Annotated in this window: 35 protein-coding genes and 1 pseudogene; 23 read left to right on the forward strand and 13 right to left on the reverse strand. The window is 59.0% G+C overall.

Annotated features, from left to right (window positions below):
• From hslU (B2589_RS10595) to B2589_RS10625, 7 genes and pseudogenes are all read right to left on the reverse strand, one after another.
• Positions 1-238, reverse strand: a pseudogene (gene hslU / locus B2589_RS10595) (HslU--HslV peptidase ATPase subunit); the annotation flags it as partial.
• A complete protein-coding gene (gene hslU, locus B2589_RS10600; RefSeq protein WP_286816559.1) occupies positions 225-1,562 on the reverse strand; it encodes an ATP-dependent protease ATPase subunit HslU in 1,338 nt (445 codons plus the stop codon). The pseudogene hslU (B2589_RS10595) and the gene hslU (B2589_RS10600), both read right to left, overlap by 14 nt.
• An 11-nt stretch (positions 1,563-1,573) precedes the next feature.
• Positions 1,574-2,104 (reverse strand): ATP-dependent protease subunit HslV, encoded by a 531-nt coding sequence (gene hslV / locus B2589_RS10605; protein ID WP_022990117.1) that lies wholly within the window; start codon positions 2,102-2,104, stop codon positions 1,574-1,576.
• Between the two features lie 247 nt (positions 2,105-2,351).
• Complete coding sequence (locus tag B2589_RS10610; protein ID WP_286816560.1) at positions 2,352-2,987, reverse strand: SPOR domain-containing protein; 636 nt, start codon at positions 2,985-2,987, stop codon at positions 2,352-2,354.
• A 7-nt stretch (positions 2,988-2,994) separates the two neighbouring features.
• Entirely contained in the window at positions 2,995-4,680 is a 1,686-nt protein-coding gene (argS, locus tag B2589_RS10615) for an arginine--tRNA ligase (protein WP_286816561.1), read from the reverse strand.
• 139 nt (positions 4,681-4,819) lie between these two features.
• Entirely contained in the window at positions 4,820-7,624 is a 2,805-nt protein-coding gene (locus B2589_RS10620) for a hypothetical protein (RefSeq protein ID WP_286816562.1), read from the reverse strand.
• A gap of 168 nt (positions 7,625-7,792) precedes the next feature.
• Positions 7,793-9,964: a primosomal protein N' gene (locus B2589_RS10625; RefSeq protein ID WP_286816563.1), complete on the reverse strand. Its 2,172-nt coding sequence runs from the start codon at positions 9,962-9,964 to the stop codon at positions 7,793-7,795.
• A gap of 232 nt (positions 9,965-10,196) precedes the next feature.
• Between B2589_RS10625 and rpmE the strand changes: the two genes are divergently transcribed.
• Positions 10,197-10,418: a 50S ribosomal protein L31 gene (rpmE, locus tag B2589_RS10630; protein WP_022990121.1), complete on the forward strand. Its 222-nt coding sequence runs from the start codon at positions 10,197-10,199 to the stop codon at positions 10,416-10,418.
• A 215-nt stretch (positions 10,419-10,633) separates the two neighbouring features.
• Positions 10,634-11,899, forward strand: a complete 1,266-nt coding sequence (locus tag B2589_RS10635; protein WP_022990122.1) for a malic enzyme-like NAD(P)-binding protein — start codon at positions 10,634-10,636, stop codon at positions 11,897-11,899.
• A gap of 78 nt (positions 11,900-11,977) precedes the next feature.
• Here B2589_RS10635 and B2589_RS10640 read toward each other — a convergent pair whose 3' ends face one another.
• Positions 11,978-14,497, reverse strand: a complete 2,520-nt coding sequence (locus B2589_RS10640; protein WP_286816564.1) for a penicillin-binding protein 1A — start codon at positions 14,495-14,497, stop codon at positions 11,978-11,980.
• A gap of 238 nt (positions 14,498-14,735) precedes the next feature.
• Here B2589_RS10640 and B2589_RS10645 point away from each other — a divergent pair, with 238 nt between their 5' ends.
• From B2589_RS10645 to B2589_RS10695, 11 genes are all read left to right on the forward strand, one after another.
• Positions 14,736-15,800 carry a pilus assembly protein PilM gene (locus tag B2589_RS10645; RefSeq protein WP_286816565.1) on the forward strand — a complete coding sequence of 355 codons (1,065 nt, stop codon included), beginning with the start codon at positions 14,736-14,738 and terminating at the stop codon, positions 15,798-15,800.
• Complete coding sequence (locus tag B2589_RS10650; RefSeq protein WP_286816566.1) at positions 15,800-16,363, forward strand: PilN domain-containing protein; 564 nt, start codon at positions 15,800-15,802, stop codon at positions 16,361-16,363. Before B2589_RS10645 ends, B2589_RS10650 begins: the two co-directional genes overlap by 1 nt.
• A complete protein-coding gene (locus tag B2589_RS10655) occupies positions 16,363-16,974 on the forward strand; it encodes a type 4a pilus biogenesis protein PilO (protein ID WP_199456779.1) in 612 nt (203 codons plus the stop codon). The genes B2589_RS10650 and B2589_RS10655 overlap by 1 nt, the downstream gene beginning before the upstream one ends.
• Before the next feature lie 2 nt (positions 16,975-16,976).
• The gene (locus B2589_RS10660) at positions 16,977-17,519 is read left to right on the forward strand and encodes a pilus assembly protein PilP (protein ID WP_286816567.1); all 543 of its coding nucleotides are present in this window, start codon (positions 16,977-16,979) and stop codon (positions 17,517-17,519) included.
• Between the two features lie 20 nt (positions 17,520-17,539).
• Positions 17,540-19,657 (forward strand): type IV pilus secretin PilQ, encoded by a 2,118-nt coding sequence (gene pilQ / locus B2589_RS10665; protein WP_199456781.1) that lies wholly within the window; start codon positions 17,540-17,542, stop codon positions 19,655-19,657.
• A gap of 138 nt (positions 19,658-19,795) precedes the next feature.
• Positions 19,796-20,380 carry a shikimate kinase AroK gene (gene aroK / locus B2589_RS10670; RefSeq protein ID WP_199456782.1) on the forward strand — a complete coding sequence of 195 codons (585 nt, stop codon included), beginning with the start codon at positions 19,796-19,798 and terminating at the stop codon, positions 20,378-20,380.
• Positions 20,355-21,443, forward strand: a complete 1,089-nt coding sequence (gene aroB, locus B2589_RS10675) for a 3-dehydroquinate synthase (protein WP_199456783.1) — start codon at positions 20,355-20,357, stop codon at positions 21,441-21,443. The genes aroK and aroB overlap by 26 nt, the downstream gene beginning before the upstream one ends.
• A gap of 255 nt (positions 21,444-21,698) precedes the next feature.
• Positions 21,699-26,147 carry a glutamate synthase large subunit gene (gene gltB, locus B2589_RS10680; protein WP_286816568.1) on the forward strand — a complete coding sequence of 1,483 codons (4,449 nt, stop codon included), beginning with the start codon at positions 21,699-21,701 and terminating at the stop codon, positions 26,145-26,147.
• 78 nt (positions 26,148-26,225) lie between these two features.
• Entirely contained in the window at positions 26,226-27,644 is a 1,419-nt protein-coding gene (locus B2589_RS10685; protein ID WP_058341530.1) for an FAD-dependent oxidoreductase, read from the forward strand.
• A 125-nt stretch (positions 27,645-27,769) separates the two neighbouring features.
• Entirely contained in the window at positions 27,770-28,834 is a 1,065-nt protein-coding gene (gene hemE / locus B2589_RS10690; protein ID WP_022987735.1) for a uroporphyrinogen decarboxylase, read from the forward strand.
• Positions 28,835-29,211: 377 nt separating this feature from the next.
• Positions 29,212-29,580, forward strand: coding sequence for a PilZ domain-containing protein (locus B2589_RS10695; RefSeq protein ID WP_286816569.1), 369 nt, complete (start codon positions 29,212-29,214; stop codon positions 29,578-29,580).
• Positions 29,581-29,785: 205 nt separating this feature from the next.
• Here the strand turns inward: B2589_RS10695 and radA are convergent, their stop codons facing one another.
• Together radA and ettA are read right to left on the reverse strand one after the other, a co-directional pair.
• Complete coding sequence (gene radA / locus B2589_RS10700) at positions 29,786-31,162, reverse strand: DNA repair protein RadA (RefSeq protein ID WP_022987737.1); 1,377 nt, start codon at positions 31,160-31,162, stop codon at positions 29,786-29,788.
• Positions 31,162-32,823 carry an energy-dependent translational throttle protein EttA gene (gene ettA / locus B2589_RS10705; protein ID WP_286816570.1) on the reverse strand — a complete coding sequence of 554 codons (1,662 nt, stop codon included), beginning with the start codon at positions 32,821-32,823 and terminating at the stop codon, positions 31,162-31,164. The genes radA and ettA overlap by 1 nt, the downstream gene beginning before the upstream one ends.
• A 269-nt stretch (positions 32,824-33,092) precedes the next feature.
• Between ettA and glyA the strand changes: the two genes are divergently transcribed.
• From glyA to B2589_RS10745, 8 genes are all read left to right on the forward strand, one after another.
• A complete protein-coding gene (glyA, locus tag B2589_RS10710; RefSeq protein WP_286816571.1) occupies positions 33,093-34,346 on the forward strand; it encodes a serine hydroxymethyltransferase in 1,254 nt (417 codons plus the stop codon).
• Positions 34,347-34,420: 74 nt separating this feature from the next.
• Positions 34,421-34,939 (forward strand): transcriptional regulator NrdR, encoded by a 519-nt coding sequence (gene nrdR, locus B2589_RS10715; RefSeq protein WP_058341534.1) that lies wholly within the window; start codon positions 34,421-34,423, stop codon positions 34,937-34,939.
• Positions 34,936-36,051 (forward strand): bifunctional diaminohydroxyphosphoribosylaminopyrimidine deaminase/5-amino-6-(5-phosphoribosylamino)uracil reductase RibD, encoded by a 1,116-nt coding sequence (gene ribD / locus B2589_RS10720; protein WP_058341535.1) that lies wholly within the window; start codon positions 34,936-34,938, stop codon positions 36,049-36,051. Before nrdR ends, ribD begins: the two co-directional genes overlap by 4 nt.
• Before the next feature lie 63 nt (positions 36,052-36,114).
• Entirely contained in the window at positions 36,115-37,230 is a 1,116-nt protein-coding gene (ribBA, locus tag B2589_RS10725; RefSeq protein ID WP_058341536.1) for a bifunctional 3,4-dihydroxy-2-butanone-4-phosphate synthase/GTP cyclohydrolase II, read from the forward strand.
• A 48-nt stretch (positions 37,231-37,278) separates the two neighbouring features.
• Complete coding sequence (gene ribE / locus B2589_RS10730) at positions 37,279-37,755, forward strand: 6,7-dimethyl-8-ribityllumazine synthase (protein ID WP_022987743.1); 477 nt, start codon at positions 37,279-37,281, stop codon at positions 37,753-37,755.
• Positions 37,755-38,231: a transcription antitermination factor NusB gene (gene nusB / locus B2589_RS10735; RefSeq protein ID WP_022987744.1), complete on the forward strand. Its 477-nt coding sequence runs from the start codon at positions 37,755-37,757 to the stop codon at positions 38,229-38,231. Before ribE ends, nusB begins: the two co-directional genes overlap by 1 nt.
• A 3-nt stretch (positions 38,232-38,234) precedes the next feature.
• The gene (thiL, locus tag B2589_RS10740; RefSeq protein ID WP_286816572.1) at positions 38,235-39,185 is read left to right on the forward strand and encodes a thiamine-phosphate kinase; all 951 of its coding nucleotides are present in this window, start codon (positions 38,235-38,237) and stop codon (positions 39,183-39,185) included.
• Between the two features lie 14 nt (positions 39,186-39,199).
• Entirely contained in the window at positions 39,200-39,709 is a 510-nt protein-coding gene (locus B2589_RS10745; RefSeq protein WP_414673951.1) for a phosphatidylglycerophosphatase A family protein, read from the forward strand.
• Positions 39,710-39,718: 9 nt separating this feature from the next.
• Here the strand turns inward: B2589_RS10745 and B2589_RS10750 are convergent, their stop codons facing one another.
• Positions 39,719-39,922, reverse strand: a complete 204-nt coding sequence (locus B2589_RS10750) for a DUF6316 family protein (RefSeq protein ID WP_022987747.1) — start codon at positions 39,920-39,922, stop codon at positions 39,719-39,721.
• Positions 39,923-40,060: 138 nt separating this feature from the next.
• Here B2589_RS10750 and B2589_RS10755 point away from each other — a divergent pair, with 138 nt between their 5' ends.
• Both B2589_RS10755 and B2589_RS10760 read left to right on the forward strand, forming a co-directional pair.
• Positions 40,061-40,198 (forward strand): hypothetical protein, encoded by a 138-nt coding sequence (locus tag B2589_RS10755; protein ID WP_286816574.1) that lies wholly within the window; start codon positions 40,061-40,063, stop codon positions 40,196-40,198.
• Positions 40,188-40,295 carry a DUF2057 domain-containing protein gene (locus tag B2589_RS10760; RefSeq protein WP_228285886.1) on the forward strand — a complete coding sequence of 36 codons (108 nt, stop codon included), beginning with the start codon at positions 40,188-40,190 and terminating at the stop codon, positions 40,293-40,295. The genes B2589_RS10755 and B2589_RS10760 overlap by 11 nt, the downstream gene beginning before the upstream one ends.
• A 37-nt stretch (positions 40,296-40,332) precedes the next feature.
• On the opposite strand, the gene B2589_RS10765 is transcribed toward B2589_RS10760, so the two are convergent.
• Together B2589_RS10765 and B2589_RS10770 are read right to left on the reverse strand one after the other, a co-directional pair.
• A complete protein-coding gene (locus B2589_RS10765; RefSeq protein WP_286816575.1) occupies positions 40,333-41,859 on the reverse strand; it encodes a WS/DGAT/MGAT family O-acyltransferase in 1,527 nt (508 codons plus the stop codon).
• 93 nt (positions 41,860-41,952) lie between these two features.
• Positions 41,953-42,867, reverse strand: coding sequence for a LysR substrate-binding domain-containing protein (locus B2589_RS10770; RefSeq protein WP_286816576.1), 915 nt, complete (start codon positions 42,865-42,867; stop codon positions 41,953-41,955).
• Positions 42,868-43,137 lie beyond the last annotated feature (270 nt).

Genomic DNA, 43,137 nt, shown 5'->3' on the forward strand with positions numbered 1-43,137 from the left:
CGCCCAGTTTCTCGTCGACATAGGCGGCGGTGACTTCGAACACCTCTGTAACCTTGTCGCCGGCATCGAACGACAGGCCTTCCAGCAGGCGCTCCAGTACCGTATGCAAGCGGCGGGCGCCGATGTTTTCGGTGGTTTCGTTCACCTTGTAGGCCACTTCCGCAATGCGGGCAATAGCATCGTCTGCGAACGTCAGCTTCACGCCTTCGGTGCCCATCAGGGCTTCATACTGTTGCACCAGAGAGGCGTCCGGCTCGGTCAGGATGCGCTTNNTCGCCTAGCTGAGCGTTGACGTAGTCAGCGTCGATGACCAAGGGGCTATCCATATCACCACCCTTGAACGATGCCTCTTCCAATAGGCGCTCTAGCACAGTGTGCAGGCGGCGAGCACCGATATTCTCGGTGCCTTCGTTCACTTGCCAGGAGATTTCGGCAATGCGCTCAATACCGTCCGGGGTGAACTCAAGGTCCAGCCCTTCAGTTGCCAGCAGCGCTTGGTACTGCTTGGTCAGTGAGGCAGAAGGCTCGGTGAGAATCCGCTTGAAGTCGCCCGGCGTTAGCGCATCCAGCTCAACGCGAATCGGCAGACGGCCCTGCAGTTCCGGAATCAGGTCAGACGGCTTGGACAGGTGGAACGCACCGGAGGCGATGAACAGGATGTGATCGGTACGCACGGCGCCATACTTGGTGCTCACGGTGCTGCCCTCGATCAGAGGCAGCAAGTCACGCTGTACGCCTTCGCGGGAGACGTCAGACGAGGTGTTCTCGGAACGCTTGGCCACCTTGTCGATCTCGTCGAGAAACACAATGCCGTTCTGCTCAACGGCCAACAGCGCTTTCTGCTTGATCTCTTCCTCGTTCACCAGCTTGGCGGCTTCTTCATCCTTAGCCAGTTTCAGGGCGTCTGCCACCTTCATCTTCCGGGTCTTACGCTTGTCGGAAGACAGGTTGGAGAACATGCTCTGCAGCTGGTTGGTCATCTCCTCCATGCCGGGAGGCGCCATAATCTCAACGCCGGCACTACTGCTGCGCAGGTCAATCTCGATTTCCTTGTCGTCCAGCTCACCTTCCCGCAGTTTCTTGCGGAACATCTGGCGAGTGGCGGAATCGTTGCTGGTACGCTGGCTGTCTTCGTTGAAATCCCGCGCCGGCGGCAGCAGGGCATCCAGAATGCGGTCTTCGGCCGCGTCCAGGGCACGGTTTTCGTGCCGTTTCATCTCCTTCTCACGGAGCATCTTCACAGCCATATCCGCCAGGTCCCGGATAATGGACTCCACGTCCCGGCCCACGTAGCCCACTTCGGTAAACTTGGTGGCTTCTACCTTCAAGAAGGGAGCATCGGCCAGCTTCGCCAGGCGGCGGGCAATCTCGGTTTTACCCACACCGGTGGGGCCGATCATCAGGATATTCTTGGGGGTAATCTCGTCACGCAGGCTGCTGTCCAGCTGCATCCGGCGCCAGCGGTTACGCAGGGCAATGGCCACGGCACGCTTGGCTTCCTGCTGGCCCACGATGTGTTTGTTAAGTTCGTGAACGATTTCACGGGGAGTCATTGCAGACATGGTCGCTCCGGTCAGTCTTTGATGGGCAGCACTTCCAGAGTGCGGTTCTGGTTGGTGTAGATGCAGATGTCGCCGGCAATCTCCAGCGCCTTCTCTGCAATCTCGTGGGCGCTCATATCGGTATTCTCGAGCAGTGCCCGCGCCGCTGCCTGGGCAAAGGCCCCGCCGGAACCAATGGCAATCAGGCCCTGTTCCGGCTCGATGACATCACCGTTACCGGTAATAATCAGCGACGCAGTCTTGTCGGCGACGGCCAGCAAGGCTTCCAGCTTGCGCAGGGCACGGTCACTACGCCAGTCTTTGGCCAGCTCCACCGCCGCGCGGGTGAGGTTGCCCTGGTGTTTCTCCAGCTGGGCCTCAAAACGTTCAAAAAGGGTGAAGGCGTCTGCAGTGCCACCGGCAAACCCGGCAATAACCTGGCCGTTGTACAAACGGCGCACTTTGCGGGCGTTCCCTTTCATGACGGTGTTGCCCAGAGAAACCTGGCCATCGCCGCCCATGGCGACTTCGTCGTCCCGGCGGACGGAAACTATGGTAGTCATTTTGGCTCCAGTTGCCTGTGTGAAAAATCGTATTTCAGGTTTATGGAGGCAGCTGGCGGGAATTCAAGTGGCCCAGGTTTGGCGGCGGCTTTCCAAAAACCGCTCCTTGCGGCACATCCCTGTGGCGCTTCTGCTCCGCCATCCATGGCTCCGCAAATTTTTGGAAAGCCGCCCCCAAACCTGTCCCCGAGCAATGTGCTGGCCCGCAGGCAAGCCCCCCGCGCCTTAAGAGGTTGTGTCGGAAGCTTCAGCCTTCTTTGGGAACCTTCCGCACCAAGGGCTGAATATTGATGGACACCAGCTTATCCACAGCCGAATTCATCTGGCTGCGAGAGGTGAACGGCCCGACATTCACCCGGTACCAAATGCCGCCATTATCCTGTGTGATCTGCTGAACGTGGGCGCGAAGGCCCTGGAAGGCAATCTGGGCACGCTGGCGCTCAGCGTCTTCCTTGCTGCGGAAGGAACCGGACTGGAGGATGTAGTCGAATGCCGTTTTGGCCGGCCCCGGGGTGTACTCCTGTACTTTCGGAGGCACCACCTCAGATTCCGGCAGCATTTCATAGAAGCGGAAATTCTGCTCTTTTTGCCGGGCAGCATCCTGCCTGGCCTTGGTGGCCGCAGGGTTTGCTTGTTGCTGGGCCGGTGCTGCCTGTTTCGGCGCTTCCGGGCCTGCAGGCAGGGTGTTCAGGTAAACAATAAAACCGATAAAGCCACCAACAGCGGCCAGAGACAGAACCCACTTCAAGGACAAACTCCCGTGTTGCCTGTGCGCAGGGTCGCTGCGCTTGGGTTTTGATGCCTTGCGGGCGGCGGCCTTCTGCCTGGGGGCAGCGGCGCCTTTGCCCGCGGGGCGGTCCTTTTTGGCGTAGTCTCTGGCCATGGCCGGCTTACATCTCTTCCGGTGCGCTCACGCCCAGCAAGTCCAGGCCGTTGGCAATCACCTGGCGTACTGCCAGGTAAAGGCTCACACGGGCGTCCCGCAGGGCAGTGTCTTCAATCAACACCTTATGGGCGTTGTAGTAAGTGTGGAACTGGCCGGCCAGCTCACGCAGGTAGTGGGTGAGGTGGTGCGGCTCACGCTGGGCGGCGGAGTTGGCAATCAGCTCCGGGTACTTGGCCAGCTGGTTGGCCAGTTCTTTCTCTTCGTCCAGGGTCAGCAGGCTCAAATCGCCCACACATTCGTTCAGGCCCCGTTGTACGCCTTCGGCGGCCAGTTTGCGCAGTACGCTGCAAATCCGGGCATGGGCATACTGGATGTAATACACCGGGTTTTCATTGGTCTGGGAGCGGGCCAGGTCGATATCGAAGGTCAACTGGGAATCCACGCGGCGTGCCGCCAGGAAGAAGCGGGTGGCGTCGCGGCCCACTTCGTCGATCAGGTCCCGAACGGTCACGTAGCTGCCGGCACGCTTGGAGATCTTTACCTCCTGGCCAGAGCGGGTCACCATTACCATCTGGTGCAGAACGTAGTCCGGCCAGCCCTGGGGAATGTCGGCTTTCAGGGCCTGAAGGCCGGCGCGCACGCGGGTGACCGTGGAGTGGTGGTCTGCACCCTGTTCGTTGATCACGGTGGTAAAGCCACGCTGCCATTTATCCAGGTGGTAGGCCACATCCGGCAGGAAGTAGGTGTAGCCACCATCTTTCTTGCGCATTACACGGTCTTTGTCGTCGCCGAATTCGGTGGTTTTCAGCCACATGGCGCCGTCCTGTTCGTAGGTGTAGCCGTTGGCTTTCAGGCGCTCAACGGTGGCTTCCACCTTGCCGTCTTCATACAGGGAGGACTCGAGGAAATACACATCGAACTGAACCCCGAAGGCTTTCAGGTCCAGGTCCTGTTCCCGGCGCAGATAGGCCACGGCAAACTCGCGGATGGCGTCCCGGTCGTCCGGGTCGGCCTTGGCGGTCACTTCCCGGTCGTCGGCAATCACGGTTTCGCCGGCCATATAGGCGTTGGCTACGTCGACAATGTAGTCGCCCCGGTAGCCGTCTTCCGGCCAGCTTTCGTCTTCTGGGGTCAGGCCTTTAACGCGGGACTGAACCGACAGGGCCAGGTTGTTGATCTGGGCGCCGGCGTCGTTGTAGTAGAACTCACGGGTAACATCGTAACCGTTGGCTTCCAGCAGGCGGCACAGACAGTCGCCAATCGCGGCGCCACGGCCGTGGCCCACGTGCAGTGGGCCGGTGGGGTTGGCAGACACAAACTCCACCTGAACCTTCTCGCCCTTGCCCGAGTTGTTGCGGCCGAACTGCTCCGCTTCATCCAGAATGTTGTTCACAATGCCGAACGCGCTGGCGGTGCTCATGAAAAAGTTAATAAAGCCCGGCCCGGCAATTTCCACCTTCTCAACCGCTGAACTCTCCGGCAACGCCGCCACCAGTGCCTCGGCCAGCTTTCGCGGCGGGCAGCCAGCCGCCTTGGCGGCCATCAGGGCAATGTTGCAGGCGTAATCGCCGTGGGATTTGTCCTTGGTGTTACCTACCTGCGGGGTAAAGGCCTGGTCAGCCGGCAGGGTGCCTTCGGATTGCAGGGCAGCCAGTGCAGACTGGAGAAGCTCGGATACGGTCTCTTTCATGCGTCAGACGACTCGGTTTTCAGAAGAGTGGGTGTCAGGGCAGGGCGCCCGTTGAAATCAGAAGGGGCGTATTATCGCGGAAAGTTGGGGTGTAAGCAAAAAGCCCGGCGCTGTGGCCGGGCTTTTTGGATAGTGCGCGTTAATCTGCGCGATCAGTCTTAGCTTGTCCGTTTGGTGGTGTCGCTGTAACTGTAAGGCGGAGCGGGTCGGTCGACGTCAGGTCCGGCTCCACATAAGTACAGACGATGAAGGAATACCCTTCCACATTAGGGTCAGCGGGTACAGGTTCCTCGTTCAACAGCTTGCCGGATGAGCCAAGTGTGAAGGTACTGCTACTTGCCGGGAACAGAGTGCCCCCCTGAACTTCAAAGGCGATCTGCGTCCCGACAGGCGGTGAGTTTTTAGCGCCATTGCCAAGAAGATCAACCCAGGTCTCTGCACAGAATGCTCCGCCTGTTGCTGGCATTGTTGCGGGAGATAGCTGAACATCTTCCAAATCTGAAGTCGACATCAGCATTTGTACGCTGGATTCAATCCTTCCAGTGGGCTCGGGGCTAGTTGGATCGCCAACAAGGCTGCCGTGCGTGTAGGCGGTTACAGTGGCAAACTTTTCCGCAGCATTGGAGCTGTTTATCTCGAGGCTCTCCCATGTGACAGTGCAGCGACCATCGTTGTCCAGGATGCACTCTGGATCAATGGAACCTTGGTCAGTATGGAAATTCACTATCGTATTGCCACGTATGCGGTTGCCTTGCTCATCCGCAGCCAGCACAGTCAGCTGTACTTTTACGCCGTCTATGCCCTGTGTGTCCGGGGCAAAGTTGCTTGTGCTGATTGAGAATTTTCCAGCAACCGGCAGTTTCGAGTTCACGGCAATCGGGGCGGAATAGGCTTCCAGCAGGTTACCCTTAGTATCTGTGTAGCTGGCAATAACCCTGAAGACCACATTGTCGAAACCGTCGAGGGCTTTGATCTTAACCTCGGCGAAGCCGTTGCTGTCAGTTTCACCACCGTCTACAGGTTCTAGCACGGCTACATCAACTGCTCCGGGATTATCAAGGGTGAAGTTTATGACTTCACCATCGACACCGTTGTTCTGGTTGTCTTTCAACTGAACACGAAGTGTGGATGTAGTCTCACGGTCTTCCGTGGAATACCAGGACGGTGCAATCGAGTTCGGCTCAGGCAGCCCGGCTGTCAAAGAGTTTGCCGGCAGATCGGCCAGTTCGATAGTGGCTTCAGCTGTTGCGGTAAAGCCATCGACTCCGGTCAGCTCTGCTCGCACCAGATCTGTGGTCTGTGAGCCGCAGTTTTGCGCTGTGTACAGAATCTCGATATAGCCAAGGCTAACAGATGCATTATCGGCGGAGAGCGGAGATGCGGTCGCTCCGGGTTGTTCACCACACTGGGAAGTGAACTCCACTGTCAGCGGCTGCCCCTTGACCTGAGCCTCAGTCACGGCGTCGGCGATTGACAGATAGAGCTTGGTCTGAACGCCCAGTGGCAAGGCGGTGTCCCGGGTGTTGCCGATTACGCCAGCATTAAAGGTACCTGCGTCGTCAAAGTAACCAAGTGCCAGCTCCTGGCCTTCTTTGGCAGCAATATTGACCGTTGTGGATGCAAAAGTATCTGTCCCGCCAATTCGGGCGTAGATGGTGTCCTCGCCAACGCAGCCTTGTGCCCGGTACGTGCTGATCAGCTCCCCTGACTCTGTGTTGCCGGTACTGTCAATCGTGGCCAGGCCAGAATCCAGACAGGTAGAGAAGAACTCGATAGAGCTCTCGAAGCCGGTTAGCTGCTCAATGAAGTTACCGGTGTCATCAACCTTGGCGATGACTGAGCGGATGTCGGTGCTTGGCTCGGCTTCCGTGTTGTAATCCAGCTCAGATTTGCTGGCAGCAATACTATCTGTAAACAACCCGGCATTATCGTAGGAGCCGATGGCCAGATTGGTGTCAGAGACAATGATGTCTGCGCTGGCCTTGAGGGTGTTATCGCCATTCAAAAATACGAGTACGTTGTCGGTTCCCAGGCAGTCGGGGGCTGCATTGTAAGTAGCAAGAATTGCTCCGCTGTTAGTTACGTTTGTGCCAGAGATGCTTGCGCGGCCAGCGTCAATGCACATTGATGTGAATTCGGCAGTGTATGCAACGCCGCTGGCAGGCTGGCCATCGGTTTGAATGTTTACGATAATATCGGTTGATGCTTGATTGGAGGCATCCAGCACCAAGGCAGGTTGCTCGACCCTGATGACGCCTGGGTGGAATGTTCCTGCAGCGTCAAGCGATCCGACTTCTGTAGTTCCTGGGGTTGTTGTGCCTCCTGCCGGACTGACTGAAAACGTGACTTTTGCAAGGTTTTCGGAGTCCTCGTTCAATTTCGCATAAAGTACATCATCATTTCCTGCGCACGCCGCCAGGGGGGTGTATGTTGCTAGTACAGTTCCCGCCTCGGTTGTGATTTGGCTGTTATCCATTTCAGCCCAGCCCGCTGCCAGACAGCCCGAGAAAAAGCGCACCGTGTTTTCAATGCCCGTAGCTAATGCGTTGTCATTTTCCGGGTCAACTATTTGCAGGGCAATCCGTGTGCTTCCGGTAGTTTCGCTGTCGACAGTAAGGTTAGTCAGGTCTGTGCTGATGTCGCCTTTAACGAATGTGCCGGAAACATTGCTGCCGAGTATGAGGCCGGCTTGTGGATTGTTGTCTGTATCTGTGCCTCCGGTGTCGGTATCGTCCGTATTTGTATCGTCTGGAGAAGCAGCCCCCCCACCAGTGGTCGTGTCATCCTGGCCAGTATTCACATTAACAATCGGAGTAGAATTCTCATCCCCCCCACAAGCCGCCAAAAAAACAGCCAGCGACAACGCCGACGCACGCGCAAGGAATTTCCCTGACATTTTTATATCTCCAGTGTTCGTTACAGCAAAAGCCTTTTCGCTGCGCATTCCCTGCACGAGAACCGCAGCCTCAGGTGTTGTTACAGAATTCTTCTATAGTTTGCTGAAAATCATAGCACAGTCGGTGAAAAGGCAATGATTACGGCGCGAGTTTTCTGCAAAAGATTGTAACGTTTTGCAGGGCGTGCGCTGTGTCGCACTTCAAAGCTTTCCGTGTCAGCCGGTTTCCTGCGGGTCTACATCCACCATCCAGCGGGTGCTGGCGGGCAGTTTGGCCTGGTCCAGGTATTGGCATATATGGCTCAGCAGTCGGTTCAGCTGGCCCCGGCTGTCGCTCACCAGTACCAGCTGGGCCCGGTGGCGGTCTGCCTTGCGGGCGATGACGGCCGGTAGCGGTCCCCATACTTCTATGCCCGGTGTTTGTGCCATGGGTTTCAGGGTGTCCAGCAGCTGCAGGCTGTGCTGCATGGTGTCCGCTTCGGCCCGGAGGATGGCCATGGCCCGGAAGGGCGGGAGCTGGCCGCCTTCGCGTTCGGCCAGTAGCTGGTCGGCGATGTTGGCGTAGCGGCCTTGGTGCAAGGCATTGAGTAGTGGATGGTCGCTGTGGCAGGTCTGGATCAATACCTTGCCGGGCTTGTCGCCCCGGCCGGCGCGGCCGCTTACCTGTAACAGGGTCTGGATCATCTGTTCCGGTGCACGGAAGTCGACGCTGAACAGGCCGCCGTCTGCATTCACCACGCACACCAGAGTCACGTTGGGAAAGTCGTGGCCCTTGGCCAGCATCTGGGTTCCCACCAGTATGCACGGCTCGCCGCTGTTCACTTTTTTCAATATGGCCTGGATGCTGCCCTTGCGCTGAGTGCTGTCCCGGTCGACCCGCACCACTGGAGTATCCGGGAACTGTTCGGCCAGGGTGTCTTCGGTGCGCTCGGTGCCCTGGCCCACGGGTTTGAAATTCTCGCTCTGGCATTTCGGGCAGTTGTGGCTGGCGGCCATCTGGAAGTCGCAGTGGTGGCAGCGCATGGCCCTGTCCCGCCTGTGATAGGTCAGGCGGGTGTCGCAGCGGGGGCATTCCTCCAGGTGGCCGCAGTCAAAACACATCATTACCGGGGCGAAGCCGCGGCGGTTTACAAACACCAGGGCCTGTTCGCCTTTGTCCAGTGTGTCTTTGATGGCAGTCAGGGCCGGGCGAGACAGCCCGGCTTCCAGTGGCCGGCTGCGGATGTCCAGTAGTTCCAGCGCCGGAGGCCTGGCGTTGCCGGCCCGTTCTTCCAGCCGGATGAGCTGGTATTTGCCCTGACTGGCGTTGTGCCAGGATTCCAGAGAGGGCGTGGCGGAGCCCAGGATCACCGGGCACTGGTTCAGGTGGGCCCGGTATACGGCCACATCCCGGCCGGAATAGCGGAAGCCCTCACCCTGCTTGTAGGAACTGTCGTGCTCTTCGTCCACGATGATGGCGCGGAGCCCGGTAAACGGAAGCAATACGGCAGAGCGGGTGCCAATCAGGATAACCGGCTCGCCGTTGCGGATTTTCAGCCAGGTGCTCAGGCGTTCGCCGTCGTTTAGGGCGGAATGCCATACCGCAATCCGGTTGCCGAAATAGCGGCGGAAGCGGGCCAGGGTTTGCGGCGTCAGGTTGATTTCTGGCACCAGCACCAATGCTTGCTCGTTGCTCTGCAGGCGGGTTTTCAGGTAGTGCAGGTACAGTTCGGTTTTGCCGCTTCCGGTAATGCCGTATAAAAGGGTGGCAGAGAATTCGTCGGTGCGCTCCGGAAAGCCGGTGGCGGCTGTCTGCTGGGCCGGTGACAGCTGCGGAGCGGGCAGGTCGGCTTCCGCAGCCGTGGTTATGCCGGTAATCGCTTCCTTCTGCTGTATCAGTTCTTTCTGCTCCAGTGCGCGAATCTGTGCGCGGCTGAAGCCCGCCTGAACCAGGGCGCTGGTGGTTATGCCCGGCGCTTCTTTTACCGTATTGAACAGCGCCCGTTGGCGGTGCGCGGTGGCCGGCAGGGCGGGTTCGCTGGCGGTGCAGTGCCAGCTTTCATCCGGCTTTTCTCGCGCGGGCCGGCCTTTGCGCAAGGCGGGGGGCAGGGCGGTGAACAGGCATTCGCCCAGTGGGTGCTGGTAGTAGTCGCTGGCCCAGGTTAATAGCCGGAAGGTGCTTTCGGGTAGAGCGGGCCAGGGCTCCAGGGCTTCGGCCACCGGCTTCAGGGTAATGCCTTCAGGCGGTTGAACCCCGGTCTCCACCACCAGGCCGGTCAGGGTTTGCCGGCCGAAAGGCACTTTTACCCGCTGCCCCGGGGCAAGCTCAAGGCCATCCGGAACCCGGTAGTCAAACAGCCTTCGGAGCGGGCGGTTGAGGGCGATGCGGGCGGTTGCTGGCCGTGTCACGGTATCTGCGTATCCTGAAAACGGGCGGTATGGCGCCGGCGGTAGTTTACGGGCTGGTTCCGGGGAGCAAGATACTTGCCTGTGGCCGGGTTTGTCAGTAAGATTCGCGGTCTGTTTCTGGCCGGGCTTGATTGTGCACGGTCTTTCCAATTGATTCAAACATGCGGTGCCTGGCTGAAACCGCCCTTTACGGCGGGTGATCAGGTAGCGGCATGACCGAAAGAGGTTCGCCATGAAAGAAGGTATTCACCCGAAGTACGAAGACATCACCGCTACCTGTTCCTGCGGTAACGTGATCAAGACCCGTTCTACTGTTGGTCACGACCTGCAGCTGGACGTTTGCTCCCAGTGCCACCCGTTCTACACTGGCAAGCAGAAGGTTATGGACACCGGTGGTCGTATCGATCGCTTCCAGAAGCGTTTCGGCAGCCGGATCGGCGGCAAGAAAGACTGATCATTGCCGCAATGCTGAAAAAAGCGCCTTCGGGCGCTTTTTTTGTGCCTGCAGATCGGGCCCTTTTGCTGCTGCATACGCAAAATGCCCTATTGACTGATTGTAAAATGTTCGATTTCGGCTTGTCGTTTCGGGTCGGGCGCGCCATAATGGCGCGCTCCGCTGACTAGCTCCGGCGGTATTTACCTTTAAACGTGACAAACGGAACAGTGGCAATGTCTCAAGATCTGAAAGAAGCAGCCCTTGAATATCACGCCAAACCGCGGCCGGGTAAGCTGAGTGTTGAAATCACCAAGCCGACCGAAACTGCCCGCGACCTTTCACTGGCGTACAGCCCCGGGGTTGCCGAACCGGTCCGCGAGATCGCGAAGGACCCCGAGAATGCATACAAATACACAGCCAAGGGTAACCTGGTAGCCGTTATTTCTGACGGTACTGCCATCCTGGGTCTGGGTAATCTCGGCCCCCTGGCGAGCAAGCCGGTAATGGAAGGCAAGGGCGTACTGTTCAAGCGCTTTGCCGGAATCGACGTATTCGATATCGAAGTCAATTCCGAAAGCCCGCAAGCGTTTATTGAAACTGTTGAGCGTATCGCAGATACCTTCGGCGGCATCAACCTGGAAGACATCAAGGCACCCGAGTGCTTCGAGATCGAGCGCGCTCTGATCGAAAAGTGCAATGTGCCCATCTTCCACGATGACCAGCACGGTACTGCCATCGTAACTGCAGCCGGCATGATCAATGCCCTTGAGCTGCAGGGCAAGAAAATCGAAGAAGCCAAGGTGGTTTGTCTGGGCGCTGGTGCGGCCGCAATCGCCTGCATGAAGCTGTTGGTCAGCTGCGGTATCCGCTCTGAAAACATCTACATGCTCGACCGTAAGGGTGTGATCCACTCTGGTCGTGACGATCTGAACCAGTATAAGGCGATGTTCGCGAACGAGACGGACAAGCGCACCCTGGATGACGCTATCGACGGTGCTGATGTATTCCTGGGTCTCTCCGGCCCGGACCTGTTGGGTGCCGAGCAGCTGGCCAAGATGGCTCCGAACCCGATCGTGTTTGCCTGCTCCAACCCGGATCCGGAAATCAGCCCGGCAGTGGCCATGGCTACCCGTGATGACCTGATCATGGCGACCGGTCGCTCTGACTATCCGAACCAGGTAAACAACGTGCTGGGCTTCCCGTTCATTTTCCGTGGCGCGCTGGACGTTCGTGCAACCGCCATCAACGAGGAAATGAAAGTGGCCGCTGTTCACGCCATCCGTGAGCTGGCCAAGGAGCCGGTACCCCAGGAAATCTGTGCCGCTTACGGTGTAGATAGCCTGGAGTTTGGCAAGGAATACATCATTCCCAAGCCGATGGATGTTCGTCTGCTGGAAGTGGTTCCTGCTGCTGTGGCCCGTGCCGCGGTAGACTCCGGTGTAGCTGGCCTGCCTTACCCGGCCCACTACCCGCTGAAGTCCATGGACGACATCATCTGATTGCGATGTAGTCTGGCTTCATAAAAAAACCGGCGGAGATCCCGCCGGTTTTTTTGTGTCTGTATCTTCGCTTTTCGGTTAGAAAATCTGCCGTGACAAGCCTTCAGATTCTCCGTTCAGTCCGGAGCCGTTGTCGTCTGCAGAAAGCGGGGCCGGCACGTCTTCTTCCTTGAACAGCTCGAACACTCCGTCTTCTCCCGGCCGTGCCCGCTCACCGGTCTGCGGATTAATGCGGATGCTGGCAAGGCCGTTTGGCCGGTCCATAGTGGCGGCAGGCGCATCCTTCAGCGCGACTGTCATGTAATCCAGCCACACCGGCAGGGCGGTGCTGGCACCATATTCGGCGCGACCAAGCGGGGCTGGCTGATCAAAGCCGACCCATACGGTTGTTGCCATGTCGTGGTTGAAGCCGGCAAACCAGGTGTCTTTCTGCTCGTTGGTTGTACCGGTTTTGCCCGCCAGGTCACTGCGCTCAAGGGCCAGTGCGCGGCGACCGGTACCCCGGCGGATGACGTCCTGCATGATCGAATGCAGGATGTACACGGACCGCTCATCGGCCAGCCGGCGCATTACCCGTGGCCCTTCGGGTTCGTCTGCAGAGGCGGGCAGTGCCATGCCTTCGGTATCGGGAAGCTCGTCGGTCTGGATGTCTGTGGCGTTCTCGTTTTCTGCCAGCTGATCGCAGTTACTGTCGCACAGTATGGTTTCCGGTGCTTCGTATACCACGGTGCCGTCAGATTCCTCGATGCGTTCGATCAGGTACGGTTGTACATCGTAGCCCCCGTTGGCGATAACCGCGAAGGCCCGGGCCAGTTCCATCGGAGTCAGCAAGCCGCTGCCCAGAGACAGTGACAGGTTGGATGGCATGTTGTTGGTCGGTACTTTCAGCTGGCCCAGGTAATCCAGGGTGGTCTGAATGCCCAGGTCCCGAAGCAGGCGAATAGATACCAGGTTCCGTGAGCGATAGAGGCCCTCACGCAAGGTGGTGGGGCCGTAGAATTGCCCTGATGAATTCTGGGGGCGCCAGGTGTCTTCCAGTTCCGAGTCATCGAAAACAATCGGCGCGTCATTATAAAGGGTGGCCGGTGTGCGACCGTTTTCCAGGGCCGCCAGGTACAGGAACGGCTTGAAGGTAGAGCCCGGCTGGCGCTGGGCCTGGGTGGCACGGTTGTATTTGCTCTGGCTGAAACTGTATCCGCCGGCCAGGGCTTCGATGGCGCCGGTTTTTGCGGCCAGTGAGATCAGGGCACCTTCCACTTTGGGTGCCTGGGCAAGGGCCGCCTTCAGGGTGCCGGCACCGGCTTCTGCGGGTTTCGGCTGATCTGGCAGTTCGGTGACCTGCGGCAGTTCCAGGATCTTCGTGTAAATCACGTCACCGACGCTCACCACGTCTGACGGCTTTTTCGGTTCCGGGCCGGTCAGGTTTTCGGTGCGGTACCGCTTGGCCCAGGTCATGGTGTCGAAGCCTATGATCCCGGTACCCAGTCTTCGCAGCTGGGCATGCACTTCACCGGCCTCATCGTCGATACGGGTAACCACGGCGGGCACCAGTGACTCCACTTGCGGATAGTTGAGCAGTTGTCGGGAGATTTCGTCGCCTGACAGGTCGCTCACATCAATCTGGCCGATAGCGCCACGGAAACCGTGGCGGCGGTCGTAGTCTTCCAGGCCCGCCTGCAGGGCTTCGGTGGCAGCCTGCTGCTTTTCACTATCCACGGTGAGGGTTACGCTGTACCCATCGGTGTAGGCTTCCTCGCCAAACCTGCGAACCATTTCGGCGCGGGCCATCTCGGCCAGGTAGTCGGCGTTAACTTCGGTTTCCCTGGTGTTGTAGCTGGCTGTAATAGGTGCGTCTTTGGCAAGGGCCCAGGCTTCTTCACTGATGTAGCCCAGGTCTTTCATCCGGCCAAGAATCCAGTCCCGGCGAATCAGCGCCCGCTCGGGGTTTGCCAGCGGGTTATAGGCGGAAGGTGCCTTGGGCAGGCCTGCCAGCATGGCCATCTGGGCGAGCGAGAGTTCGTTAACCGGTTTGTCGTAATACACCTGAGCTGCCGCTGCGATACCATAGGCCCGGTTACCCAGATAGATCTTGTTCAGGTATAGCTCGAAGATCTGTTCTTTGTTCAGTTCACGTTCAATCTGAAGTGCCAGCAGTATCTCGTTGAACTTGCGGATGAAGGTGCGGTCCCGTGACAAAAAGTAATTTTTTGCAACCTGCATGGTGATGGTGCTGCCGCCAGACTGGATCTCGCCGGTGGAGACCAGTTCGATGGCAGCCCGCACCAGGCCTTTGATGTCTACCCCGAAGTGGTCGTAAAAACGGGCATCTTCAGCGGCCATAAAGGCTTGTAACTGAATTGTAGGGATCTGTTCTATTGTGACCGGTGCCCTTCTCTTTTCGCCGAATTCTGCTATTAATCTGTTGTCTTTGCTATACACGCGAAGAGGCGTCTGCAGCTTTACGTCCAGCAGCTGGTCAACATTCGGCAGGTTGGGGCGAAGGTAAAGGTAGAGGCTCGAGGCTACAATAACAGCGACACTCAGGCCGGTGAGAATGAACCAGGCTAAAACACGAGATGTACGCAGCAGATTAGACATTTTTTTCTGACAACAGTTGGATATAGGTCTATTATTTGAGAAATTACTTTAGGAAGGCTTGGGTGGCCTTTCCAACCTGCAATCGCTCCTGAATAAATAAGAGAGTGCATTGTAGACGTAAAAAACAAGAAATTCTCTTACATAAAAAACAGATAGCGCAATTTTGGGTTAGCTGCCGGAACTCCGGAGCTCCAGGGTTGCACAGCCGGGTGTATTCAACCAGGTATAGGGTGAGCGCGTGTTCGGATTACCAGGAAAAAAATCCAGTGCTGTGCTGGGCGTGGATATCAGCTCCAGCTCAGTGAAGCTGCTCGAGCTGTCGAAACATGGCAGTCGTTATCGGGTCGAGAGCTATGCCGTAGAGCCGTTGCCGGCGGATGCGGTAGTCGAGAAAAATATCACCAACGTCGAAGCTGTGGGCGAAGTGCTCAAGCGGGTGGCGTCCAAGTCCCACACCAGCGTCAAACAAGCTGCTGTCGCGGTGTCCGGTTCGGCGGTCATCACCAAGATCATCGAAATGGACAGTGGCCTTAACGAGTTCGAGATGGAAGACCAGATCGGCCTCGAAGCAGATCAGTACATTCCTTATCCGCTGGATGAAGTGGCCCTGGATTTTGAGGTTCAGGGGCCTTCCGAATCTAACCCGGACAAAGTTGAAGTGCTCCTGGCGGCTTGCCGGAAAGAGAACGTGGATGTCCGGGAAGACGTGCTTGAAATTGCCGGCCTGAAATCCAGGATTGTCGACGTTGAAGCCAATGCCCTTGAGCGCGCTTACACCCTGATCGAACAACAGCTCGATGGGCAGGGCGAGGAAATGGTCGTTGCCATTGTCGACCTGGGTGCCACCATGACCACACTCAGCGTTCTCGCCGGCGGCACAACGGTTTATACCCGTGAACAAATCTTCGGTGGCCGCCAGCTGACGGAAGAAATCCAGCGCCGCTATGGCGTGTCGTTCGAGGAAGCCGGCCTGGCCAAGAAAAAGGGCGGGCTGCCGGACGACTACGAAGAAGAAGTACTTGGCCCCTTCCGGGAAGCAGTGGTTCAGCAGGTTGCCCGCGCACTGCAATTCTTCTTCGGTGCCAGCCAGTACAACTCGGTGGATTATGTGGTGCTGGCAGGCGGCACCGCCTCCATACAAGGGCTGGTGGAAATGGTTGAAGAAAAAACCGGTACCCGGACCCTGGTGGCCAACCCCTTCGCCGACATGTCGATCGGATCCCGGGTAAACGCCTCAGCCCTGAGCAATGATGCCCCGTCGTTGATGATTGCCTGTGGTCTGGCAATGAGGAGTTTCGACTGATGGCAAAGATTAACCTCAGGCCCTGGCGGGAAGAACTGCGGGCTGAAAAACAGAAACAGTTCGTGGTGATGATTCTGGGCGCAGCGATTATCGCCGCAGGCCTGGCATTCCTCTGGAAGAGCGACATGGATAACCGGATTGCCTACCAGCAGTCCCGTAATGCCTACATCGAAACTGCCGGTAAGGAACTGGACAAGCAGATCAAAGAGATTGAAAACCTCAAGCGGCAGCGCGACGAGCTGCTGGCTCGTATGCAGGTCATCCAGGATCTGCAGGGCAAGCGCCCTGTTATTGTCCGGGTATTTGACGAGCTGGTGCGCACGTTGCCCGATGGCCTGTTCTTTACTGACCTGAAGCGGTCGGGGGATCAGATCGATATTGTGGGCATGGCCGAGTCCAACAGCCGCATTTCAAACCTGATGCGCCGCTTTGACGAGTCAGACTGGTTTGCTAACCCGAACCTGTCCAATGTGGCGGCTGCAGACAACCGTCGGGCCGGATACAGTCAGTTCAACCTCTCTGTGCAGCAAAAAACTCCAGAGCCCGAAGGGGAGGGTAAGTAATGAGCCTCGCGGACTCACTTAAAAGCCTGAATGAATTCGATATCAATGACCTTGATATCAATAACGCGGGTATCTGGCCTGCACCAGTCAAGGCAATTGTTGCGCTGATAGTCTTCGGCCTGATTCTTGGTGGTGGCTACTGGTTCTTTATCAAGGATCAGTACGCTCAGCTCGATCGTGTCGAAAAGCAGGAGCAGGAACTCAAGCAGCAGTACGAGCAGAAAGCCTACCAGGTGGCCAACCTGGACGTGTTCAAGGCCCAGATGGCGGAGATGGAGGAAACCTTCGGAGCGCTGGTGCGTCAGCTACCCAGCGAGACGGAAGTTCCGGGCCTGCTTGAGGACATTACCAACACGGCGTTGGGCAATGGCCTGTCGTTGCAGGAAGTGAAACTGCAGCCGGAGCAGCGCCGGGACTTTTACTCGGAGTTGCCGATTAACATCCGGGTTTCGGGCGGCTACCACGAGCTTGCCTCTTTCGTGAGCAGTGTGGCCAGCCTGCCGCGGATCGTTACATTGCACGATTTAACCATCAAACCAATCAGCGGAGAGGGTGACCAGCTTGATATGCAGGTTGTTGCCCGTACCTACCGCTACCGGGCTGGAGAGTGAGCATGACAGGAAAGCATGCGGGAAAAGCCTGGCTGGGTGTGTGTCTGGCCTCTTTGCTGACGGCTTGTTCCCAGGGAAACGGTTTCTCTGACCTGGACAAGTTTATGGCGGATACCCGGGCCAAGCCACGGGGCCACGTTGAGCCCCTGCCGGAATTCAAGGCCTACGAGGCGTTCAGTTATTCGGCAGCCGATCGGAGAGCGCCGTTCGAGCCGCCCATCGATGTTCAGCTGACCATGGCTGAGGAGCAGCCGGTGAGTGACGTAGAGCCGGACCTCGATCGACCGAAAGAAGTGCTTGAGAACTTTGACCTTAAATCACTTGGAATGGTCGGTACTCTGCAGGGCGTGGATGGCAACCTGTTCGCGTTAATACGGGACAACGAAGGCGGAATTCATCGGGTACGTACCGGTAACTACATGGGCCAGAATTATGGCCGGGTGGTTGGCGTGAGCGACACCCGGATCGAGCTGGTGGAAATCGTTCCGAACGGCCGGGGTGGTTGGGTCGAGCGCCCGCGCTCCCTGTCCCTGGATGAAGAATGAGGCAGGGGAGCGGCAAAAACATGATTGAAAGAAACATGCATGAACAAAAAGTTGTGGGATCGAGGCTAGCGATGTTCAAAAAACTCAATGTCTGTGTCGGCGTGATTGCCATCGGGTTATGGAGTAGCCTGGCCGGAGCGGTCACGCTGGAAGACGTATCGTTTACGTCGCTGCCGGGGGAAGGTCTCGAGGTGACCATGAAGTTCGATGGTGCCCCGCCCGAACCTAAGGGTTATACCATCGAGCGTCCTGCACGGATCGCCGTAGACCTGTCGGATACCACCAGCGGCCTCAATCAGCGCAGCATTCCGCTGGGTAGCGGAAATGCCCAGAGCCTGACGGTCGTGGAAACCAAGGACCGCACCCGGTTGATCTTCAATCTGGTGGAGCTGGTGCCTCATGAAACGGTTCGCAACAATAACTCGCTGGTAATGACCATTGGTGGAGGCGGTTCAGCGCCTGTGGCGAGCTCCCGCCCGGCACAGCCCCAGTCAGCGCCAGTTGCCTCAACCTCATCTTCCAATGCGCTGGCGGATGTGGATTTCCGCCGGGGCAAAGACGGTGAAGGTCGGGTGATTGTGGATCTCGGCAGCACCAAGGCCGCTGTAAACCTCACTGAGCTTGGTGGCCGTATCCGGCTGACCATGCCGGACCTGGAGGTGCCGGCCAACCTGCGCCGTCGCCTGGATGTTTCCGACTTCGCCACTCCGGTAACCCGTATCGATACATTTGTTGAAGATGGCAATGCGGTGATCGAAATCCGTCCGGAAGGCGAGTACGACTACATTGCCTACCAGTCTGGCCGGGAGTTTACGGTTAGTGTTGAAGAGCTGTCCCAGGAAGAAGCGGAAATCCGCCGTGAAGAGAAGTTCCCGTACACCGGTGAGAAACTGTCCCTGAACTTCCAGGATATTGAAGTGCGCTCTGTACTCCAGCTGATTGCCGATTTCACCGGCCTGAACCTGGTGGCCAGTGACACTGTGGGTGGCAGCATTACCCTGCGCTTGCAGAATGTACCCTGGGATCAGGCGCTGGATCTGATTCTTAAAACCAAGGGTCTGGACAAGCGCCAGATTGGCAACGTGCTGCTGGTAGCCCCAGCGGATGAAATTGCCGCCCGTGAAAAGCTTGAGCTGGAAACCTCCAAGCAGATCGCTGAGCTGGCGCCGGTTCGTCTGGATATTATCCAGGTGAACTACGCCAAGGCCGCCGATGTGGTAGCCCTGATCCAGGCGGATGAAGAGCTGATTTCCTCACGAGGTTTCGTGTCCTCTGACGCCCGGACCAACACCATCAGTGTTCGTGAAACAGCGGACAAGCTGGAAGAAATTCGTCGCCTGGTAACTACCTGGGACGTACCTGTGCGCCAGGTTTCTATCGAGGCACGCATCGTTCGTGCGCAAACCAACGTAGCGGAAGACATCGGCGTTCGTTGGGGTGGTGCGGCCTACAATGTTGATGGTGACGATGTTGTGACCATAGGCGGTTCCTTGGGCACCCTGCAGGAAGCTCGCGACGCAGCTGGCGGTGGCAGCAATACCATTTCCTTCCCGGGTGCCTTGGGTGTTGATCTAGGGGTGTCTGGCGAGGGCGCATCCTCCTTCGCAATCGGCTGGGGCAGTGATGACTTCCTGGTAGACCTGGAGCTTTCTGCCCTCGAAAGCGACGGCCGTGCAGAAGTGGTCTCCCAGCCGCGGGTTGTGACTGCGGACCGCCAGACTGCGTCGATCAAGTCCGGTGAAGAGATTCCGTACCAGAAAGCTGCGTCCAGTGGTGCCACTTCCGTTTCTTTTAAGGAGGCTGTGCTATCGTTGGAAGTGACCCCGCAAATTACCCCGGATGATAAGATCATTATGGATCTGGTAGTCAACCAGGATTCCCGGGGCGAGGTCACGGCCGGTATTCCGTCGATCAACACCAATGAAGTTATGACTCAAGTGCTGGTGGCGAACGGCGAGACAGTGGTTCTGGGTGGTATCTTCCAGTCCGAGGTGGCCACGCAAACCACCAAGACTCCGTTCCTGGGTGATATTCCCTACCTTGGCCGCCTGTTCAAGCGTACTGAGCACATCAATGAGCGCAGTGAGCTGCTGATCTTCATCACCCCGAAGATCATCAAGAACGACCTGATCGACTGATCCGGCCAGTAAACCGAAAAGCCGCCGCTAACCCCGGCGGCTTTTTCGTATCTGGAGTAGTGCTTCTGGTGCCGGTGACTTATGGAAAGGTGCGCCCTGTGCTATTCTCACCCGCTTGAAATCTGTTGAGCGGAAATTATGTCTTTGCCCAAACGCGTAGTACTGGTCGGGCCCATGGGGGCCGGAAAAAGTACCATCGGCCGGATGCTAGCCAAGGAACTCGGGTACCGTTTTCTCGATTCTGACCGCATTATTGAAGAACGCTGCGGCGCCAATATTCCCTGGATCTTCGATGTGGAAGGGGAGGACGGCTTTCGTCAGCGGGAGACTGCCATGCTGGATGAGCTTACCGGCGAACAGGGTACCGTTCTGGCCACCGGTGGTGGCGCTGTAATGCGCCCGGAAAACCATCCGTTACTGAAGAAAAACTCTGTGGTGGTGTACCTGAAAACCTCCATCGAGCAACAGGTGGAGCGCACCCGCAAAGACCGTAACCGCCCGTTGCTGCAGAATGATGATCCGGAGGCCGTCCTGCGCAGGCTGTTCGACATCCGTGATCCGCTGTATACCAGGCTGGCGGATATCGTGATGTACACAGACCGGAAAAGCCCCCGGCTGGTGGTTCGGCAGCTGGTTAACCGTATCAACCCCAGAACCCCCCGGCACAAACGGCAAAGACGCAAAGAAGGTCGTGACTATGCACAAGGTACTTCGAGAACTTGACGTTGACCTCGGGGAGCGCAGCTACCCGATTATTATCGGTCAGGGTTTGCTTGGCTCCTTTGACCTGACCCCCTGGGTGGCCGGCAATCAGGTGATGATCGTTACCAACGAAACGGTCGCGCCCCTGTACCTCGAAAAAGCCCGTGCCTGCTTCCCCGGTAAAACCGTGGATGTGGTTACCCTGCCGGATGGTGAAAAATACAAAGACTGGCAAACCCTGAACTTGATCTTCGACGGCTTGCTGGAGAACCGGCACACCCGAAAAACCACCATCGCGGCCCTTGGTGGCGGTGTAGTGGGGGACATGGCCGGGTTTGCGGCGGCCTGCTATCAGCGGGGCGTGCCCTTTATCCAGATTCCCACAACCTTGTTGTCCCAGGTGGATTCCTCCGTAGGCGGAAAAACCGGCATCAACCATCCCTTGGGGAAAAATATGGTGGGTGCATTCCATCAGCCGCAGGCTGTGTTGATTGATACCGATTCCCTGGCCACCCTGCCACCCCGGGAAGTCTCTGCGGGGCTGGCGGAAGTCATCAAGTATGGTTTGATCCGAGAAGAATCTTTCCTGGGTTGGCTGGAGCAGCACATTGATGAGCTGGTCCGGCTGGAGCCGGCTGCCCTGGGTGAAGCTATCTACCGTTCTTGTCTGTGCAAGGCCGAGGTAGTGGCGCTGGATGAAAAAGAAGGCGGCCTGCGGGCGATTCTCAACCTGGGGCATACCTTTGGCCATGCCATCGAGACCTTTGCGGGTTACGGCAACTGGCTGCATGGCGAAGCAGTGGGTACCGGCATGCTGATGGCGGCTGATCTTTCGGTTCGTGAAGGTAATATCACGCCTGCGGACCGTGACCGTGCAGCGGAACTGATCCGCCGTGCCCGGTTGCCGGAGCTGGCTCCGGAAGGCATGACCGAAGACGATTTCATGAGCCTGATGGCGGTGGACAAAAAGAATGTCGACGGCAAGCTCCGCCTGGTGCTGATGAAAGCACTTGGTGATGCCTATGTAACCGACGAAGCGGCCGCCGGCAATATCCAGGCGACACTGAACGCCTTTATCCGCTGACCTGTTTTCTGCATACCCGGCTGCAGGGGCCGATTATGGTGCCCTGCGGCCTTTCTGCCCTCTTTTAGACCCCCGGTTTTGCACCATCCCGGTGCAAAATTGCAAAAAGTAGCCTCTCCCGTATAAAAAGGTGTTGCGTAGGTACAAATACGTGCGTAGACTCCCTTCCCCCTTTTTTTTGGTGTCAGTTCATTTTGTGCACTAAGGCAGTGCATAAGGGGCTGGCGGGAAGCCTTTTTACACGAGAGAACGCTTATGACAACAGGCTTGTATCATCCCGATGAATTCAGGGACAACTGCGGTTTTGGCCTGATTGCCCACATGAAGGGCGAGGCCAGCCATAAGCTGTTGCAAACTGCTATCGAATCCCTCACCTGTATGACCCACCGCGGAGGCATCGCAGCAGATGGTAAAACCGGCGATGGTTGTGGGCTCCTTTTGCAGAGCCCCAAGGCCTTCCTCAATAAAGCTGCGGAAGCGGCGTTCGGAAAAAAACCTGGCGACTTGTTTGCAGTTGGCCAGGTTTTTTTAGCTCCGGAGGAAGCCAGGGCTGCGGCCGGAAGGGCTGCGGTTGAACAAAGATTGACCGAGCAGGGCCTGGAAATCATGGGCTGGCGGGAAGTGCCGGTAGACGACAGTTGCCTGGGCCCGATGGCCAGGGATTGTATGCCCCGCATTGAGCAGGTGTTCGTGCTGCCGGCCGGAAAGTCTGAGCAAGACTTTGCCATCAGCATGTTTGTTGGCCGCCGCCATGCCGAGCGGGATATGGCGGATGACTCCGAGTTCTACATCTGCAGCCTGTCTCACCGCACCCTGGCCTACAAAGGCCTGATGATGCCGGCCGACCTGGCTAACTTCTACAAGGATCTGGACGACCCGGACCTGCAAACCGCGATCTGCGTGTTCCACCAGCGGTTCTCTACCAACACCATGCCGCGCTGGCCCTTGGCGCAGCCGTTCCGGTTCCTGGCCCACAATGGTGAAATCAACACCATTGACGGCAACCGTAACTGGGCTATTGCCCGGGCAGCCAAGTTCAGCTCTCCGGCCCTGCCGGACCTGCAAACCCTGCAGCCGCTGGTGAACCTGACCGGTTCTGACTCCTCCAGCATGGACAACATGCTGGAAATCCTGCTGGCCGGTGGCGTGGACCTGTTCCGTGCTGTGCGGATGATGATTCCGCCGGCATGGCAGAACGTTGAGACCATGGACCCGGACCTGCGCGCCTTCTACGAATACAACTCCATGCACATGGAGCCCTGGGATGGTCCGGCCGGTCTGGTTATGTCCGACGGCCGCTACGCCCTGTGTATGCTCGACCGTAACGGCCTGCGCCCGGCGCGCTGGGTGGTTACCAAGGATGACTTTATTACACTGGCATCTGAAGTCGGCACCTACAGCTACACCCCGGACGACGTGGTTGCCAAGGGCCGGGTAGGGCCGGGCCAGATGCTCGCCATCGACACCGAGACCGGCGAAGTACTGCACACCCCGGATATCGATGAGCGGCTGAAAAACGCCAAGCCGTACAAGCGCTGGCTGCGGGGCAACTCCCTGCGTATCGAAACCACCCTGGACCAGGCCACCCCCGAGTTCCGGTTGATGGAATCGGACGACCTGCTGGTGCACCAGAAGATGTTCAATGTCTCGTTTGAAGAGCGGGATCAGGTGCTGCGGCCGCTGGGTGAAGGCGCCCAGGAAGCGGTTGGCTCGATGGGTGACGATACCCCCATGGCGGTGCTGTCCAGCAAGGTTCGCCACGTGGCGGATTACTTCCGGCAGAAGTTCGCCCAGGTAACCAACCCGCCCATCGATCCGCTCCGCGAGACCATTGTGATGTCTCTGGAGACGTGTCTGGGTGCCGAAAAGAACGTGTTCCAGGAAACCCCGGACCACGCCAACCGGATCATCCTGACCACGCCGGTGCTGTCACCGGCCAAGTTCCTGAAGATCAGCAACAACGATCGCCCGGGCTTCGAGGTTGAGCACATTGCCCTGAGCTACCGCCCGGAAGAAGGGCTGGAGCAGGCGGTTCGCCGTATCTGCGAGCAGGCGGCCAATGCCGTGCGCAGTGCCAAGGTACTGCTGATTCTGAGCGACAAGGGGCTGGCGGAAGGTGAACTGCCCATCAACTCCCTGATGGCTACCGGCGCTGTGCACCATCACCTGGTGCGTAACGGCCTGCGTTGCGATTCCAACATCATCGTAGAAACCGGCTGGGCCCGGGACCCGCACCACTTTGCGGTGCTGTTCGGCTTTGGTGCCACCGCGGTGTATCCGTACCTGGCCTACCAGGTGCTGAACGACCTGATCCGCACCGGCGAAATGCTGATGGACCCGGTCCAGGCCAAGAACAATTACCGCAAGGGCATCAACAAGGGCTTGCTGAAGATCCTGTCCAAGATGGGGATCTCCACCATTACCTCCTATCGGGGAGCCCAGCTGTTCGAAGCCATCGGCCTGGCCGACAGCGTGGTGGACCTGTGCTTCAAAGGCGTGCCCAGCCGTATTCAGGGTGCGGACTTCTATGACTTCCAGCAGGACCAGGAACAACTGGCCGCTGTAGCTTGGAAACCCCGCAAACCCCTGTCTCCCGGTGGTTTGCTGAAGTATGTGCACGGCCAGGAATACCATGCCTTCAACCCGGATGTGGTGGCGAAGCTGCAGGATGCCGTCATTAGCGGCGACTATGGTCACTACAAGGAATACGCCGGCCTGGTGAATGAGCGCCCGGTGGCAACCTTGCGGGATCTGCTGACCTTCAGGAAAGACATCAAAGGCATCGACCTCAGTGAAGTAGAGCCGGTGGAAAGCATCTTCCCCCGATTCGATTCCGCTGCCATGTCCCTCGGTGCCTTGTCTCCGGAAGCCCACGAAGCCCTGGCTGTAGCCATGAACACCCTGGGTGGCCGCTCCAACTCCGGTGAGGGCGGGGAAGACCCGGCCCGCTATGGCACCAACAAGCGCTCCAAGATCAAGCAGGTGGCCTCCGGTCGTTTCGGCGTAACGGCTGAATACCTGCGCAGTGCCGATGTTATGCAGATCAAGGTGGCTCAGGGTGCCAAGCCCGGTGAGGGCGGCCAGCTGCCCGGTGGCAAGGTGAATGACCTGATCGCCCGGCTGCGTTACTCGGTGCCCGGCGTGACCCTGATTTCGCCGCCGCCGCACCATGATATCTACTCCATCGAAGACCTGGCTCAGCTGATCTTCGACCTGAAGCAGGTAAACCCGGAAGCGCTGGTGTCTGTGAAACTGGTATCCGAACCGGGTGTCGGCACCATCGCTGCCGGCGTGGCCAAGGCCTATGCTGACCTGATCACCGTATCCGGCTATGACGGCGGTACTGCGGCCAGCCCGCTGACCTCCATTCGCTACGCCGGTTCTCCCTGGGAGCTGGGCCTGACCGAAACCCAGCAGGCCCTGCGTGCCAACGACCTGCGTGGCAAGATTCGCCTGCAGACTGACGGCGGTATCAAGACCGGCCTGGATGTCGTGAAAGCAGCCATCCTGGGTGCCGAGAGCTTTGGTTTCGGCACCACGCCGATGGTGGCCCTGGGTTGTAAATACCTGCGTATCTGCCACCTGAACAACTGCGCCACCGGCGTTGCCACCCAGAACGACTACCTGCGGGAAGAGCACTTCAAAGGCACCGTGGAAATGGCCATGAACTTCTTCCGCTTTGTAGCGGAAGAAACCCGGGAGTGGCTGGCCAGGCTGGGCGTGCGTAGCCTGGAAGAACTGGTGGGCCGCGTAGACCTGCTGGAACGCCTGCCGGGCGACACCGAGCGCCAGAAGAAACTGGACCTCAGCCGCCTGCTGCAGAACGATCATATTCCGGCCGACAAGCCGCAGGTGTGCCAGGTTGAGCGCAACCAGCCCTTCGATGAGGGCAAACTGGCAGAACAGATGGTGAAAGACACTGCCGCCGCTATCGCCGAGAAATCCGGTGGCGCCTGGAGCTACAAAGTCACCAACTGCGACCGTTCCATCGGCGCCCGCCTGTCTGGTGAAATTGCCGCCCGGCATGGCAACCAGGGCATGGCTGATGCAGCCATCACGCTGGATCTTACCGGTACGGCTGGCCAGAGTTTTGGTGTCTGGAACGTAGGTGGCCTGAACATGGTGCTGGAAGGCGACGCCAACGACTACGTGGGCAAGGGCATGACCGGTGGCAAGCTGGTGGTCAAGCCGCCCCGTGGCAGCGACTTCAACACCCAGGAAACCTCCATCATCGGTAACACCTGTCTGTACGGTGCCACCGGAGGCAAGCTGTTTGCCGCCGGTACCGCAGGCGAACGTTTTGCCGTGCGTAACTCCGGTGCCCACGCAGTGGTGGAAGGCGCAGGCGATCACTGCTGTGAGTACATGACCGGCGGCCTGGTGACTGTACTGGGCTCCACCGGCTACAACTTTGGTGCCGGTATGACCGGCGGCTTTGCCTACGTACTGGACCTGGATAACACCTTCGTGGACAAGTACAACCACGAGCTGGTGGATATCCAGCGGATCTCCCGGGAAGACATGGAAGCCTACCGGAACCACCTGCGCGGTGTGATCCGGGAGCATATTTCAGAAACCGGAAGTGCCTGGGCCGAGCACCTTCTGGAGGATTTCGACGATTACATCGGCCGGTTCTGGCTGGTCAAGCCCAAGGCCGCGAACCTGCGCAGCCTGCTGGCCAATACCCGTGCCCGCCCGGAATAACCCCGGGTTCAGAAAGGTTGATGGGCTGTTGCCGGCAGGCGCAGCCCCCGTCGAAATCGAGATGAAGAGAGCAGCAACATGAAAGAACGTCTCCATAATGACTTTCAGTTTGTGGAAGTAGGGCGGGTAGACCCCAAGAAGGTGCCCGCCAAGAAGCGCAAGAAAGAGTTCGGGGAAATCTACCACCCGTTCAGCGAAACCCATGCGGCCTCGCAGGCGCATCGGTGCCTGGAGTGCGGTAACCCGTATTGCGAGTGGAAGTGCCCGGTACACAACTACATTCCGAACTGGCTGAAGCTGGTGTCGGAAGGCAACATCATGAAAGCCGTGGAGTTGTGCCACCAGACCAACTCCCTGCCGGAAGTCTGCGGCCGGGTGTGCCCGCAGGACCGACTGTGTGAAGGTGCCTGTACCCTGAACGACGGCTACGGCGCGGTTACCATCGGTTCCGTTGAAAAGTACATCACCGACACCGCCTTCGCCCTGGGCTGGAAGCCGGATATGTCCAACGTGAAGTGGACGGATAAGAAAGTGGCGGTAATCGGCGCTGGCCCGGCCGGCCTTGGCTGTGCCGACATCCTGGTGCGCAATGGCGTGAAACCGGTGGTGTTTGATCGGTATCCGGAAATCGGTGGCCTGCTGACCTTCGGCATCCCCGAGTTCAAGCTGGAAAAATCCGTGATGGCCCGGCGCCGGCAGGTCTTCGAGGAAATGGGCATGGAATTCCGCCTCAATACCGAGGTGGGCAAGGATGTTCAGCTGAAGGCGATCATCGACGAGTTCGATGCCGTGTTCATGGGCATGGGCACCTACACCTACATGAAGGGCGGCTTCCCGGGCGAAGACCTGCCGGGTGTGTATGATGCCCTGCCGTTCCTGGTGTCTAACGTCAACCGCCGCCTGGGCTTCGAGCAAAAACCCTCCGAGTTCATCGACATGAAAGACAAGAATGTCGTGGTGCTCGGCGGTGGCGATACCGCCATGGACTGTAACCGCACGTCCATTCGCCAGCAGGCGGAAAGCGTGACCTGCGCCTACCGCCGGGACGAAGAAAACATGCCGGGTTCGCGCCGTGAAGTGGCCAACGCCAAGGAAGAAGGGGTGAAGTTCCTGTTCAACCGCCAGCCCGTTGAAATCGTGGGCAACGGCAAGGTGGAAGGCGTGAAAGTGGTCACCACCGAACTGGGCGCCCCGGATGAAAACGGCCGCCGCCGCCCGGAAGTGGTGCCCGGTAGCGAGGAAATCATCCCGGCCGACGCGGTGCTGGTGGCCTTCGGCTTCCGCCCCAGCCCGGCGCCCTGGTTTGACGAGTTCGGCGTAAACACCGACGACTCCGGCCGGGTAACCGCGCCGGAGCAGTCGGAATTTCCGTTCCAGACCAGTAACCCGAAAATCTTCGCCGGTGGCGATATGGTGCGCGGTTCTGACCTGGTGGTGACCGCCATCTGGGAAGGCCGTCAGGCAGCAGAAGGCATCCTGGATTACCTGGATGTCTGATTAACGGCTTGACCGGTGTCAGAAGGGCGGCTTTCTAGTGGAAAGCCGCCCTTTTTTATTGGCGCAAACGGGGTATCATTGCTTCCCATTGTCTCTGACCATTTACCGACGAGAAGACTGGAATTATGACTGAGCTGAAGAACGATCGCTTCCTGCGCGCCCTCATGCGCCAGCCCGTAGACCGCACCCCGGTGTGGATGATGCGCCAGGCCGGCCGTTACCTGCCGGAATACCGCGCAACCCGGGCCAAGGCCGGCGACTTCCTCAGCCTGTGCAAGAACACCCCGCTGGCCTGTGAAGTGACCCTGCAGCCGCTGGAACGCTACCCGCTGGATGCCGCCATCCTGTTCTCCGACATCCTGACCATTCCCGATGCGCTGGGGCTGGGCCTGTACTTCGAAACCGGAGAAGGTCCGAAATTCCGGAAGGTGATTCGTTCTGAAGCAGACGTAGACGCGCTGCCGAAAATGAATGCCGAGTCCGACCTGGACTACGTGATGAACGCGGTCTCCACCATCCGCCGTGAACTGAACGGCCGGGTACCGCTGATCGGCTTTTCCGGCAGCCCCTGGACCCTGGCGACCTATATGATTGAAGGTGGCTCCTCGAAGACCTTCTCGGAAGCCAAGAAGCTGATGTACGGCCAGCCGGAAGTGATGCATCGCTTGCTGGACCACCTGGCGGATGCGGTTATCGACTACCTGAACGGCCAGATCAAGGCCGGCGCCCAGGCGGTGCAGATCTTCGATACCTGGGGCGGCGTGCTGAGCAGCTGGGCCTACGAAGAATTCTCCCTGCGTTACATGAGGAAAATCGTCGCCGGCCTGATCCGCGAAAGCGAAGGTCGCCGCGTGCCGGTAATCCTGTTCACCAAAAACGGCGGCCAGTGGCTGGAGTCCATCGCCGATTCCGGCTGCGATGCCGTTGGCCTGGACTGGACCACCGACATCGGCAACGCCCGCGCCCGCGTGGGTGACAAGGTTGCCCTGCAGGGCAACATGGACCCGGCCATGCTGTATGCGCCGAAAGAGCGCATCCGGCAGGAAGTGGCAGACATCCTGTCCCGCTATGGTTCCGGCTCCGGGCATATCTTCAACCTGGGGCATGGTATTACCCCGGATGTGGATCCGGAGCATGCCGGGGCGTTCATCAATGCCGTTGTCGAATTGAGTGCCGAGTATCACCGGTAAGCTTTCACTTTGGTTCCAGGCCGCTCCTAGCCTGCTAGGGTTGGGGGTGGCGATCTGGTGGATGCGCCTCCAAAAAACCGCTACGAGCCCCCGCAAGCGGGTCCGGCCAGCAATCATAGATTGCTGTCGTTCGACTGCGCATGAAGCTACGCTTCATCAACGCTTGTCTCACCCATGTGCGCTTCTCTCCGGCCATCCATGGCCTCCGAAATTTTTTGGAGGCCTGCCCGCCTCCTTGCTTTCGAACCCCCAGTGGCAGTCCTTTGCTCTCCCCCTGTTTAACGATTATTGACGTCATCAGATACTTTTGGCGTGTTGTGCTTCTGTTTGTGTCGGGTCTATAGTCAAAACAGAGCCAACCGATCAGGAGTTTTGTCTTGGCACCGTCAAATAAAGAGAAACGTAAATTCAGCCGAATGGAGTTCGGGGCTCCCTGTGAATTGTTCTGTGAAGACCAGGTCTGGTCGTCCGAGGTACTGGATATTTCTTTCGGTGGGGTGATGGTCAAACGTCCGGAAGGTGAGGCGTTGCCGTATAACAAGCCGTTTGAGGTGGTGATTCATGTAGACGACCATGCGACTGGCATTGTTATGGCCGTTGAGCTGAGGCATACAGATGATGAACGGCTTGGTTTTCGGTGTGATTACATAGACGCTGAAAGTACTGAGAATCTCGAGCGGTTGGTTGCCAGTCAGCTGGGGGACCTGGCTCTGTTAGAACGGGATTTCGCCAAGCTGATAGGTTAGTGCTTACGCGGTCTGCACAATGTTTGGTAGGGCGGTGTGGGACAGGCTTTTGCAATGTATGGAGGGGCAGTGTCGGGATCCCTTTTCCAAAAATTTCGGAGGCCATGGATGGCCGGAGAGAAGCGCACATGGATGTGCTCGTAGCGGTTTTTGGAAAAGGGATCCCGACACTGCCCCTGTGCTCCAAACCTCGAAGCAGGGAACTCTAAAGCTCCTCCAGCGCCGAAAGGGCATCCGATAGCTTGGTTACCGGGATGACTTTCATGCCCTCCACAGGCTTTCTCGGTGCGTTGCCTTTGGGCACCAGGGCCCGCGTAAAGCCGTGTTTGGCGGCTTCGTAGATGCGCTCCTGCCCGCTTGGCACCGGGCGGATTTCGCCGGACAGGCCCACTTCCCCGAAGATTACCAGATCCTGCGGCAAAGCCCGGTTGCGGAAGGACGAAACCACCGCTGCAAGCAGCGCCAGGTCTGCACTGGTCTCGTTGACCTTTACGCCACCCACCACGTTCACGAACACATCCTGATCCGCCACATGCATCCCGCCATGGCGGTGCAGCACGGCCAGCAGCATCGCCAACCGGTTCTGGTCTGTGCCCACGGCCACTCGCCTCGGGTAGCTGCCCTGGGCCATGTCCACCAGCGCCTGAATCTCCACCAGCATTGGCCGTGTGCCTTCCCACACCACCATCACCACACTGCCCGGCGCGGCTTCTTCGCCCCGGTTCAGGAAGATGGCGCTGGGGTTTTTTACTTCCTTCAGGCCCTGTTCCAGCATGGCGAATACGCCCAGCTCATTCACCGCACCGAAGCGGTTCTTGATGCCGCGAAGGGTGCGGTAACGGCTGTCGCTGGAGCCTTCCAGCAGGATCGAGCAGTCGATCATGTGCTCCAGAACCTTCGGCCCGGCCAGGCTGCCGTCTTTGGTGACGTGGCCGACCAGCAGCAGAATCGTGCCGGTCTGCTTGGCAAAACGGGTGAGGAAAGCGGCGCTTTCGCGTACCTGGGAGACCGAGCCGGGGGCGGATTCGATTTCCGCCACGTGCATTACCTGGATACTGTCGATCACCAGGATGCGGGGTTTTTCCGCTTCGGCTACCTGCAGCAGGCGTTCCACGGAGGTTTCCGAGAGCATTTTCAGGTCTTTGGTGGGCAGGCCCAGCCGCTTGGCGCGCATGGCCACCTGCTGCAGGGATTCCTCACCGGTTACGTACAGGGCAGGGTGCTGGGCGGCGAGCTGACATACTGCCTGCAGCAGCAGGGTACTTTTACCTGCGCCCGGGTGGCCACCCATGAGTACGGCAGAGCCTTCCACAAGACCGCCGCCCAGTACCCGGTCGAATTCCTGCATGCCGGTGCTGATGCGGGCCTGTTCGGCCAGGCTGACTTCGTCCAGGCTTTTGACGGCCGACAGGCTGCCTGCGTAGCCCTCGAACCGCGCGCTTCGAGCGCCTTTGCCGGGGCCCGATACGCCGCGCACTTCGCTGATGGTGTTCCATTCATGGCAGGCCGTGCACTGGCCCTGCCACTTGGAATAGTCCGCACCGCATTCGGTGCAGACGTAGGCGGTTTTTACCTTTGCCATCAGGCCAGCTTCTTGTACTTCATGCGCTTGGGCTGCATGGCAGAATCCCCTTTGCGCTTCTTGAAGTCAGCATCGTAGTCAGTGAAGTTACCTTCGAAGTAGACTACTTCGCCGTCGTCTTCGAACGCCAGGATGTGGGTCGCTACCCGGTCCAGGAACCAGCGGTCGTGCGAGATTACCAGGGCGGAGCCCGGGAAATTCAGCAACGCTTCTTCCAGGGCGCGCAGGGTTTCCACGTCCAGGTCGTTGGTGGGTTCGTCCAGCAGCAATACGTTGCCGCCCTGTTTCAGCAGCTTGGCCAGGTGCAGGCGGTTGCGCTCACCACCGGACAGGTCGCCCACCCGCTTCTGCTGGTCGGTGCCCTTGAAGTTGAAGCGGCCCACGTAGGCGCGGGACGGGGTCTCGTAGTTGCCTACCTTGATGATGTCCTGGCCGTCCGAGAGCTCTTCCCACACGGTCTTGCTGCCGTCCAGGTCGCGCATCTGGTCGACATAGGCCAGTTCCACGGTTTCGCCCACGGTGATGGTGCCGGAGTCCGGCTTGTCCATGCCCGCGATCATCTTGAACAGGGTGGATTTACCGGCGCCGTTACCGCCGATAATGCCGACAATGGCACCGGCCGGTACGTTGAGTGAGACGTTTTCATACAGCAGGCGGTCACCGAAGGCCTTGCTGATGCCGTCTACTTCGATCACCTTGTCGCCCAGGCGAGGTCCGGGCGGGATGTACAGTTCGTTGGTTTCGTTGCGCTTCTGGAATTCCTGGGAGCTCATTTCCTCGAAGCGGGCCATGCGGGCCTTGCTCTTGGACTGGCGGCCCTTGGCGTTGGAGCGAACCCACTCCAGTTCCTGTTTGATGGCCTTCTGGTGAGCAGCTTCCTGCTTGGATTCCATCTCCAGGCGCTTCTCTTTGTTCTCCAGCCACTGGCTGTAGTTGCCTTCGAACGGAATGCCCTGGCCACGGTCCAGTTCCAGAATCCAGCCGGCCACGTTGTCCAGGAAGTAACGGTCGTGGGTGATGGCCACAACAGTGCCTTCGTAATCGTGCAGGAAGCGCTCCAGCCAGGCCACGGATTCGGCATCCAGGTGGTTGGTAGGCTCGTCCAGCAGCAGCATGTCCGGGCCGGACAGCAGCAGGCGGCACAGGGCCACGCGGCGGCGCTCACCACCGGACAGTACTTTCACCTTCTGGTCCCAGGCCGGCAGGCGTAGGGCGTCGGCGGCCACTTCCATCTTGCGTTCGATGTCGTGGCCGTCGGTGGCCTGGATGATCGCTTCCAGCTCGCCCTGTTTCTTGGCCAGCTCGTCAAAGTCGGCATCCGGCTCGGCGTAGGCGGCGTATACCTTGTCCAATTCAGCCAGGGCGTTGTGAACATGGGCGACAGACTCGTCCACGATTTCCTTGACGGTCTTCTCTTCGTCCAGCTCCGGCTCCTGGGGCAGGTAGCCCACATTGATACCGGGTTGGGGCCTGGCTTCGCCGATGTAGTCCTGGTCCACGCCCGCCATGATACGCAGCAGGGTCGACTTACCTGAGCCGTTCAGACCCAGCACGCCAATCTTGGCGCCCGGGAAGAAGCTCAGGGAAATGTCTTTAAGAATCTCCCGCTTGGGCGGAACCACCTTGCCCACGCGGTTCATGCTAAATACGTACTGGGCCATGTCGGCTAAAACCTCTTTGTTCCGTGGCAAAAGTCACTAAGGCAGGCCCACTCACAACCTGCCTGAAAACAGAACCCCGTAAGGTATCTAAACCCCAAAGGGATAGCAATTGAGCAAAAACCGGGATCACCGATGTGCCGGTATCTGCGGACGCCATAAAGGATGATTTTTAACCCGCAATCGCGATAGAATAGCGGCCCAAATTTTCAGGGGTTACGGCCTGCACAGGGGCAGCGCCGGGCCAGCATACAGACAGGGGCAGCACATCCATGTTTAATCGTGATATGAAAATCGCCGGATTCGATGACGCATTGTGGAACGCCATGCAGGCGGAAGAGAAGCGTCAGGAAGCGCACATCGAGCTAATCGCATCCGAAAACTACACCAGCCCGCGGGTGATGGAAGCCCAGGGCAGCGTGCTGACCAACAAGTACGCCGAAGGCTACCCCGGCAAGCGCTACTACGGTGGTTGCGAGTTTGTCGATATTGCCGAGCAGCTGGCCATTGACCGTGCCAAGGAGCTGTTTGGTGCCGCCTACGCCAACGTGCAGCCGCACTCCGGTTCCCAGGCTAACTCCGCCGTATTCATGGCGCTGCTCAAGCCCGGCGACACCGTTCTGGGCATGAGCCTGGCCCACGGTGGTCACCTGACCCACGGTGCCAGCGTGAACTTCTCCGGCAAGATCTACCACGCCGTTCAGTACGGCCTGAACCCGGAAACCGGCCTGATCGATTACGACGAAGTGGAAGCACTGGCCGTTGAGAACAAGCCGAAGATGATTATTGCTGGCTTCTCTGCCTACTCCCAGGAACTGGACTTTGCCCGCTTCCGCGAGATTGCTGACAAGGTTGATGCTTACCTGTTCGTAGATATGGCGCACGTAGCAGGCCTGGTTGCTGCGGGTGTTTACCCGGATCCCGTTCCTCACGCTCACGTTGTCACCACCACTACGCACAAGACTCTGCGCGGCCCCCGTGGCGGCCTGATCCTGGCCTGCGACGACGAAGACCTGCAGAAGAAACTGAACTCTGCCGTCTTCCCGGGTGGCCAGGGTGGCCCGCTGATGCACGTCATCGCCGCTAAGGCTGTGTGCTTCAAGGAAGCCATGAGCGACGAGTTCAAGGCCTACCAACAGCAGGTAGTTAAGAACGCTGCCGCCATGGCCGAAGTGTTCATCGAGCGCGGCTTTGACGTGGTTTCCGGTGGCACCAAGAACCATCTGTTCCTGGTCAGCCTGATCAAGCAGGACATCACGGGTAAAGATGCCGACGCCGCCCTGGGCCGCGCCCACATCACCGTAAACAAGAACGCCGTTCCGAACGACCCGCGTTCGCCGTTCGTGACCTCCGGCCTGCGTATCGGTACCCCGGCGGTTACCACTCGCGGCTTTGGTGAGCAGGAATGCCGTGACCTGGCTGGCTGGATGTGCGACATCCTCGACAACCTTGAAGACGACGCCGTCATCAGCCGCGTACGTGAACAGGTTGAAGCGGTGTGTGCCCGCTTCCCGGTTTACGGCTGAAACGCACGGTAATGTGCCTGCCCGGGTGCTCCGCAAGGACCACCCGGGTTCTTCCTTTCCGGAGCCTGTGAATTATGCATTGTCCTTTCTGTGGTGAAGCCGATACCAAGGTGATTGATTCACGTCTGGTGGCCGAGGGCGACCAGGTGCGCCGCCGCAGGGAGTGCTTGTCCTGCCACGAGCGTTTTACCACCTTTGAAACCGCCGAACTGGTGATGCCCCGGGTGGTCAAGCAGGACGGCACCCGTCAGCCCTTTGATGAAGAAAAACTGCGGGCAGGGCTGATGAAGGCACTGGAAAAACGGCCGGTGAGCATCGAGCAGATCGATGCTGCCCTGAACCGGATCAAATACCGCCTGAGAGCCACCGGCGAGCGTGAAGTAAAATCCATGCAGCTGGGCGAAGAGGTAATGACCGAACTGCGCCAGCTCGACAAAGTGGCCTATGTACGCTTTGCCTCGGTGTATCGCAGCTTTCAGGACATCAACGAGTTCAAGGAAGAAATCGAGCGCTTGTCTCAGGGCAATGGCGATGCCGCCGTGGATGTTGCCCGTGTGCTGGCGGATAACCAGTCAGACAAAGGCAAAGAATGATTTCAGACCGTGACCGGGCAATGATGGCCCGGGCCATCCAGCTGGCCTGGCGCGGCCGTTATTCCACCCATCCGAACCCCAGGGTTGGCTGCGTGATCGCCAGGGGTAACCGGATTGTTGGTGAGGGCTGGCACGAGCGGGCCGGCGAAGCCCATGCGGAAGTGCGGGCCCTGAGCCAGGCCGGGTATGAAGCCCGGGGCGCTACGGCCTACGTCACCCTGGAGCCCTGCAGCCACTACGGCCGCACGCCGCCCTGTGCGAAGGCGCTGATAGAGGCCGGAGTTGCCCAGGTGTTTGCAGCAACGACAGACCCCAACCCCTCGGTGTCTGGCCGGGGGCTGGATATGCTGCGGGAAGCCGGTATCCGGGTGACTGAAGGCCTGATGGGGGATGAAGCCGCCCGCCTGAATCCGGGGTTCATGAAGCGCATGCGCACCGGACGGCCCTGGGTACGGCTGAAAATGGCCGCGAGCCTGGATGGCCGCACCGCCATGGCTTCCGGTGAAAGCCAGTGGATTACCGGGCCCGAGGCACGGCAAGACGTGCAAAGGCTGCGGGCCATGAGTGATGCTATTCTGACAGGTGTCGGTACGGTTTTGGCCGATGACCCGTCCCTGACCGTGCGCCGGGACGAAATGGGCGATACCGGCGATGCCACCGATCCGTCGCGCCAGCCGTTGCGGGTGATTGCAGACCGTGATGCCCGCACACCGTCCACAGCCCGGATTCTTCGGGGTGGTAACGTGCAGGTGTTCTGTGCCAGCTCTACCCTGGCCACCGGCCCGGCACAGGATTTGGCGGCACTGGGCGTTCGCCTGACGGGTGTGGCCTGGAAAGACAACGGCGTGGATGTATCCGAGTTACTGGATGCCCTGGGTGAACTGGGCATCAACGAATTACTGGTAGAGGCCGGCCCGACACTGGCAGGCACCTTTATCAACGAGAACCTGGTAGACGAACTCTGGCTCTACCAGGCACCGGTTTTTCTGGGCAGTACCGGGCGCCCGACCGCCCACCTGCCCATCGAAGTCATGGCAGACAAAGTGCAATGGAAGGTGCTGGATCGCCGACAGGTAGGAGAGGATCAGCGATTGATCCTGGCCCGCCACTAAACATTCAATTCATTCCTCCGGGCCTTCAATGGTGAGGGCAGGGGTGACAGGGTGCGGAACCGTATGGCACTGAACAGTATTGAAGAGATAATCGAAGATATCCGTCAGGGCAAGATGGTTATCCTGATGGACGACGAAGATCGCGAAAACGAAGGCGACCTGGTGATGGCTGCAGAACACTGCACGCCGGAAGCCATCAACTTTATGGCGAGGTTCGGCCGCGGCCTGATCTGCATGCCCATGACCCGGCAGCGTTGCGAACAGCTGGGCCTGCCGCTGATGGTTCAGCAGAACGCCTCCGGCTTCGGCACCAAGTTCACGCTGTCTATCGAAGCCCGTGAAGGCGTCACCACCGGCATCTCGGCCGCTGACCGCGCCCGCACCGTGCAGGCTGCCGTGGCACGCGATGCCAAGGCGTCTGACCTGGTTCAGCCGGGCCATATCTTCCCGCTGATGTCCGATCCCGGCGGTGTATTGAGCCGTGCCGGCCACACCGAAGCCTCCTGTGACCTGGCTGCGCTGGCCGGTTGCGAACCGGCGGGTGTGATCTGCGAGATCATGAACGACGATGGCTCCATGGCCCGCCGTGAAGACCTGGAACGCTTTGCCGAAGAGCACGGCCTTAAGGTCGGCACCATCGCAGACCTGATCCACTACCGCACCATGAACGAGAAAACCGTGGAGTGTGTGGAAGAGCACGAGCTGGATACCGAATATGGCGTGTTCAAGTTGCGCACCTACCGGGACAATGTTCAGGGTGCCACCCACCTGGCCATGGTGATGGGCGACATCAGCCCGGATGAGCCGGTGTTTGTGCGGGTGCATATTACCGACACCCTGCGCGACCTGCTGGGTGCCCGGCGTAAGGATTCCCGCAGCTGGCCGCTGCACCATGCCCTTGAAAAAGTGGCCACTGAAGGGCGCGGCGTGGTGGTTCTGCTCAACAGTGCGGAAGACAGCTACAACCTGGAAGACCGTATCCAGGAATTCTACGACCAGGGCCCGAAGTCAGCAGGCAAGGGCAGCTCCGGTGTGTACTTTACCGTGGGTACCGGTTCGCAGATTCTGCGCGACATCGGCGTGGGCAAAATGCGCCTGCTGAGCCCGCCGGTGAAATTCTCCGCCATCTCCGGTTTCGACCTGGAAGTGGTGGAATACGTACCCTATACCCACGAATGATCAACCCGGCTGCCGCCCTGATTCCGGCAGCCCGCGAAGGAGCCCGAGATGGCAGATATCAAAGTAATTGAAGGTGATTTTACCCAGTGCAGCGGCCGTTACGCGCTGGTGGTTGGCCGGTTTAACGGCTTTGTTGTAGAAAGCCTGGTGGAAGGTGCGGTAGATACCCTGCGCCGCCACGGTATTGCCGATGACGACATCACCATTATCCGCGTACCGGGTGCCTACGAAATGCCGCTGGCGGTCAAGCGTGTGGCGGAAACCTCCGACTACGACGCCATCATCGCCCTGGGCGCAGTGATTCGTGGTGGTACTCCGCACTTTGAATACGTAGCCGGTGAAGCCTCCAGTGGCCTGGGCGCTGTCAGCCTGGAAACCGACGTGCCGGTCACCTTCGGTGTACTGACCGTGGACTCCATCGAGCAGGCCATCGAGCGCTCCGGCACCAAGGCCGGTAACAAAGGTGCGGAAGCTGCGATTACTGCCCTGGAAATGGTCAGTCTGTTCAAAAAGTTGGGTGAGTAATGAGCGAAGCGGGTGATACCTCTCCCCAACCGGGGAAAACCAGCCAGCCAAAAGCTGGCGACCGCCGCCGGGCGAGGGCCCTTGCTATGCAGGGCCTGTATCAGCGGCACTTCAGCAAGTCTCCGATCTCTGATATTGAAGCCGAGTTCATGGTTGATAACGACATGAGCAAGGTGGATATCATGTACTTCCGCGACCTGCTGCGGGGCGTACACCGGGAGCAGGCCGAACTGGACAGGCTGATCGAGCCGTTCCTCGACCGTCCCCTGAAAGAAGTGGATCCGGTTGAACTGGCCATCGTGCGCCTGGGTGCCTACGAGCTGAAATGCCGTATCGATGTGCCCTATAAAGTGGTGATCAACGAAGGTATCGAAATGGCCAAGCGCTTTGGCGGTACTGAAGGCCACAAGTTCGTGAACAGTGTGCTGGACAAACTGAGCCGCCGCCTGCGGCTGGCCGAAACCCGTCCACGCTGATTCATGGGTGAATTCGAGCTGATCCGGCAGTACTTCCAGCCGCTGGCAAGCAACGCCAGGAACGATCAGCTTGTGCTTGGCCCCGGAGATGACTGCGCCATCCAGCGGGTGCCGCCGGGCCGCGACCTGGTGTTTTCAGTGGATACCCTGGTAGAGGGTGTCCACTTTCCCCCTCACTATGCTCCTTCCCACCTTGGGTGGCGGGCACTGGCGGTAGCCGTCAGTGACCTGGCGGCCATGGGTGCCGAGCCTGTCTGCTTTACCCTGGCCCTGAGCCTGCCGGAAGCAGATTCCGACTGGTTGGCGGGCTTTGCCGAAGGGCTGTCCCGGGCCAGCCAGGCGTTCGGTATTACCCTGGCCGGCGGTGACACCACCCGAGGCCCGTTAACGATCACTATCCAGGTTCATGGCACCGTAAGGGCCGGCCAGGCTTTGTTGCGCTCCGGCGCCCGAGAGGGTGACCAGGTATGCGTAACCGGCCCGCTGGGCAACGCCGGTGCTGCGCTGGACTATCTTGAGGATCCGGAACCGGGCGCACGGCAAAAGGCCCTGCTGGGCAGTTACCATAGCCCGCAACCCCAACTGAAACTCGGGGCAAGCCTGGCCGGTAAGGCCAGCGCCGCTATCGATATTTCTGACGGCCTGCTGGCAGACTTGCAGCACATTCTGGAGGCGTCTGGTGTGGGTGCCGAACTGGATGTGGCCAGCATTCCGATGTCGGAAGAGCTTAGGCAGTTGCAGGGAGTGCGGGCGCTGGACCTCGCCCTGACCGCTGGTGACGACTACCAGCTGTGCCTGACCATCGCCCCGGAGACACTGGCCGCGCTGCCTGCGCCAGTCCGTGAACAACTGACGGTGATCGGCCGGATTGTGCCGGAGCCGGGGCTGACGTTAGCAGGCGCGCCTGCCGGCTACCAAACCCAGGGATATGACCATTTCGGGAGGTCTGATTGACAGACGATAACTTGATGCATGAACCGGATGCTCCGGCCGCCATCCTGCCGCCGGGCTTTCTGCGCCATCCGGTGCATTTTCTGGCCTTCGGCTTTGGCAGTGGTGCTGCGCCAAAGGCACCTGGCACCTGGGGTAGCCTGGCCGCTATTCCTGTTTGGTATGCGTTCGCCTGGTTGCCACCGATGGCCTACTGGCTGGTGGTATTGGCTGCATTTGTGGTGGGGATCTGGCTGTGCGGTAAAACCGCCGACGACCTGAAGGTGCACGACCACGGTGGCATTGTATGGGACGAGTTTGTGGGCATGTGGATTGCCCTGGGGTTGTTTCCGGACCAGATTTACGGCGTGCTGATGGCGTTCATGCTGTTCCGTTTCTTCGATGTGCTCAAGCCCTGGCCTATCAACTGGCTGGATGCCCGGCTACCCGGCGGGCTGGGAATTATGGTGGATGACGTCGTCGCAGGCATCATGGCGCTGGCCTGCCTGTGGGGAATCGACACCTGGGTGATGCCCTATATCGTCTAACGGTGCTGTTCAGTGCAGCTGCGGCTCGTCTGGCAGCATACGCACCACGTGCAGGAACCGCTTCAGCCCGATTTCCGCTCGCTCACGGGTGGCGAAGGGGCCGCTGTCAAAGCCTTCCCGGGTGGTGAAATACCACTTGCTGCCAACACAGAAAAATCGGCTGCTGCGAAAGGGTGGTGGTCCGTCTTCTCCGGTTCTTCGCTGGGTGTCCATGGTAACCTCCCGAGCTTTGATTGCGCAGTTTAAGGTTTGACGTTCTTGCCCTGAGCCCCGGGTATGTTCAGAATGCTTGGCAGTTGTCAGTCACGTGTCCTGGCCCACTGAAGGGCCGTCCTATGGAAAAGGAGCTAAATGAGTATGTGTCACGTTCGCGGGTTTTTCAAGCTGGTGGTTTTAATGCTCAGCGTTACCCTGGTGGGCTGCGCTTCCTCCCTTGTGCGCATTGATACCTGGCAGGGTGATCCCGCCGGGTACTGGCGTGAGCGGTGATGCGCAATCCGGATCAACGCTGGACCGTATGAAGTCCCTGTGGGGCGACGCCACTGAAGAAGAAAAGCGCGAGTTCCTGCGCTGGGCGTTCGAATAAACCTGCAAAAGGCCGGGCACAGTGCCCGGCCTTTGCATTAGCGTTTGAAGCGCTTCAGACCGCTCTTCAGAAAACCTTCCATGTAGTTCATCAGTTCGTCGGTCAGGCTCTGGCTGCCGCTTGCCGGCAACTCGTTACCTTCGTCCGGGCCCAGTGAGGCGACCGCGGCTTCCATGCTGGCCAGGCTTTCCTCGGTTAACGCTTTAAATGCATCGCCATCCGCGACGACATCCGGGCACAGGGTGAAGTTGAGGGTCAGCTGGCCCTGATAGCTCACCGCAACAATTACCAGCCCCATGCTGTCGAACAGCGGCGCACTGTTGAACTGCTGTACCAGCCTGGCGCCTTGCAGGAACAGTGGTACCTGTGGGCCAGGTACATTGGTAATGGGCAGGTTGAACAGGGGCTGGTAGCGCTGGGCCACCTGCAGTTCCGAATACAGCCGGGCCGAGAGCGCCAGCAGGGTAGAGGGCAGCAGTTCGGTGAGCCGGTCGGCGGCAATGGCTTCGCGGTAGGGTTCCGAATCCACCGCGTTGCGATGGATGCGGCGAATCCGCGCGGCCGGGTTGGGCTCGGTGGTGGCCAGGTCCAGCAGCATGGCAGACATCTGGTTGCCGGTAGCCCGTCGCAGACTGCTGGAGCGCACGGAGATGGGGGTCATGGCAACCAGTGAGCGGTCGGTGCCGTTATCCTGCATAAGCAGGTAGCGGCGCAGGACCTCCGCACACAGGCCCAGAACCACATCGTTCAGGGTTACGTCAGCCAGGCTGGATTTGATGGCTTTCAGCCGGGACAGGCTTACCTGTGTGGAAACCAGCCGCCGGTTGGCGGTGATCTGCCGGTTAAACGGGCTGTGGGGTGCGGTGAACAGGGGCAGGGGCAAGGGCAGCTTGCGAAGTTGCCGGTGGACGAGCCCGCGAGCGGTGACTTCGGCGGCATTGTAAGCCAGCGAGGCAAACTGCATCGGGGTTTTCAGCATATTGGCGCCGGCCTGTAGAAACACCCGTTCTTCAGACGGTTCCGGCCGGGGCAGCCAGGGCCGGGGCTGGGGAATGGCGCGCGGCTCTGGCGTGTATTCCAGCAGCTTGCCCATGATTTCCTCGCCACTGAAGGCATCGATAGCCGCGTGGTGCAGCTTTACGATCAGGGCAAAGCCTTCTTTCTCGCCTTCCCGGTCGTCCAGCTTGAAGCCATCCACGAAGGTGATATGCCACAGCGGGCGGTCCCGTTTCAGGGGCTCTTCCAGGATTTTGGACGCCAGCGACATCAGGCTCGACTGCTTGCCGTGTTCGCCCAGGTTCACATAGGCCAGGTGCCGCTCGATGCTGAAATCCGGGTCATCAATCCAGTAGGGGCGCCCCAGGCGCAGGGGGATTTCCTTGAGCTTCTGCCGGAACAGGGGAACCACGTGCAGGCGGCTGCGCAGATACGCGACAAAGGTGCTGAATGCCAGGGGGTATTGCAGGTCGCTGGCGTCGAACAGATACACGCCGCCAATATGCATGGGCGTGGTTTCCGACTCCAGGTACAGGAACGAGGCATCCAGTTCCGACAGCTGACGCATTGAGCGCACTCCCTTGTGTGTCACTTTTAACGATGCGGGTGGCCGAGTATATCGCAAACACCCGGGCTGCCGGTTGGCCTGGCTGCCCGGTATTTATTCCGGCTGCAGCCAGTTCTGGATGCCGTTGTCATTGCCCAGATAATCCCAGAACCACATCAGGGCCTTGCCCTTGTCTTCGCTGTGCCGAGCCAGGTGGATGGCAATGGCCGGCCTTGGTTCGTGCACTTCCTTGGCAACCAGTGAACCACGGGCGAGCTGTTCCCGGATGCGGGGTACTGGCAGCCAGCCAACTCCGAGCCCGGCCTCCTGAACGGCAATTTTCTGATCAATATTACTGACCGTAAGCGTTCGCTGCCTGCGGAAAATACCGGCATGGCCGGGTGGTAGTGAGCGGGAAGTATCCGCCGCAACGGCGGCCGGATAAGGTGCAATATCCGCCTCCGCCAGAGGCTCTTTCGCGTTCGCCAGCGGATGGCTGGCGGCCACCGCAAACACAAACGGCACCTCGCCCAGCGCCTTGGTAGTGAAACTGCCGGCCGGTTTGCTGAGCTGGTCTGCACCCACAATCATATCCACCCGCCGGCTTTGCAGGGCATCCCAGGCACCGGCGAATACTTCCTCCACAATCTGCACATCCACCGGCACGCCCAGCTGGTAAAAGGCCTCGATGGCGGGAAACAGGCAGTCTGCCGGCATCAGCGAGTTAAACCCGATCCGCAACCGCGTTTCCCAGCCTTCCGCCACCTGGCGGGTGGAGTGGGCCAGGTTCTCCGCTGCCTCAAGCAAAGACCGCCCTTCCTCCAGCAGGTAACGCCCCGCCGGAGTCAGCACAGCTTTGTGGCCGCTACGGTCAAAGATACTGACGTTGAGATCTTCTTCGAGCTTCTGAACCGTGTAACTGATGGCCGAAGGCACCCGGAACAACTCCCCCGCCGCCCCGGCAAAACTGCCCTTGCGGTCAATGGCGTCCAGTACTTTAAGTGCGTCTATGGTGATGGCTGTATGCATGTTCGAATTATCTGAAAGTGTTTGCCAGAAATGCTTGCTATCAGCGTAGCAGGGCAGGGGTTAGTCTGTCGTCAGGTTGTAGAAATTCTTTGCCACGGAATCCACGGAAGGACACAGAAAGAAAAGACTTAAAGAATTTTTTGCCACGAAATCCACGAAAAAACACGAACAAAGATTACTGAATAAAAGCCTGGCAAGTCTTTGTCTTTAATTTCGTGTTCTTTAGTGGATTTCGTGGCAAATCATTTTTCTTTTTTCCGTGTCCTTCCG

This window comes from Marinobacter sp. UBA3607 (assembly GCF_002375525.1).
GTDB classification, from domain to species: Bacteria; Pseudomonadota; Gammaproteobacteria; order Pseudomonadales; family Oleiphilaceae; genus Marinobacter; species Marinobacter vinifirmus.

Bases quoted from the DNA above. Each gene is read 5' to 3' on its own strand.
- hslV (WP_022990117.1), bottom strand. From the start codon at position 2,104: ATGACTACCATAGTTTCCGTCCGCCGGGACGACGAAGTCGCCATGGGC.
- B2589_RS10610 (WP_286816560.1), bottom strand. From the start codon at position 2,987: ATGGCCAGAGACTACGCCAAAAAGGACCGCCCCGCGGGCAAAGGCGCC.
- argS (WP_286816561.1), bottom strand. From the start codon at position 4,680: ATGAAAGAGACCGTATCCGAGCTTCTCCAGTCTGCACTGGCTGCCCTG.
- B2589_RS10620 (WP_286816562.1), bottom strand. From the start codon at position 7,624: ATGCGCAGCGAAAAGGCTTTTGCTGTAACGAACACTGGAGATATAAAA.
- rpmE (WP_022990121.1), top strand. From the start codon at position 10,197: ATGAAAGAAGGTATTCACCCGAAGTACGAAGACATCACCGCTACCTGT.
- B2589_RS10635 (WP_022990122.1), top strand. From the start codon at position 10,634: ATGTCTCAAGATCTGAAAGAAGCAGCCCTTGAATATCACGCCAAACCG.
- B2589_RS10640 (WP_286816564.1), bottom strand. From the start codon at position 14,497: ATGTCTAATCTGCTGCGTACATCTCGTGTTTTAGCCTGGTTCATTCTC.
- B2589_RS10650 (WP_286816566.1), top strand. From the start codon at position 15,800: ATGGCAAAGATTAACCTCAGGCCCTGGCGGGAAGAACTGCGGGCTGAA.
- B2589_RS10655 (WP_199456779.1), top strand. From the start codon at position 16,363: ATGAGCCTCGCGGACTCACTTAAAAGCCTGAATGAATTCGATATCAAT.
- B2589_RS10660 (WP_286816567.1), top strand. From the start codon at position 16,977: ATGACAGGAAAGCATGCGGGAAAAGCCTGGCTGGGTGTGTGTCTGGCC.
- pilQ (WP_199456781.1), top strand. From the start codon at position 17,540: ATGATTGAAAGAAACATGCATGAACAAAAAGTTGTGGGATCGAGGCTA.
- aroK (WP_199456782.1), top strand. From the start codon at position 19,796: ATGTCTTTGCCCAAACGCGTAGTACTGGTCGGGCCCATGGGGGCCGGA.
- aroB (WP_199456783.1), top strand. From the start codon at position 20,355: ATGCACAAGGTACTTCGAGAACTTGACGTTGACCTCGGGGAGCGCAGC.
- gltB (WP_286816568.1), top strand. From the start codon at position 21,699: ATGACAACAGGCTTGTATCATCCCGATGAATTCAGGGACAACTGCGGT.
- B2589_RS10685 (WP_058341530.1), top strand. From the start codon at position 26,226: ATGAAAGAACGTCTCCATAATGACTTTCAGTTTGTGGAAGTAGGGCGG.
- hemE (WP_022987735.1), top strand. From the start codon at position 27,770: ATGACTGAGCTGAAGAACGATCGCTTCCTGCGCGCCCTCATGCGCCAG.
- radA (WP_022987737.1), bottom strand. From the start codon at position 31,162: ATGGCAAAGGTAAAAACCGCCTACGTCTGCACCGAATGCGGTGCGGAC.
- ettA (WP_286816570.1), bottom strand. From the start codon at position 32,823: ATGGCCCAGTACGTATTTAGCATGAACCGCGTGGGCAAGGTGGTTCCG.
- glyA (WP_286816571.1), top strand. From the start codon at position 33,093: ATGTTTAATCGTGATATGAAAATCGCCGGATTCGATGACGCATTGTGG.
- nrdR (WP_058341534.1), top strand. From the start codon at position 34,421: ATGCATTGTCCTTTCTGTGGTGAAGCCGATACCAAGGTGATTGATTCA.
- ribD (WP_058341535.1), top strand. From the start codon at position 34,936: ATGATTTCAGACCGTGACCGGGCAATGATGGCCCGGGCCATCCAGCTG.
- ribBA (WP_058341536.1), top strand. From the start codon at position 36,115: ATGGCACTGAACAGTATTGAAGAGATAATCGAAGATATCCGTCAGGGC.
- ribE (WP_022987743.1), top strand. From the start codon at position 37,279: ATGGCAGATATCAAAGTAATTGAAGGTGATTTTACCCAGTGCAGCGGC.
- nusB (WP_022987744.1), top strand. From the start codon at position 37,755: ATGAGCGAAGCGGGTGATACCTCTCCCCAACCGGGGAAAACCAGCCAG.
- thiL (WP_286816572.1), top strand. From the start codon at position 38,235: ATGGGTGAATTCGAGCTGATCCGGCAGTACTTCCAGCCGCTGGCAAGC.
- B2589_RS10745 (WP_414673951.1), top strand. From the start codon at position 39,200: ATGCATGAACCGGATGCTCCGGCCGCCATCCTGCCGCCGGGCTTTCTG.
- B2589_RS10750 (WP_022987747.1), bottom strand. From the start codon at position 39,922: ATGGACACCCAGCGAAGAACCGGAGAAGACGGACCACCACCCTTTCGC.
- B2589_RS10755 (WP_286816574.1), top strand. From the start codon at position 40,061: ATGAGTATGTGTCACGTTCGCGGGTTTTTCAAGCTGGTGGTTTTAATG.
- B2589_RS10765 (WP_286816575.1), bottom strand. From the start codon at position 41,859: ATGCGTCAGCTGTCGGAACTGGATGCCTCGTTCCTGTACCTGGAGTCG.
- B2589_RS10770 (WP_286816576.1), bottom strand. From the start codon at position 42,867: ATGCATACAGCCATCACCATAGACGCACTTAAAGTACTGGACGCCATT.